The sequence below is a fragment of the Rhodococcus sp. 05-2255-3B1 genome (genome assembly GCF_002258545.1).
Classification (GTDB): Bacteria; Actinomycetota; Actinomycetes; order Mycobacteriales; family Mycobacteriaceae; genus Rhodococcoides.
Window position 1 is genome coordinate 1 of sequence record NZ_NOZC01000045.1, and the last position, 50841, is coordinate 50841.

Below are 50841 nucleotides of genomic sequence, written 5' to 3' on the forward strand. Positions count from 1 at the left end.
GCTACGCGGGATGACAGTCGTCGCCCCGGAGCTCGCCGACAGCCCAGTGGTCGCCTACGGCTACAGCGGCGGCGCGATCGCCACCACATGGACCGCGCAACTGCACCCGAGGTACGCGCCGGACGTGAAGTTGGCCGGTGCCGTCGCCGGCGGAACGCCCACCGACTTCTCGATGCTGCTCGACACCATGAACGGCACCATCGCGGCCGGGCTACTGGGCGCGGCGAGCATGGGTCTCGCGCGTGAGCACCCCGAGATGGTCGAGTTGTTCGGCCCGAAGGCGCTGCTGTTGGCGTCCTGGGTGAAGGACATGTCCGTCCTTCCCCTGGCCCTGGGCGGGTTGGCACGCCTGCGAATCGAGGACTTGGCGTCCGAACCCGACCCGTTCGACTCCGACATCGCGCGGCGGGTGATCGCCGCGAACCGTCCGGGTGCCGACGCGCCGTCGGTGCCGGTCGCGTTCTTCCACGGTTCCGCGAGTAAGTGGATCGGCGATCGCTTCATCCCCGAGGCCGGCGTGACTGCCCTGATCGAACAGTGGCGCAGCAAGGGTGCCAACGTGCACTACGAGCCCGTGGCAGGCGACCACTTCATCGGCGCCATGACTGGGCTGCCATTCGTGTTACGTTGGACCGCAGAACAATTCGCGGCCAACGGTTCGGGTTAGCTCGCCGAAGCAACATAGCGCTGTGACCTACGGAAATGCGGTGCCCCCAGTCGGACTCGAACCGACACTGTGCGGATTCAGGTCCTTTAAGTGGATTCGCATGAATTTCAAAGGACTCAATATTTGTTTATTTGCAACAGTTTTCGTGCATCGGCGTCCGGACGAGTCCATGCACGAACGTACCGACTTGTGACACTATCGTGACACCGAAGTACCGCCGATGCTCCGGCACCGGACAATCATGACCAGCCGCGGACGATTACGTCTTCGGGTGGACGGAATGCGCCATGCCGCAGCGACACTCTGTGCTGACTCGTGACAACAAGACTCATTCGTCACGAACCCAAATCGCCCCCGAGTCAGTTTGACCGTGCAACTGCGGGCTACACCGCGACAACTTCGCATCAGCGCACTTCGGCGTCGAAAGGGCAAGTGTCGTAGCTGCCCCTGTACGGCCGGGTTTCGCTACCCGGCCGAGCCGCGGACCGCCTGAAGTTCCTCTGGCGGTTCAGGCAAAGCCACAACGCTCTCTTGCACAGTCGACGCTGTTCTCGGGCCACCGACCTGATGGTCACACTGCCAGGACATGACATCCGTCATGTCCCGACGGTGATGTTGTCACCATTTCCAATGTTTGTGTGCACTGTTGCGCCCCGGTCGTCGAGACGACAGTAGGGATGCACAGAGCGAACCGAAGCATCGACGAGGAGGGCACCATGAACAGGCCGGAATCGACATCGGACGACAAAAACGAGACGCAGACAGTTCCCGGTCGCAAGACCACTGAAAAGGTCAATGCCACAGAGCTTCTGCTCGACGGCCTCGGCGGAACCAGCGGAATGATCTACACAGCCATTCCGGTCGTGGCCTTCGTCACCGCCAACGCTCTGGTGTCCCTTCCGATCGCCGTTGGCGTCGCGATCGCCATCGCGTTGGTGATCACTGTTCTTCGCGTCCGACGAGGCGAGCCGTTCGCGCAGGCCAGTGGCGGATTGCTGGGTGTCGTCGTCGCAGGCGGTATCGCCGCCTGGACAGGTTCGGCAGGAGGCTACTTCCTCATCGGCATCTGGCTGAGCCTGGCCGGCGCAGCACTGATGCTGGCCTCGATACTGGCACGACGACCGTTGACCGGACTGCTGTGGAATGCGCTGCACGGCAACGAGTACACGTGGCGGTCCAATCGCTCGGTCGCCCGCGCCCATTACATCGCGACATCGACATTCGCTGTGTTGTTCGGTGCCCGCTACGTCGTTCAGGACTGGTTGTACGACACCGATGCCACCGGGTGGCTCGCGCTTGCTCGGATCGCAATGGGCACCCCATTACTTGCAGCAGCAGTGCTCGTGACCGTCTGGGCCTTCCGTCGCTCCACAGCGCAGTTGGTTCACTCGAACCTTGCGTAGCTCCTGCAGGACGAGTTGTCCCTTGACTATGCCGTTAGGTCACAGTCGACACTGATTGCGACCTGATCGAACCGGAGGAGAGCGACATGGGCTGGAGCACTCGGCAGATCGCCGATCTCGCCGGCATCACCCTCAAGTCGGTGCGGCACTACCACGATGTCGGACTAATCGATGAGCCCGAGCGTGCCTCGAACGGCTACAAACAGTACAGCGTCACGCATCTCGTACGGCTGCTGCAGATCAAACGCCTGTCCGCACTGGGATTTTCGTTGGCCGACATAGCCGCTCAGGGTGACGGACGCGACCATCCGGAACAGGCACTGCGCACCCTGGATGCAGAACTCGGCGCGACGATCGAGCGCCTGCAGAGAGCACGGTTGGAGATCGCGATGCTTCTCCACGACTCCCTTCCGACCGATCTGCCGCCCGAACTCGGTCCTGCTGCAGCACATCTGACGACAGCGGACCGGCAGTTCATCACCTTCGCCAGCACCGTACTGAGCCCCACGGCCCTCGACGCCTACCATGACCTACTGCGGTCCACTCCGCAGCTGCCCACAGATCCAGAGTTCGACGACCTGCCGGCCGACGCCGACAGCGCCACCACCCGGGATCTTGCCGAACGAATGGCCCCGCACGTTCGCCGGCTGGCTACTCGCTTCCCAGCCCTGTTCGCCGACACAGAAACCGGCGGCGACAGGCAACGGGTGACTCACGCACTCGCAGTCGCCGTGGAAGACCTGTACAACCCCGCCCAACGCGACGTACTGCGACAGGTCGCGGCACTCAACGCTACCGATCCCGAATAGCACATCAGCACAATACAATTCGACAGGAGTCGACCGACCATGCCCCTATTCGACAACAGGAGAGCGAAGCTCTTCGCTGCAGCGTCAGCGTCGATGCTTCTGCTCGGTGCCTGCAGCCAGTCGCCGCCGGAACCGCACGCCGACTCTGAGCTGTCGGCCGATCTGCAGCAGTTCTACGACCAGAGCGTGACATTCGAGCCGTGCGAAGGCTACGGCACCACCACGACCGACGAGCAACTGTTTTCCAGTGACCCCGGATTCGAGTGCGCCCGCGTGGACGTGCCACTCGACTACGACGATCCGGACGGGCGCACGGCGCAGATCGCACTGCTCAAGGCACCCGCACGCGGCGAGAAAGTGGGCTCGCTCCTGCTCAACTCCGGTGGACCAGGTGGGCCGGGAATGAGCATGGCGGCATCAGGTGCGACGTCCACCTGGGCGCAGAGTCCTCTCACCGAACGATTCGACCTCATTGGATTCGATCCCCGCGGCGTCGGTGCGTCCACACCGGCCATCGACTGCTTCACCGACGAGGAACACGAGGCAGGACAGGCCTACACCACGGTCCTCACCGGCTCGAGAACCCTCACCGAGGACAGTGCACGACAGCTGGTGAGCCAATGCTCCGAACGATCCGGCGGCGACGACGTCCTCGAACACATCGGCACCCGAGATGCTGCCCGCGACATGGACATTCTCCGGGCCGTGCTCGGCGACGACACCCTGAGCTACTTCGGCCAGAGCTACGGAACGCGCCTCGGTGCGGTCTACGCCGAGATGTTCCCGGAGAACGTGCGCGCGATGGTTCTGGACGGCGGAATCGATCCGGGCCAGGGCACCGCAGAGCGCAGGATCTACCAATACGCCAACTTCCAGAAAGCTTTCGACGACATGGCCGCCGCATGCGCAAGCGCACCGGACTGCCCGCTGGGCACCGACCCGAGCAAGGCCGTCGACAACTTTCAACAGATCGTCAGACCGTTGATCGACAATCCGATCGTCACCGGCGATGGCCGCATCATGGACTTCGACGCCGCCTACGGGGCCGTCATCGCGGGGCTCTACGACTCCTCGGCATGGCCGGTCATCACCAAGGGCATCGCCGAACTCCAAGCAGGACAGGCCGATACGCTTCTCAAGATCAACGATATCTTCGGCGGACGCGACGCCGACGGCACCGTCCCGAACTTCTCCGAGGCGCTCTACGCGATCAACTGCATGGACGAACAGCGCAACACTCCGGAACAAGAAGTGGACCTCAAGCGCCAGATCCAGAAGATAGCACCGTTCACCGACGCAGGCCTCGGACCGGACGGCGCACGAGACCCCTGCCAATTCTGGCCTGCGGAACCGACTCTCGACATCCCCTACGCCACCGACATCGACGGACTACCCGACACACTGACCATCTCGATCACCGGAGACCCGTCCACACCGTACGAGGGAGGCGTCAACTTGGCGAACACCCTGGGCGGCTCGCTACTGCCCGTCGACGGCGACCAACACACCGTGGCGTTCGGCGCAACGAGCACCTGCGTCAACGACATCGTCGAGAACTACCTCGTCGATCTCCAATCCCCACCAGCAGAGGCTCGCTGCGCTCTGTAGCAGCCGAACGAAAGGACGAATCATGACTGCACCCCCACTGATCGCGGTCGAGGACTTCTTCGGCCCACCCGTTCGCTCCGGTGCCACGCTGTCACCGGACGGCACCAGGATGGCGTTTCTCGCGCCGTGGAAGAACCGTCTGAACGTGTGGATCGAGGACCTCTTGCCCGGAAGCGAACCACGCTGCGTCACAGCCGACGAGACTCGCAGTGTGCACGACTTCCGGTGGACGGACGACCCCCGCTGGCTGCTGTATCTGCAGGACACCGGTGGTGACGAGAACAGTCACGTGTTCCGCGTCGACCTGGAGGATTCCGATGCCGCGGCAGTAGATCTGACGCCGTTTCCCGGTTCCCGCGCAGTGGCCATCGAACCGGTGCGGGGTCGGGCCGGGGTGTATACCGTCCTGATCAATGCGAGAAGCATCGCCGAGTTCGATCTGTACGAAATCAAGATCGCCACAGGTGAACTGACGACGATCCGGCAGAGCCCGGGCGTCGGCCGGTATCCGATGCTCGGTGCCGACGGCAAGGTGTTCGTCTTCGCGATGACCGCCGACGGCACCTTCGACATCACCCGGTTGGACGAGTCCGGTACAGAAGCCACGGTGGCCTCGTTCGATGGCACCGATTACCCGATGGGCATCAGCCCGATGCAGATCACTGCGGACGGTACCGGCATGTGGCTGGGGTCCAAGCGCGGGCGCGACTTGGCCCATCTGATTCGACTCGACCTGGAGACCGGCGAGGAGACCGTCGTCGACAGTCACCCGACACTCGAACTCGACGGTGCGCGACGAGCCGTCGAGCAGACCTCGCCACCGCTGATCTGCGACAGTGCAACCGGAGAGCTCATCGGTGTTCGGTACCTGGGAGAACGCCAGGTGATCCATGCATTGGAACCGGGTTTCGCAGACATCCTGAAGAATCTGGAGCAACTGTTCGACGGTGACATCGGAGCACTGTCCTCCGACGAGAGCGGACAGAAGTGGATTGTCAGCTTCGTCCACGACCGCGATCCGTCCGTCACCTACTACTACGATCACAACACCGGATCGAGTCGCCGACTCTTCCGCCCCTACCCACACCTGGATCCCGGAGACATGGCCCCGATGGCACCGGTGAACGTCCAGGCGCGTGACGGGCTGACTCTGCCGTCGTATCTGACGCTTCCGGTAGGCGTGGAACCCGAGAGTCTGCCAATGGTTCTGTTGGTGCACGGCGGCCCCTGGTATCGGGATTCGTGGACCTTCGATCCCATCGCGCAAATGCTGGCGAACCGCGGATATGCAGTGTTGCAGGTCAACTTTCGCGGGTCCGTCGGATACGGCACAGCGCACACGAACGCCGGGGTCGGCCAATTCGCGGGCGCGATGCACGACGATCTGATCGATGCAGTGAACTGGGCGGTCGAGGCGGGATACGCCGATCGCGAGCGAGTGGCCATCATGGGTGGTTCCTACGGCGGCTATGCGGCGCTGGTGGGCGCATCGTTCACCCCCGACACGTTTGCCGCGGCGATCGACTGCGTCGGCATCTCGGACCTGTCGAACTTCATGCGCACCCAACCGGCCTTCATCGGCCCGGGAATCATCAACAGCTGGCACCGCTTCGTCGGCGACCCCGCCGACCCCGATCAGCTGGCCGACATGCTCGCACGATCCCCCATCTCCAAGCTAGACGCGATACGCGCGCCACTCCTGATTGCACAGGGCGCCAACGATCCTCGGGTCGTCAAGGCAGAATCGGACAACGTCGTCGAGCGCCTGAGGTCACGTGGCGTCGACGTCGACTACCTCGTGTTCGACGACGAGGGCCACGGATTCGTCAACCCGGAGAACAGTATTCGCTACTACCGCGCGGTGGAAAGTTTTCTCGCCCAACACCTCGGCGGCCGCAGTCAGCAATGATGCGGAAGCACAGTGGATGTGGATCGGAAGCTCGTCGTCGAAGTCAGTCCGAGTCGCCCTTCGGTATGGGTGCAGCGGTGTGAAAAAGCATCGAAATGGCGTGGTGCAGAACGTCTTTTTCCGAGCGAAGTCGAGCAGCGTCGGTCGGGAGGGCTCGTGCTACGGAGAGCCCGTCCAGTATCACGTTGAGATAGGCGGCGCGCTGGGTGTTATCACCCGGCGGCAGGGCACCTTCTTTGTGGAGGACGTCCAGCCAGTGTTCTATGTGCCGGAGTCCGGCCGCGCTGAAAGCGAGATACGTGTCGATGGCATCGGCGTTGGGCTCCGCGCTGAGGTAGGTGCCGAATGTCCGTCGCCACGTATCTCGGGCTTGCTCACCGGTCCCGGTGGCCGACAACACCTGCTGCATACACGCCAACAGTCGCTCCTCGGCAGGCACAGTGGCGTCTTCGATGACATTTTTGCTCGCCACCAGTCCGGTGATTCCCGCGGCGACTTCGTCCATCAACGCTCGCTGCGTGGGAAAGAAGTGACGCAGTGATCCGGTACTGACCCCTGCTCGCGCGGCGACCGCTCGGACGCTGATCCGGGTACCCGGATCCTCGGACACCATCGTCGCGGCTGCGATCAGAATTCGGTCCTTGGTGCTGGGTTCGCTGTTTCGAGTTTCCACATTGTCCGACACCTTCCCGACCCTAATACAGCGTGATACCTCAAGCCACCTATCACGCTGTGCTAGTGGCGTCGTTGGAAGAGAACCACACAGCGCTCGCACCTACGCCGCCGAGCATCTGAGGGAGGAATTACGATGCTTCACAGTCGATCTCACCGGAGCCAGAAGGATCGGGGCCGCCGGACGGCAATGCTCGAAACCGCCGCAGTGACGATGGCCGGTTTCCGGGCACTCACCTCGTGCAGCGCACCGTCCCCGGTCGAGCCGCAGCCTTCGCCTGCACCGACACGTTACGAACAGCAAATGCTCGACTTCTCTTCGTGCGACCCTGCTGCCACAGGCACTGCCGACGCCAGGGTTGAATGCACGACGCTCGAAGTACCGCTCGGTTACGCGATTGCCGACCACGGCGACTTACGTTGCGCTCTGTAGAGCCATGCTCGAGCACACCGTGGGTGTCTCGCCCAGCATCGCTGCGGCCCAGCGGATCTGGGCACGCGCCTGGTTGCTCCTCCTCAGCATTCGCGTCTGCATTTCCGCGACCATGTTCCATCACAGTGTGCTAGCGTCATCATCGACTATCACGCTGTACTAGAAAGATCGAGGATCGAGCAGATGGGAATCAACCAGTGGCGCTACCGCCGCATTCGCGCCGGATCGGGTGAACCGCTCCGCCGGTACCGCTGGTGGCAGATGTTCGGCAGATCGCTCCGGTCGATCACGCTCACCGCACCAGACAGCACGACGTCGGTCTACGCAGTCGATGTGCGGCACATGGGTGACGCAAAGGACGGTGAGGTGCGCGCTCGCCTCTACGTCGACGGCGCACTGCAGTCGTACGCGAAAATGCCGACCCGCTTCCCCGTCCCCGGAGGACGCATCGAGGTCGCGGCCACTGGATTCGGGCTCAAGCGCTGCCATTACGTGCGTGAGGACGGCACCGAACAGCAGCTGACTCCCGATCCCGCATCCGCAGAGGGGCGCCGCGCTCGACTGCACCACCGGCACCCCGGTCCGAGCCGCGTCATCGGTCTCATCTCGATCGTGTTCGTCATCGGCGGCCTCTGCGTGGAGGTGCCGCAGATCATCGCATCCCTCTCTCTTATTCCCCCCATCGCCGACTCGATCGGAGTGTTCACCTCACCCATCCGACTGCCGCTCCACGTCAACCTGCTCATCGGATTCGCCGCTGTCATCGGCAGCACTGAGCGAGCTCTACGGATGCGATCGAGCTGGATCGACGAACTCGCGAGCTGATCCCAACCGAAGGAACACCACCATGACCCACAGGACTCCCACAGATATCCGACCGAAGGACGACGAACGACGGCGATGGCCGAAGCCGGTGATGGCGGCGGCTGCCGCTGCTGCCTCAGTGCTCCTGCTCGCCGGATGCTCCGGTGTGGCACCCAACAACGTTGACAGCGAGAGCGAGGTGGGCCTTGACCGGTTCATGGAGCAGGAGCTCGAGTTCGGGGCGTGCGACGCCAGCATCGTGGACTCCCAGCCGCCCGTTCCCGAAGTGGTCGAGGCGGCAAAGAAGACGGAATGCGCGATGCTCACGGTGCCGATGGATTACGAGAACCTCGACGGCACGACCATCGAGATCGCCGTCTCGCGCATTTCCGCCACCGGCGACAACCCGATCGGCTCCGTCCTGCTGAACCCGGGCGGTCCCGGAGCGGCGGGGACGACGCTCGCCCCGCTCGTCAATGCCCTGTGGACGGGAGGCCCGATACCCGAGCGCTTCGACATCGTCGGTTTCGATCCCCGCGGAGTCGGTCTCAGCCAACCGGCAATCGACTGCTACTCCGATGAGGAGCGCGACGCCGACGCACCTCTGTCGGCTCTCGGCGAGTGGACCGAAGAATCCGCGCGCGCCATCGTCGACAAATGCGCCGACGGCTCCGGAAGCGAAGAGGTACTCGCCCATCTCGGGACCCGGGATGTCGCTCGCGACATGGATGTGCTCCGCTCCGCGCTCGGCGACGACAAACTGACTTATGCGGGAGTCAGCTATGGCACTCGACTCGGCTCGGTGTACGCCGAGATGTTCCCCGACAATGTCCGTGCTCTCATTCTCGACGGCGCGGTGGATCCGCTCATGGACACCGCGGATCGCAGGATCCAGCTCAGTGAAGGACTGCAGGCCTCGTTCCAGCGTTTCGCCGACTTCTGCGTGACTCAGGCCGCGTGCCCGCTCGGAACCGACCCGGCGCAGGCGACCGCTGCAGCCCAGGAGCTCCTCCAGCCTCTCGACAAAAAACCGCTGGTGGCCGCCGACGGACGAGAGGTCGGCTTCCTCGCCGCCAGCGAAGGACTTGTCTCCGGCCTCTACTCCGAAGCCAGCTGGCCCGCCATCGTCGCGGGGCTGACGGAGCTCGAAGCCGGGCGACCCGACGCCCTCCTCGCTATTCGCGACGGGTACTACGGCCGGTCCGACAATGGGGTGTACACCAATTCGTTCGAAGCGCTCTTCGCCATCAACTGCCTCGACGAGGAACGGTTCACCGAAGAAGAGATGACCCAGCTCGGCCACGATCTCAACGAGGCAGTGCCATTCCTCGACCCCGGATCCACTCCCCCTGCGCAGGACGGATGCGAGTTCTGGCCGGCCGAGCCCACACTTGGATACCCTTACGCCACCGACATCGACGGGCTTCCCGAGGTGCTCGTGGTTTCTGCCACCGGAGACCCCGTGACACCTCACGAAGGAGGCATCAGCCTGGCCGACACCCTCGGGGCGCGGTTGCTCACGGTCGAGGCCAACCAGCACGGGACGATCATCTCCGCCAACGCCTGCGTCGATGGAGCGATCGCCGACTACCTGATAGATCTCGAACTACCGGATGAAGGTACGCGCTGCACCATCTGACCCTCCTGAGCCATCGAGCGGGCCCCGACCCGCTCGATGGCTCAGCCGTACCGGCAATCAATCGCGAACTGCAGCAATCGCATCGGCGTGGACTGCCGCATGCCTCGGCTGCGCGTCATGGATCATCCTCGCTGGGTTCGTGCTTACCGTGGCGGAAACAGTGGCAAATTCTTCGATGAGTGAAGATGAGAGGCCGGGGGTGTCGAGCAGGTTGAACAGTTCAGCCAGGTCCAGTTGTGACAGCCTCGTGACACCGAGCCACACGCGAAGAAAACGGTCCGCCAGGAAACTGGGCCTGAGCTTCACGAATACGAAGTTTTTACGATGGAAAGTGAGTACGCGGATCTGAAATCCGCTGTCTCGGTTGTCCACTCAGATCTGTGGGAAGCCACCGAAGTCCACGCAACCACCCGAAAGCACTGTCCCGATCCAGAAATCTGGATCCATATGGACTCTGGTGCCCCCAGTCGGACTCGAACCGACACCGTGCGGATTTCAAGTCGCTAGAAGTGGATTCACCTGAACGTCCCTGGACTCGGTATCTGTTTATTCGCAACGCTTTTCGTACATCACCGTCCGAACCCGTCCATGCACGAACGTACCGACTTGTGACACTCTCGTGACACCGAACTGCCGCCGATCCTCCGACACCGGACAGTCCCGATCGTTGCCGGACAGCCACGGTATCGGGTGGACGGAGAGCGTCCTGACGATCCAGGCTGCGTGCGGGCCCGTGACAACGAGTCTCAGTCGTCACGAACCCACATCGCCTTCGAGTCACTAGGACCGTGCAACTGCAGGCTCCACCGCGTTTGCGCATTTCGGTGTCGAATGGGCAGGTTTCGTCACTGCCACTGTGCGGCCGGGATTTCACTACCCGGCTACCTGCGCGATCCGTCCTGAAGTTGCGGAGCCGGACCACGAGGCCGTCGCGGTGATACACAGCGATGTCAAAAAAGGAGGTTGGGAATTTGCTGGCGGCGATGATGCCGGCGAAGCCGAACGATTAACTAATCTTCAACACCGACCAGATGGTGCCCACGACATCGCGGAAACGACAGTTTGCGCACCGTCATCACATCCTGGAGGCGAGTACGCACGACCGACTAGAGGAGACTGCCGATACGACGGATAATGTCACGTAGACGTCTGCATATTCTGTGCTGCAGCAGTTTTCGTTGTTTGGTTGCGTTGGCCCAGTTACATTCTCTTCGACATCGGAAGCATGGATCGTCCGGTAGCCGAGTGACTCGAAGCCGGCTGGAGCGAGCTATGCGTCGAGCACCGTGAACTCGCGAACGTCGGCGGCGATGATCGCGGCGGTCTGCTCGGGGTCCGGACCGGATCCGCGAAATTCGTGCATCTGCTGCTCGGTCGTCCAGCGTTCGTACAGTTTGATTCGAGCTGGTTCGACGAGGTCCGCCCCGAGTGCGAAGTCGATGCACCCGGGGGCGGCGCGAGCGAGGCGGACCACCTCGGCGCAGTCGTCGAGAAAGTGCTGGCGGTCGGTCGGGTTCACGGTGAGGTATCCGGCAACGATGATCATGTGGATACGGACAATATCCACGCCGATAAGTCACCGCCGGATCGCGGCCTGCATAGCCGTGTCCGCAGGGCTGTGCGACTGGTCTCGGAAAATACATGTTGAATATCCATCGATACAGACGAAATTTCCGCGGACGGGGTTGCTCAGGTCAGGAGCACAGCGACCTGGGCCTCGATCTCGGCTACCACGTCCTCGACCGACTTGTCGACGTTGATCGTCGCGGCCATGGCGACGAACATGATGGCGGACACGACGTGGGCTGTCAGAGCCGCCCGTTGTGGGTCGACGGTGCCGTCGCGCGTCAGGATCGAGGCTATCTCGCCCTCCGTCTCCGCGATCAGCCCCAGAGCGACAGCGTGATGCGGCTCCTCCGGATCACCGAACACGATCTCGCGCAAATATGTTCGCCCGTTGTCGACCTGCTTCCGATTGCACTCGACGACGGGCCGCACGATAGCCATCACAGCATCGAGCGTGTCCTCGATGGCTGGCACCGCCGCCCGGCCTCGCTCGAGAGCTTCACCGTAGGTCGAGTTCTGCACGAGCAGCAGTAGTTCGCCCTTCGTCTTCGCATACAGGAACAACGTCCCGGTTCCGATGTCCGCCTTCTCGGCGATCTGCTGCGTGGTCACCTCGTCGACCCCGCGCTCGAGAAACAGTTCGCTCGCCGCCGCCGTGATGCGGGCGAGCTTGTCCTGCTTGTTTCGCTCTCGTCGGCTCACGGGCTCGCGGTGGGGACTGGACATCGTCGACCTTTCGGGAATATTTATGATTACACTCAGTTATGAGTATAGTCAGTATTGTTGCGCACTCACTCACGCACACAGCATGCCAACACTCTCCAACTCAGTCGTATTCGTGACCGGCGCGAACGGCGGAATCGGACCAGGAAGTCGATCATGAAAGCGTTCGTTCTCACCAAGTACAAGCAACCCCTCGAATTGCGCGACGTCGCAGAGCCGACCATCGGCGAGAAGGAAGTCCTCGTCCGCGTCGAGGCCGTCGGACTGAACCAACTCGACGAGAAGATCCGTCTGGGCGAGTTCAAACAGATCCTGCCGTATTCGCTTCCGCGCACACTCGGATACGACGTCGCCGGCACCGTCCTGAAGGTCGGAGCGAAAGTGCGCAGCGTCGCCGCGGGCGACGAGATCTATTCTCGGGTCGGCACCGACCACGTCGGAACCCTCGCCGAACGCGTCGCGGTAGCGGAGACCGAGGTGGCGCTGCGCCCCACGACGGTGACCACAGTCGAAGCCGCATCGCTCCCGCTCGTTGCTCTCACCGCCTGGCAGGCTCTCGTCGGGAAGGGCAACGTGCGAAGCGGCCACAAAGTGCTCGTCCACGCAGGCGCCGGCGGTGTCGGCACCATTGCGATCCAATTGGCGAAATACCTGGGGGCAACCGTCGCCACCACCGCCAGCGCTGCGAATACCGATTTCCTCCAGGACCTCGGTGCAGATCTCGTGATCGACTACCGAACCCAGGATTTCGAGACCCTCCTCACCGACTTCGACCTCGTCATCGACAGTCTCGGTGGTGAAAACCTCGAGAAGTCTCTACGCGTATTGAAGCCCGGCGGCAAGGCCATCGGCATCACCGGCCCTCCGGATCCGACCTTCGCACGCGAGGCTCGGCTCAATCCCGTTCTCCGACTTGCCATCGCAGCCCTGAGCCGGAAGATCCGCAGACAGGCCCGAAAGCTGGGCGTGGACTACGAGTTCATGTTCATGCACTCCGATGGTGACCAGCTCCGCCGTATCGCGGCACTGGTCGACGACGGAACCATTCGCCCCGTCGTCGGAGCCACCTACCCCTTCGAGGAGACGCAGGAGGCCCTGCAGTCACTCGGCCGGGGCGGCGTCCGCGGCAAAACCGTCGTCACCCTCCCCCACAACCAGAAAGCCAACGACCAATGAGCAACGACAACACCTCGATCATCAGGTCCTACGCGAACGCTCCTGTCCGTTCGGTCACCGCCGGCGGCACCACCTACTCGTACCGAGAACTCGGACCGACGGGCGGCATCCCCGTCGTGTTCTTCGTCCATCTCGCCGCGAACCTCGACAACTGGGATCCGCGCATCGTCGATCCCATCGCTCAGGATCGACACGTCATAGCCTTCGACAACACCGGCGTCGGTGCATCCTCCGGCAGGGTCCCCAGCACCATCGAGGAGGCCGCCGACGACGCCTACACCTTCATACGTGCACTCGGATTCGACACCGTCGACATCTTCTCCTTCTCACTCGGCGGAATGATCGCCCAGGACCTCACCGTCAAGCACCCCGAACTCGTCCGCAAACTCGTCCTCACCGGAACCGGACCCCGTGGTGGACAGCACATCGACAAGGTCGCCGGCGTCACCTACTGGGACATCCTGCGCGCAACACTCACCCGATCGGACCCGAAAGAGTTCTTGTTCTTCAACCGCAACGCAACCGGCAAGCGCGCGGGCAAGGCTTTCGTCGAACGCTTGAAAGAGCGCACCCACAACCGCGACAAGGACGTCAGCATCTCGGCGTTTCGCACGCAACTGTCCGCGATCAAGAAATACGGTCGGTCGGCACCGTCCGATCTGTCCAAGATCACCCAACCGACGTTGATTGCCAACGGAGACAACGACCGTATGGTGCCCAGCGTCCTGTCCGAAGACATGCACCGACGCATCGCCGGCAGCGAACTCGTCATCTACCCCGACTCCGGACACGGCGGCATCTTTCAGTTCCACGAGCAGTTCGCACCCCGTGTGGTCGAATTCCTCAATCGCTGACCGTTTCTCACGCACCGAAGTCTTGCCGCGTCACCATCCCGTCCCTACGCAAAGCAAAGAAAGTCCTGCCTGAATCCAGTACCGAATGTGCGAGAAGGCTTGGTTCGAGGTTGCGGTCTGCGTTGCACACAGTGAAGTGGAAGGTGTCTGCGTTCGACTCGCTCGCAGAGCCCAACGCGGCATGCCCTGACTCGCCTGTGCACTTGCGCGCCGTGCAGACCGGTCGCACCTCTCACGCGCCTTGTTGACCCTGTCGCCGTCGGTCCATGTCCTCCACGATGAACACGACATCGAAAGTCTGGGTAAGCGAAGACGACGGGAGATCGAGGTGCTGATGGCGCTGCGATGGGTGCGGGCGATGATCCCGGTGTCGCGCTCCCGCGAGCCGGCGCTCGTCTTGGATTCGATCGACGCGACATTTCGGGTTCTGCCGGGTGCCTCGACATGCTGATGCACACGACGAATGGGCGGTACCTGTCGATTCTCGACGCCGCCCGCATCTCGTACCTGACGCGGACGGGTCTGTGGCGGTGGTGTGGCATCAAGATGACCTGTAAGCCGCGCTGCGCGTAGATATCCAGTCGATACCGGATGCGCCGATACCGTCTCCAATCCCTCTAAGTAACAATCGAATTCATGGACACGACAGTGTCCCGCGGGCTCTGCGTGCCGCCTGCTGCAATTCCGCACCCTCAGCCGGTAGACGCGCGTACGCTCACACGATGTCGGGTAACGAACATGATCAAGGGCCACGAGCAGGACCACCTGAAATTGCCGAGGCGGTCTCGGTCCTGCTGATCGCCGACCCCGGCAAACCCACTGCTCTCGCTCACAAGCTCGCGAAAAAGCTGCCGGAACGCCTGCGACACCGAGACCGCAACGAGCGCAGATGGACTGTGTCCGTGCGCAGCGAGCCGTACCTCTCCGATGAGCAGGCCGACTTCGCAGACGCCATCGACGCAGTCGAACCGTCTTCGGAGAACGACGATGTCGTCGTCTACCTCACTGATCTACCGCGGCGCGACGACACCGTGCCGGTGGTCGCCGACGTCAGCGCCGCACATCTGTTCGCGCTCGTCTCCATCGCCGCCGTCGGCGGGATTCGCATCGAGGACCGGGTGCGTGCCGTCGCCGAACTCGCGATCGCGTTCGTCCTCGGTGAACCGACACTCGCGCCGGCCGGTGCGCAGCGGCGATTTCCCTCCCAGCAGATCGACAGCGGTACGCGATATTTTGCTCCCCGGGGTCTGCGACGGCTGCGGTTGCTGTCGGGGATGGTGCGTGCGAACCGGCCGTGGCGACTGGTCACCGGGCTGTCGAAAGTTCTCGTCGGCGCATTCGCCACCGGTGCGTTCGCCTTGGCGACGAACACGATCTGGCTGTTCGCCGACACGATGGGCCCGTGGCGCATGAGCGCAGCAACGTTGCTGTCGATCACGGCCATGGTTCTGTGGCTGGTCCTCGATCACCAGTTGTGGGAGCGGCCCACGTCCCAGGACGAGCGCGAGCGGTCCGTGCTGTACAACACCGCCACCGTCGTCACCCTGGTCATCGGTGTCCTCGTTCTGCACGTGGCCTTGTTCGGGTTGCTTCTGCTCACCGCATCGATCGCGTTACCCCCTCAGCTGCTGTCCAGCACGCTCGGACATATGGTCAGCTTCTCCGACTACCTCACGCTCGCCTGGCTGCTGGCATCGATCGCCACCATCGGCGGTGCACTCGGTTCAGGACTGGAGGACGACACCGCCGTCACAGACGCCGCCTACGGGATCCGGCAACGACAGCGAATCGAGCAGACACAGAATCGCTCTTGAAAGGCGTAAGGACAGTCCAATCGGCGACTACAGCTGACGACCACGACGATCCACACACACGATTCACGGTCCGCCCGACCCACCAGCGCTCGCGAGCGCGACACCGGTAGAGCCCCGGTGGACGGATGAACCGTTGCGCGCCACGTCCGCCAGATTCACGGTACTCGAGTGTCCGGCTATGCGAATACACGAACTCGGCAATTGTCGAATGTGCGCGTGCGTTGTTGTCGGTCACTGCCTCAGAGCTTCTCGGCCAAGACGTCGAGGTAGCTGATTTCTGCTGGCACAGCGAGAAGTTCGTCGGTGCGTTCGCCGAGCGCCGTGCCGACTGGCCCACCGAGGTGCGTCTCACGGGTGCCCTGATCGGGGAACGCGTCGATGATGCCGAACGTCGAAGGACCGAACCGTACCGCCAACCACGGCCTCGTGCCAGGCTCCCGTTCGACGAGGGGCAGCGCTGATCGGAGAAAATCCTCGACTGCGTCTTCCTTGCCGGGCTTGGCTTCGAGTTGTACCAGCGACGCTTTGGTAACCATGTCGGATCTCCCGTTGAAGGGGTGGACGTGATCGAGCATCTAACCGATCACCGGCAAAGGAATGGCCGCCCGGCGAGTACGGACATGCAATCTCGTTTTGCCCTGGTAATTTCGGAGCCGGGAGCGCACACTTCATGGTGTAGGTAATGGACACACCTGGAATGCGTATCCGCTGTCGCCAGACTGTGACGCGAAAAATGGTGTTGTGCCAACGATTTGGGTTCTCAACATTTGTACGCTGTCGCGTCAGGCGCAGCCGTACGATTCATTCGATCGATCACATGCACGCGCCTGTGTTCGCCGGGCCGGAACCGACCGGGCATGCGGTGTCAGGCCGGTATCGACGAAAGCGAGTGCGCAACGCTGCGGTATTGGCATGAGCGCAACGTGGTATTCGCATGAGACCGGTGCGCAGACGAGGGGTAGGCACACTCGCCCGAATGTCGCACCGGTGTCGTTGGCTCAGGGGTCGACGATCCACTCGTGCTGCAGGCCGAATTCCTTCGATACCTGTTGCTGTGCAACATTATCCAGAAATTTCGGTCGGCCCCCGAAGGAGTGACCGATCGGCCGGACGCAGATCGGCACACCCAACGCGACGCACGAGCCGCGAGACGTCAAACTCAAACCAAGAGAAGGAGATCGAAATGTCTGCCCTCACCCTCGCAGCCGCCCGCACGATCATCGCCGCAGCTGAGAAGAAGGCCGACGAGATCGGCCAGCCCATGAACATCGCGGTCGTCGATGCCGGCGGCAACCTCATCTGCCACGTCCGCCAAGACGGTGCCTGGATTGGAAGCATCGATATTTCGATCAGTAAAGCCTGGACATCGAGGGCATTCGACATCCAGACCAAGGAGCTCGGAGACAATTCGCAGCCGACGCAACAGTTCTTCGGCATCTACACCACCAACGGAGGCAAAGTCGCCATCTTCGCTGGCGGCGTCCCGCTCGAACACGACGGCGTCGTCATCGGAGGCCTCGGAGTCAGCGGCGGATCCGGCGAGCAGGACCAGGCTGTCGCCGAAGCAGGTCTCGTCGCGATCTAGACCCACCACTACGCGCCCGGTGCGTATGACGGTACGACTAGACCCACAGCACAGTTCACGAACGTTCGCGCGTCGGCGCGGACGCGTCGAAGTTCGGTGTAGAGCCCTTCGCAACAGTGCGCGACTGGACGTCTCGGTTGTGGGTTCAGTTGGCGGACGGGTGAGCACTTCTCCCATTGCACAGGGGTGCCCTTGCCTCCATCATCATCCTCCGCCTAGACACCACGAAGGTCAACATCCACGGCGGAGCTATTGCCTTGGGCCACCCGGTCGGAATGTCCGGTGCCCGGCTCGCGCTCTCGCTTGCGCATTTGATGAAGCGGCGTGGTGGAGGTGTGGGCGCAGCGGCTCTTTGCGGCGGCGGCCAGGGGAACGCGTTGATTCTGCGCAGCGGCAACGCCGCTCGTGATTGACCGGGGCAGACCAGCTCACACCACCCTCGACACCGAGCGATCCACCGTCACGGATATCGACGAACAAGGCCCCGCTGCACGGTGTCCGCGTCATCGGGCTCGAAAGCTTCATCGCCGCCCCGTTCGCGAGCAGGTTGGTCGCCGACGTCGGTGCCGAGGTCATCAGAATCGCCGAGTCGCGGCGTTCGAGGGCATCGTCGGCATGTAGCGATCCGAATGTGAACGAATTGAAGGGCTGGCAAGTCCACGCACGTCGACTCACAACCATCTGGATGCTCACGCGGCAATTGTGACAACGTTGTGACACCGAGAACGAACGCCACAGAGCTCTAAGCCCCTGAACTGCGGAAACGAAATTATTGGCCTACGGGAATGTCGATTACCGCGGATCTCAAATCCGCTGTCTCGGTTGTCCAATCAAATACGTGGTAGACCGCCGAAGACCACGCTACCACCCGAAAAGCGCTGTCCTGGTCCAGAAATCTGGATCCATATGGACTGTGGTGCCCCCAGTCGGACTCGAACCGACACTGTGCGGATTTTAAGTCCGGAGGGATGGATTCTAATGGACTCCGATGAATCCAAATTTTCCTGCAGCACAACATTTTTCGTACACGAGGGTACTTGCTGATCCATGCCGATCCGTACCGACTTGTGTCACTCTCGTGTCAACGGGAACAGTCGATAGGACCCACTCGGACGCGGATGTTTCTTCCCGTATCTACGTGGACCCGGTGCCCGATCTGGAGAAAACCTGAATCCTCTGTGCGCGTCCGAAGAGGCCACCATCCGAGTCAACGAACTCCGCAGTGCGCGTCTGCAGAATAGTAGGACTTGTCCGGTATCGGGCGAAAGCCGGTCATCGAGCGCCGGCCCTGCCAGTCACCACCCCGGGCGTTCGAGTCAGAATTCGCACGCCCAACCGACGTCCTCCCTTTCCCTTCCGATCGCAAGCTAGTTCTCCGCTCACGGGCGCTCATCCTTGTCGAAACACCCGCCCGAATGGCCGTCACGCGCGGACCGCGCAAACGAAGAGGGGCATCGAGCTCCGCTCACCCGACCTGGTGATTGACATCACAGAGCAGGGCGGCTATCTTTCAAACTGACATCAGTTCAGTTTGGCGAATGAGGCCGTTGGCTCGAATTCGTACGCCGAGTCTGCGAGCGGATGTCGACCGACTTCACGTCACCGGCGGCTCACCGAGTCCGCGGAAAGTTATCGACGTGCCCGAAAGGAACGCAGGCATGAACAAGTTCAGGACGACGATGGTTGCCGTGGCAGCAGCGGCGGCGCTGGTGGGCCTCACCGCATGTGGGGGGTCGTCTTCCTCCGCGTCCGCTCCGGTCGAGGGCGACTGGGATGCTGTGGTCGCAGCTGCGAAGGAAGAGGGCAGTGTGATGCTCTACTCGAGCCAGAAGCCCGCCAATCTCGACGCACTGACAGCGGCTTTCGAGGCGAAGTACCCGGGAATCGACATGGAATACGTCCGTGGCACCGACTCCGAGATCAACCCCAGGGTCGAGACGGAGAATCGAACGGGAACCGGTATCGCCGACGTCCATATGACCACCGATGCCTCCTGGATCGAGAACGCGGCAGAGTCCGGCAAGTTCTCCACCGAACTCGTCGGGCCCGATCTGGACGCACCCGCCTTCGATCCGGCAGCCAGTGTGATCAACGATCGGTTCTTCCTCACCAGCGCAGCGGTATTCGGCCTCGGGTGGAACACCGCAGCGGTGCCGGACGGCGTCAGCACGCCCCAAGATCTGATCGATCCGAAATTCCAGGGCAAGATCGGCATCGTGAACCCCACCGGATTCGCGTCGTACGTGGATCTGTACAAGTACTACGCCAAGAACTTCGGTGAGGACTACTGGAACAAGATCGCCGAACTCTCGCCGCGGGTCTACCCCAGCGCACTCGCAGTCGCGCAAGCCCTCACCTCCGGTGAAGTAACGGTCAGTCCCATGGTGCAGCCGCTCGTCACCGAGGTTGCCGCAGGCGCACCGGTCGATTGGGCTCTGCCCGACAAGCCGTGGGGAACACCCTGGTACTCGGAAGTTCTGAGCGCCTCACAGCATCCCAACGCAGCGCAGGTGCTCGCGAACTTCATGGTGACGGCCGAGGGACAGCAGGCCTTGAACGGCGGTTATGCAGCCGTACTGCCCGACGTCGAGGGTGCGGTCGCGCGAGCTCAGGACATCGCATCTCCGGATATCGCCGAACTGACTCCCGAGAAGGTCGAGCAATATTCTCAGGAATGGCAAACCCTGTTCCAGGGCTGACCCACGGCAATCCTCGGTGAAAACCGGACCGCCGCATCTGCGAGCGGACTACGAAATGATATGTGACAGAGCCGAACACCACGGTCGACGCACAGCGACCGCCGGTGCACGCACACCGATGCTCCGAAAGTGAGTATGCAATGACCTCTCGATTCGCGGTCTCCGGACTGACGAAGACCTACGGTGCCAACGTCGTCGTCGACAGTCTCGACCTCGAGATCGAGCAGGGTGAATTCTTGGTCCTGCTCGGACCAAGCGGCTGCGGCAAGACCACGACCTTGCGGTGCCTCGCCGGTCTGGAGACACCGCAGGGCGGTTCGATCTCGTTCGCGGGTCGGACAGTGTTCGACGCGGCCTCGAAAGTGCTCGTGCCTGCGCACAAGCGAAACATCGGCATGGTGTTCCAGTCCTACGCACTGTGGCCCCACATGACGGTCGCCGAGAACATTCGGTACCCGCTGACCGTTCGCAAGCTCAAGAAGGCTATTGCCGACGGAGCGGTCGAGACGGCCGCGAACATGGTCGACTGCGGCGCTCTGCTCGACCGGTACCCATCACAGCTCAGCGGCGGCCAGCAGCAACGTGTCGCGGTGGCGAGAGGGTTGGTGGCCCAACCGGATCTGGTGTTGTTCGACGAGCCGCTGAGCAACCTCGATGCGCGTTTGCGAGATCAGGTTCGATCTCAGATCCACCAGCTGCACCAACAGCTCGGTTTCACCGCCGTGTTCGTCACGCACGACCAGTCCGAGGCCTTCGCTCTCGGCGACCGCCTCGCGATCATGAAGGCCGGAAAGATCGAACAGTACGACGAGCCCGAGCACGTGTTCGAGAACCCGGCATCGGAGTACGTCGCGGCGTTCATCGGGATGGGTAATCGACTCGAACTCCGCCGCGGCCACGACGGATGGGTCACCAGCGGCTCCGACGTCATCGACCTTCGGACCGCCACAGTGCGTGAGCGCGCCGACGAGGGCACCCGCGCCGTCGCCAGGTTCCGACCCGACGACGTGCTGTTGCACGACACCGCAGACCAGGTGCCACCCGGAAACGTAGCCCTGCACGCGGAGCTCGTGACGTACGAGTACGGAGGTCGGTACTTCGACGTCGCAGTCAGAACCGGTAACGAGCAATTGACACTCCGTGCCGTGGCCGCCGACCACAGTGCAGCACTGAGGCGTAGCAGCCCGGGAAGACCCGTCGTCGTCAGCTTCGCGCCGTCGTGTCTGAGGGTGTACGCGCTTCCCGACGCCTCGTCGGCCACCAGCTCCGAGCTCGTCGGATCCGCTGGAAAGAACTCGTGATGGCAACTCTCGTCGATGTCGAGCGTCCCAAGTCCACCGAGCCGGCCGGCAGAAGATCATTGACCATCCCGTCGAGCTGGCGCGCACGAATCGGCTACGCCGCCGTCCTTGCCGTTCTGGCCTATCTGGTCGTGCTTCCCATGGTGAAACTGCAGATGCTCGCCTTCGAGGACGGCGCTGCCGGATACCGAAGTCAGTACGGCCGCTTCGACATCGGTGTCACGCTCCGAACCACGGTGGCATTGGCACTCGGTTCGTTGGTCATCGCCATGGTGTTGGGAACGCTGCTCGCCTTCGCAGCGAGCAGGCTTCCCGCCAAGCTCGGTTGGCTCCGCGTCATTCCGATCCTGCCGATCGTGATGCCGGCGGTGGCCAGCGTTGTCGGTTGGGCGTTCCTGCTCTCCCCCGGTCCCGGCTACCTGAACGTGCTCCTTCGCCTGTTGCCGTGGTGGAGCGGGTCGGACAGTGGACCGATCGACGTCTATACCGTCCCGTGGATCATCGTCCTCACCGGCTTCGGTCTGACGTCGTTCGTGTACCTGTTCGTCAGTTCCGGCATGCAGAACATCAGCTCCGAGCATCTCGAAGCGGCTCAGGTCAGCGGATCGTCCACGGTGGGAATCTTTTTCAAGATCGTTCTCCCGCTGCTTCGACCGTCTCTCATCTACGGCGGCGGCATCGCGCTGCTCCTCGGTCTCGGCCAGTTCACCGGCCCCCTGCTGCTGGGCGCGAACACCGGCGTCAAGGTGCTGACCACCGAGATGTATCGCCGGGTGTCGGAGTCCCCGTCGGACTTCGCCGCGGCAGCGGCCGCCGGGTCTCCGCTGGTGATCTTCGGACTGGTGCTGGTGCTGGCGCAGAAGGCGCTGCTGGGCAACCAAACTCGCTTCGTCACGCACGGCGGCAAGGCATTCGCCCCCTCCACGGGTAAGGCCACGTGGGCCACGGTCACGATCGTCGTGTTCGCACTCTTCGCCTTGGTCATCCCGCTGGTGGGTCTGATCATCGTCTCGTTGACGCCGTACTGGTCGGGATCGTTGTCGCTGAGTCTGTTGACGCTGGACAACTTTCGAGCACTGATGGACACGACGGCCGTGGTCGAGTCGGTCCTCACCAGTGTGCTCACCTCGCTCGGCGCAGTGGCCATCTGCATCCCGCTGGGATACCTCATGGCAAACCTTCTCGTGCGGGGACGCCGGTTCAGAATTCTCGCGCTGATCGCAGACCTCATGACGGCACTGCCACTGGGCATCCCGGCCGTGATCTTCGGCGTCGGATTCCTGCTCACGTACACCGAGCCGCCGCTGATCCTCTACGGAACCAAGACGGTGATCATCCTCGTGTACATCGTGCTGATGTTGCCGTTCTCCACGAGGATGCAGATGACGGCCATGCTGTCGCTCGGCAACACGTACACCGAAGCGTCGGCCACCAGTGGTGCATCGCCGATCGTCACCAATCTCCGAATCATGTTGCCGCTGATGCGTCCCACGATCCTCAGCGCCGTCGCGCTCATGTTCATTCTGTTGACCCACGAGTTCGCCGCGTCACTTCTGGTGCGCGCGTCGACCACCCAGGTGATGGGCACGTTGCTGTTCGACATGTGGCAGAACGGCTCCTACCCACTCGTTGCGGCGATGGCACTGCTGATGACTGCCGTGACCACCATCGGTGTCGCCACGGCGATGCTCGTCGGCGGCCGTAACGTGTTGAGCAAGCTGTGACGGGCATGCCGTCCCGGCTCCAGGACAAGGTCGTTCTGGTCACCGGGGCTACCGGAGGAATCGGTACCGCGATCGTCGAGCGGCTGGCTTCGGAGGGTGCCTCGCTGGTGGTGACCGACGTCGACGGTGCCGCATGCGCAGCACTCGTCGCCGAACAGACCGACAGTGACCGGCATCTACCGATCGGTCTGGATATCACCCGAGAGGGCCAGTGGCACAACGCCGTCGAGACCATCGACGCGCGATTCGGCCGACTGGACGCGGTGGTCAACAACGGTGCGATCGGCAGTCTCGGAACGGTGGTCGACGAAGATCTCGACCGCTACAACCGCGTGGTCGAAGTCAGTCAGACCGGTACGTGGCTCGGAATGAAGCACGCAGGGGCGTACGTCGAGCGATCGGGCGGAGGATCGGTCGTCAACATCTGTTCCATCCTCGGCAGCGTCGGCGGTCTCGGCAACAGCTTCGCTTACGCTGCAGCAAAGGGTGCCGTGCGCACCATGACCAAGAATGCGGCCCTGCACTGGGCCACCAAAGGGGTCCGCGTCAACTCCATCCACCCCGGCTTCATCGGTACCACGCAGCTGCTCGAACGCTACGAGGGATCCGAACGGCACAGGGCCATGATCGCGCACACTCCGATGGGTCGACTGGGAACCGGGGCCGAAGTGGCTGCTGCGGTTGCGTTTCTGGCCGGCGACGACTCCACGTTCGTCACCGGGACCGAGCTGTACGTCGACGGCGGATGGACCTGCGACTGACCGCTCGGGTAGGGCTGTCGGGGCGGATGCTTCAGCAGACGGTGAAGAAGTCCACCCCGTTGGAGGTCCGCGCCGACAGTCGGCCGCGCTGGACCAGAACATCGAGGTGCGCAAGCGTCTCACAGGTCGCCACCATCTGATTGAAGCTGTCCATGGTGGCGAACGATCGTTCGTGCCGAGTCCACGTCAGGCCGGCTGCCACGTCCGATCCGGTTGCGCGGCCGGCAGATTCGACAACGCTCTCGGTAGCGGTGAGACGGCGATCGTGGTGTTCGAGCAGCTGCCGGCAGCGCTCGTGCACACCCGCACCCGGATGGCCGTGTGACGGCAACATCGTCCGGTCCGGCCCGTCGAGCATCGCGGTCAGAGACGTCAGATACTTGTCCAACGGCAGGTCCCACTCACCGAGCTCGAACCCGATCGACGGCGTGATGGTGGGCAGAACGTGGTCGCCCGTATAACACACGTTCCGGTCGGAATCGTGAAACACCATGTGCCCCTTGGTATGCCCAGGTGTGTGCGCAGCATGAACCGCATGACCGGGAATATCGAGCGGTCCGGGCTGCAGCCAGGTGTCCGGTAGCTCCCAGTCCGCTGCGTCGAAGGGTTCGGCCTTTCCGCTCTCGCGCGCGATGCGAGCGATCTCGAACGCGCCCGCGCGCTCGAGTTCACGAATCGAGCTGACCGGAACGTTGCTGCGCAATCGACCGATGGCGTCGATGCCCGGTGCCTCTGCGGCACCGAGATGCACCCGGGTGCCGTATCGACGCCGCAGCTCCACGGCGAACGTGTAGTGATCACGATGCACATGAGTGACGTACACGTCGTGGATCTCGGACGGTCGACGCCCGATGAGGCGTAATGCATCCACGAGCTCGTCATGGGTGGACGCGCGGTGCCAACCGCCGTCGATCAAAGCCAGACCCGTATGCGTCTCCAGCGCGTAGACGTTGATCGCTCGCAGGCCGTCCTGAGGCATCTGCAACGGAACGCGATGAACGCCGTCGGCCACCGGGAAGCAGCCCGGCTCGGCCCACGACGACATCATCCTGCGTCGCCTGCCAGGGGCACCATCGTCTTCTCGTCGCCGTACCACATCATGCGTCGACCGCCCATGGTTCCGACGTGGTCGACGGCGGCCTTCCACTCGTCACTGGCCAGCGCGGCCTCGAGTGCGTCGCGCGACTCGAAGCTGAGCACCGACAGGCCGTCCCACCCTTCGGACCTGCCACCGAACGCTTCGAGCAGTTCGGTGTGCTGCCAGCGGAGCAACCCGGGCAGGGGGTAGGTGACGTCGGCATGCTCGCCGCGCCACCACGTGATGAACTGATCATGAGTCCATTCGGCAGGACGGGCGGCTACGAGGACCAGGTTGTACATTTTTCTCCTAAGTGAATTCTGTTCAGTTACGCCGGCCGTCGAGAATCGGCAGCGCCGACGACGTGCGGACTACTTTCGTACGACTCTGATGGCTGCGTCCGTGACCAGTGCAGTGATGTCGTCGATGCTCAGAGGACCGTCCGGCCGGTACCAACGCCATACGCTGACCACCAGGGCGAGCACCAGACGCGCAGACATCGTCGGATTCGATTCCGCGAACTGGCCCGCCTCGATCCCCCGCCCGATCAATGCGGTCCAGTTCTTCTCGATCCGTTGCACGAGTTCACGGCACTCGACTCGCTCGGCCTCTTCTTTGGCGGACTGACGTTCGGTCGCCAGCAGATCCATGTGATTGTGGAGAATGCGCCGGGCCAATGCGTCCTGAGGTGATGCCGCCAAAGACGCGGCAATCGCGGCGCGAAGTGCGTCCTCGGCGTGCGTGACGCCGTCGGTGGCCGCAACGAAACGGGCGGCGGAGTCCGCGAGTTCTATGCGCATGATGGTCAACAAGCAGTGCGCTTTGGACTCGAAGTAGTGGTAGAGCGCGGTCTGACCGATACCGACCTCGTCGGCGATCGACGCCCACTTGGTGTGCTCGTATCCCACCTTGCCGAAGTGGTCGATCGCCGCCGACAGAATGCGCGTTCGCTTGGACCGCGGACTCTCGCGTCGGACGTCGGTTCCTACGGTCATGGTTGCCCCTACTGATAGCACGTGTTCCGGCCTCGTTCGAGTTTACATTTTCCGATGTGAATTCGAGTCAGTTGCGGCTGCAAGCTGCTTGGCCAGTGCCGTCGCATCGGGCCGGGACAGTTTTCCGACGCGATTCTGCGGTAGATCGTCGACGGTGAACACGTATTCCGGCCACTTCGACTTGGGAAAGTCGTCCTCGGCCAACTGCGCGGTGACGTCCTCGAGTTCGAGCTCCTCACCACCGGTGACCACGAGCGCTGCTGCGCGCTCCCCCAGTAGGTCGTCCGGTACCGGCACGACACAGACCTGCACGACGGACTGCAGCGAAGCGATTGCCGACTCGACCTCGTTGATGTCGATGTTGCGGCCACCGCGAATGATGATCTGTTTCTGCCGACCCATGACGCGAATCGAGCCGTCCGACGCGACCTCCACCAGATCACCGGTCGGAAGAAAACCGTCGGGCGTCAGCTCGGGCGGGACCGGAGTTCCGGCACGGGCGTACCCGACGAACAGCGACGGTCCCTTGACCTGGGCGGCACCGATATCGTCCGCGGGGAGCGGACGGCCGTCCGAGTCGACGGCTCGCACGGTGGTGCCGGGAAACGGCCGCCCGTCGCGTCCGAGGCGGATCGACACCGGGTCCTCGAGAGCGGGTGTCGTGTGGCCCAAGCACTCGGACATGCCGAACACTCGGAGGAACGTGGTGTGCAACCACTGTTCGGCCTTGGCGAGCGCGCGCTCGTTCATCGGTCCGCCGCCGACCGTCATCGCGCGCATCGTGTTCAGTGTGCCTTCGGAGTTCGGTGCAACCGAGAGCTGTAGCGCCATGGTCGGTACCAGCATCGTCCAGGCAATCCGGTGTTCCTTCGCTGCCCGCAGGGCCGCCTCCGGGGACCACTTCCCGATGGCGACCATCGGACCTCCCAGTAGCGCAGGCAGATACATTCCGAAGCAGAATGCGGCAACCGACGACAGCGGTACGAAGGCACCGATCGCCTCGCCCGGGCGGAGGCCAACGGCATCGATGGTGGATCGAGACGCGTACCTGATCGCGTCCTCGGATTGCACCACGCACTTGGGTCGACCGGTCGAGCCCGAGGTCATCGCGATCGCATCACCTCCGTTCCATCGCGCGACAGAGGCGAACGCACCACCCGACGCCCGCACGCGGTACGAACCGAAGGCGGGCTTGTCCACGGGAAATTGCTCGTCGGACACACTCCAATGACGAAGGGCCTCGGGCGTTCCCACGACGACGTCGGGTCGAATGTCCTCGAGTGCCAGCGCGAACTCCGACTCCGTGGCGTGCGGGCTGACCACCGCGACCACACCGCCGGCGAGACCGACACCGAGAGCAGCCGCAACGGCACCCCAGGTGTTGTCGGCCTGAATCACCACGGTCGGCGGGCTGGGGTCGATACCGCCGAACACGTCGGCGAGGGATGTCGCCGCCTCGACCACGGTCCGGATCGTGTGACTGCCGTCTTCGTCGACGACTGCGACGGCATCGGGGGTCTGTTCGGCGCGGACGAGCATCTCGCGGGCAAGCCGTTTCACTGGTCTGACTCTTTCCTGGTTCGTGATGCGCTCATGTCGAGAATTGCACGGCCGGTGACGGATCCGTCCCGCAACCGGTCGTATGCAGAGATGGCCTCGGTGAAGGGGAAGGTGGTGATTTCGGCGCGCAGCAAGCCGTCCTGCGCAAGTTCGACGACGGCTTCGAGATCGGCACGGGTACCCCAGAACGGGGCATCCACCGTCCATCCTGCGGCCAGACCGACATCCTTCCCGGTCGTCAGTCGGCCGCCGGCACTGCCCACCACCACGACTGAACCCCCGGACCGCAGCATGGCGGCCGCCGGGGCGGTCGTGGTCGGCGCGCCGACGAAGTCGAGGACGAGATCCGCACCGTCCAGTGCCGTGAGCCGTTGCGTCGCAGCGGAAACGGAGTCGTAGAACTCGTGCGCTCCCGAGGACTCGGCCAGTGCAGCGGCGTCGGCCTTGGAGTCGATTGCGATGATGTGCGGCACGCCCATGGTGCGCAGGATCTGCAGGGCAAGGTGGCCGAGGCCGCCGACTCCGATCACGACCACGTTGCTTCGCTCGTCGATCACGGCGGAGTTGGTGCGAATGGCGTGATACGCGGTCAGTGCCGCGTCTGCCAGAGGCGCGGCACCGAGAGGATCGAGATCACCGATCGGAACGAGTACGCGTTCGGACGGCACCAGCATCAGCTGCGCGATGCCGCCCGGGTACCCCAGACCGTTTCCGATGGGGGCCAGCCGACCGTCGGGACGCCGAGCGAGGCTGCGACAGTAGTTCTCTCTGCCGCGCAGACAGTTCGGGCACGTTCCGCAGCTCCAGATTCCGTGTACGACCACGGCGCGACCGATCCAGGAAGGGTCTGCCGACGGTCCAGCCGAGACGACCGTTCCGGCCACTTCGTGCCCCAGCGTCAGCGGCAGGTCGTAATCGAAAGCCTCTGCGCTCGAGTTCATCACGTGCAGATCGGATCCGCACAGTCCGGCTGCGTCCACCTGGATCAGAAGTTCGTGCCCGGTCGGCACCGGGTCCGGCACCTCCCGGAACTCCGGTGCGCTCCCCCACTGAAGGACCTGCACGGCCAACATCAGCGAGCAGTCCATCCGCCGTCGACCACCAGGGTCTGACCGGTCATGTAGGAGCTGGCGTCCGAGGCCAGAAACAGCACGGCACCGTCGATCTCGCCGTCGACGCCGCCGCGTCCGAGCATGGTGTTCCGCCGCACCCACCCTGCGGACTTGTCGTTGGTGAACAGGCCATCGGTCATCTCGGTATCGAACCACCCCGGCACCACGGCGTTGACGCGAATGCCTCGTCGACCCCACTGACCGGCCAGTTCACGAGTGAGGCCGAGCGTGCCTGCCTTCGACGCCGCGTAGCTGGCACCGCCGATCGGCGCAGTGGACACCAGCCCGATCACCGAGGAGATGTTGATGATCGACGCTGTTGCCTCACTCGGCATCTTGCCGACCGCATACGTGGCCAGATGGAACCCGGCGATCAGGTTGACGTCGAGGATGGACTGGAAACCGTCCAGCGTCTCGTCCTCGGCGTTGGGCGGGCCGGGCTTGCCCGCGTTGTTGATCACGACGTCGAGCCGGCCGCGTTCGTCGAAGCAACGATCGACGAGAGCTCGCCGGTCGCTGTCGTCGGTGACATCGCACCGCACGGGCACGATGGCCGGGATCTCGGCCGACAACGCTTCGAGCCGGTCGAGCCGTCGCGCGGCGGCGTACACCGTGGCACCTGCCGCGGCGAGAGCCCGGGCGAAACCGAGGCCGAGCCCCGACGAGGCACCGGTGACCACAGCGACGCGACCGGTCAGCGAGAACATGTCCTGGGTCATGTGTCCACTTCCAAACTGATTGTCGGACAATACGAGTGATCGGTCAGTAGACGGCGGTACGACCGCCGTCGACCGGGATGATCGCGCCCGTTGTGTACCCGGCGTCGTCCGAGGCGAGATGGGTGATCAAGCCGGCGAGCTCGTCGGGCCGCCCCAGCCGTCCGGCCGGGAGCCGGTCGACGATCTTGCCGATGAACTCGTCGTCCCAGTTCTCGGACATGTCGGTGGCGAAACCGCCGGGCATCACACAGTTGACGCGCACCGTGGGCGCGTACTCCTGGGCGAACGCGCGGGTCAGCGCATTGAGCCCGTTCTTGGCTGCCGCATACATCGCCTCGGGTGGGCTGGGTCGCTCGGCACCGATGCTCGAAATATTGATGATGGACCCACCTCCGGCAGCCGCCATCCTGTCCCCGGCGACGGCCATCAACCGGAACGGTCCCTTGAGATTGACCTCGATCGTCTTGTCCCACAGTCCCTCGGTGACCGACACGAGATTCTCCGCCAGCGGCGCGATCCCGGCGTTGTTGACGACGATGTCGAGGCTCCCGAATCGCGCGATGATGTCGTCGACGGCCGGTTCGATGCTCTCCCAGTGTCCGACGTGCAGCGCGTACGGATGCGCACTGCCCGGGCCCGTGTCACCCAAGCTCGAGACAGCGCTCTCGCAGGCCTCGAGCTTGCGGCTCGACACGATGACCGTCGCGCCTGCGTCCTTCAGTCCGCGTGCGATCGCCAGACCGAGCCCACGGCTCGCTCCCGTCACCAGGGCGACCTTGCCGTCCAATTTCGGTGTACTCATGCGTACCTCTTGACCTCGAGTCGGGCGATGGTCCGCAGATGGACCTCGTTGGGGCCGTCGGCAATCTGCAGAGCTCGGGTGATGGCATAGAGCCGAGCGAGAATGGTGTCGTTGCTGACTCCGGCCGCGCCGTAGGTCTGCACCGCTCGGTCGACGACCTTGTGGGCCACCTCCATCGCAGACACCTTGATGGCCGCCACTTCCGAACGAGCCGAGGCATTTCCGGCGGTATCCATCAACCAGGCCGACTTCAACACCAACAACCGGATCTGGTCGATCTCCATGCGGCTGCGGGCAATCCACTCACGTACCACACCTCGATCGGACAACGGTCCGCCGAATGCCTGCCGAACGAGCGAGCGCCGACACATCATTTCCAGAGCGCGCTCGGCCATGCCGATCGCCCGCATGGCGTAGTGCATGCGGCCGGGCCCGAGTCGCCCCTGGGCGATGGCGAATCCGTCGCCCTCCTCTCCCAGCATGTTGGCGGCGGGCACGCGCACGTCGGTGAACTGAACTTCGCCGTGGCCCAGCCGATCCTGGAACCCGAACATGGGCAGGTCGCGCACCACTTCTACGCCGGGGGCGTCGGCCGGTACGAGAATCATGCTCTGCCGGCGGTAGGTGGAACTGTCCGGATCCGACTTCCCCATGAAGATCATGAGCTTGCAGTCGGGATCGAGAACGCCCGAGGTGTACCACTTTCGGCCGTTGACGACGTACTCGTCCCCGTCACGCGTGATGGTCGAGGTGATGTTGGTGGCGTCCGAGCTGGCGACATCGGGTTCGGTCATGGCGAACGCAGAGCGAATGGTGCAGTCCAACAACGGCTTCAGCCAATGTTCCTTCTGCTCCTCCGTGCCGTACATGGCCAAGATTTCCATGTTTCCGGTGTCGGGTGCCGAGCAGTTGATCGCCTCGTTGCCGATGATGGAACGGCCGACGATCTCGGCGAGCGGCGCGTACTCGAGATTGGTCAGGCCCGCACCGAGGTCGTCGTGGGTCATGAACAGGTTCCACAACCCCAGCTCGCGGGCGCGTGTCTGCAGATCCCGCATGATCTGCGGTTGCTCGTGGGGATTGTCGTTCGCGGCGATCTGAGCGTCGTAGACACTCTCGGCCGGATAGACGTGGTCGTTCATGAATGTCTCGAGCGTGGCCGACAATTCGGCCGTCCGCTGTGAGTAGGAAAAGTCCACTTCCGTGTGCTCCTGTCGAGTGATGGTGCGTCAGCGCGCGAGCAATGCGGTGCCGGTGTCGATCAACCTGTGGATGGTCGCGGGCAGCTTTTCCTGATCCGGGTCGATGTGGCGCCCCTCGCGGTGCCGACGCAGGTTGTGGCCCATGATCGCTGCCATCTTGAGCCGTCCGAGGGCGTCGAACCATGTCATGTCCGGCAGCGCCGGACCGCTCCCGGTGTAGCAGGCGATCAGTTCGTCGGTACTGGGCAGACCGGGCACGTCGCGGCCGACACCGGGAAAGTTGGTACCGTCGGCGAAGACGAGAAACCATCCCAATTCGACGCGTGGATCACCTGCGCTCCAGATCTCCCAGTCGATCAGAGCCGCCGGCTCGAGACCGTCGGAGATGATGTTTCCCAACCGGTAGTCCCCGTGGACGAGTGTGGGTGTGATCGCCGCCGGAATGTCTCTGCGAAGCAGTCGAACCAACTCGTCGGCACCCTCCACGAGTTCCACCGGAACCGCGGCGAGCGTCTTGGACCACCGGTCCAATTCATCCGCAGGCGAGAGGATGTCGCCCGTATCGGGAATGTCGGCGAGCGGCACGGCATGCAACGCCGGCAGCACTTCTGCGGCTCGCCGCATCCGCGCGGCCGCGATACTCGGTTCCACCTCGGGGTCGTCGAGCACCGGTTCGAGCGACTCTCCGACGACGAGCTCCATCGCGAACCACGCCGGTTCCTGCTCGTCGACCGCCACGATTGCCGGTACCGGCACATCGGTGTCGGCGAGCGCGCGCAGAATCGAGGCCTGCCGGAGCATGTCGTGCCGCCCGACCGACCGTTGTCCCTCCGGGACCGCCTTGACGACGAAGTCGCCGTCGGACGTGCTCACTCGATAGGTCAATCCGGAATGTCCACCGAGGAGCGGTTCGAATGTGCTGACGGTGACGCCGAGCTCGGCGTCCAGCGCGGCGGACACGCGTGCGCGCAGGGAGGATTCGGTCATGGTCGCGGCTCTCTCGGCAGACCGAGCACACGCTCGGCGATGATGTTGTGCTGAATCTCGTCGGTACCGCCCGCAATTCGATACCCCGGGGCTCCGAGCAGGTGCTCGGACCAGGCGAAGGTGCCCCAGCGATCCGAGTCGGACGTCAGATGACGACCGAGCAGCAGACGGGCGACCTCGGAGGTTCTGGCCATCGTGTCGGTGGCAAGAAGCTTTCCCAGCGAGGCCTCCGGCCCCGGGTCGTTGCCTGCGATGACAGCACCGGCCACTCTCATGTTGCCGATCCGCTGGACGAAACTACGCGTCACCAGATCGGCAACCGCGTCGCGCTCGATCTCGGTCAGCTCACGGCCGAGGTTCTGAGCAAGGGCCACAGCGCGATCCGCATTCGCGAGCCCGAGATTTCCACCGTCCAGGCGTTCGGCCGCCAACACAGTCAGGGCAACCTGCCAGCCCTTGCCGACCGGACCCAGCCGATAGTCGTCACTGAGGTGTACCCCGTCGAGATACACCTCGTTGAACGAGCTTCCGCCCGTCATCTGACGAATGGGACGCACATCGACCCCGGGCGCGTCCATCGGAACCAGGAACATCGTCAATCCGGCGTGCTTGGCGACGGTGGAGTCGGTCCGGCACAGCGCAACTCCGTAGTCGGCGACACGGGCACCCGATGTCCACACCTTGTGACCGTCGATCGTCCACGACCCGTCCTCCGCCTGGGTTGCTCGCGTCCGGACCGCGGCCAGGTCGGAACCGGCTTCGGTCTCGGAGAACAACTGACATGCGATGACGTCGGCCCGAAGCATGGCACGAACGAACCTGTCCCGTTGCTCCTCGGTTCCCCACTGCGCGACGGTGGGTGCCACCAACTGTTGCGTGACAGAGAACATCTCGGTCCTCTTGGGAACGTCGAACATGTCCTCGACGCGCCGGAAGGCGAGCACGTACGACAGCGGTAGGTCGCGGCCACCGTACTCGACCGGGGAATTCAACGCGCCCCATCCCGCATCGAACTTCGCCTGCTCGTAGGCGGCAATCCGGTCGGTGTGCGCCTGCTCTTCCTCCGCGGTCCAGTTCTCGAAGACGGCGACCGTATCCGGCCCGTCGCCCCACACCGAGTCGGTACGTGGCGCTGCAACGGTTTTCAACCATGCGGTCGCCTGCTCGCCGAACTCGTCGATGTCCGGAAACGTTCGTTGTGTCACTGCATTGCCTCTGGTTCGTCTCGGGTCAGACAGTCAGCACGGTGCAGGCACTGATGCCCGGTGCGCCGTACACGTGGGTGAAACCGACTCGCGGAGTACCGGGGACCTGGCGTTCGCCGGCTTCGCCACGTAGCTGGGCCACGATCTCGTGCACCTGGCGCAGACCGGAGGCTCCGATGGGTTCTCCGTTCGCGATGCAACCGCCGTCGGTGTTGATCGGCAGGCGTCCACCGATGTCGGTTTCCCCGGCCGCGATCATGGCTTCTTGCTCGCCGGGCTCGCAGAACCCGCATTCGGCCATGTGCATGATTTCGGCACCGCTCTCGGTGTCCTGAAGCTGCGCGACGTCGACGTCACCCGGAGCGATGCCGGCCTGCTCGAAGGCCGCACGTGCCGCGTCGGCGCTGACACTGGTGGGTTCGCCGGCCCCCTGGACGGAGGGGCTGAAGACCTCGAAGGATCCGAATCGGCGGGTTCGGTGGGTGATGGCGGCAATCTTCACGGGCCGACCGGTGGCTCGCGCGACGTAGTCCTCGCCGGCCACGACGATGGCAGCCGCTCCCTCACCCGGTGAGCAGAACATGTACCGCGTGAGTGGATCGTTGACCATGTCGGCTTCGGCGATGGTCGTGGCATCCATGGCCTCGCGTCGCCAGGCGTTGGGGTTGAGAACTCCGTTGCGATATGCCTTTTCGGCGACCAGGGCCAGCGTCCGACTCGAGATGTCGTGCTGACGCATGTAGCGGGAGATCTTGGCACCGAAGAACTGGGTGGTGACCATCAGACCGGCCTCGCCGTAGCCGTCGGGGAGTCCCCACTCCGCCGGTCGTGGGTCGAACGCGCCACGCGGATGCTTGTCGAATCCGACTGCGAGAGCGACGTCCGCGGAGCCCGAGCGCACGGCGTTGACCGCCGAGAACAACGCGCTTCCGCCTGTTGCGCAACCGTTCTTGACGTTGGTGAACGGGATGCCGGTGAAACCCAGTTCGGCGACGAGAGTGTCGGCCAGACCCGAGCCGTCACTGCCACCGAACGCGACCTGCACGTCCGGCCAGGCCACTCCTGCATCCATCAGTGCGTTGCCGATCGCGGTGACGGCCATCTGCCTGCCGGACACTCCTGGCTGGCGGCCGAACTTCGACAGGCCGGCACCGATGATCGAAACATTCTGTGTCACTGTGTGATTCCTGTCGATTCCGGTTGCGTGCCGAGTGTGTCGACAGCAAATCGGGGCACCGGCGCGGTGGAGGTCAGACGCACCGGTGCCCCATCCAGTTCGTCGAAGCTCTCACAGTCGATGATCGCTTCGATCTTGATGCCCTCGGGCAGTTCCACGTAGCCGACTGCGAAGGGAACGAACCCGCCGGCCGGTGGCACGTAGGGAGGAGACTTGGGCGCGAAACGCTGAATCGTGTAGGCCCACAGGGTTCCTCGCGTACTCAGCGTGATGTTCTCCGCAGTGGGTGTGGCGCACCTGCTGCACATCGCACTCGCGGGGAAAGCCACGGTACTGCACACAGTGCACCTGCTGCCCTCGAGTGCGACGGCCGTTGCCTGCTCCATTGATGCTGCCTTTCGGGCTGTTCGGTCAGAACGCGGACGTGGTGCGGATCAGCGCCCGACCCACTTGGGCTCACGCTTCTCGAGGAATGCGGTGACGCCCTCCTTGCCGTCCTCGGACTGGAGCGCATTGCCGACTGCGAGATGCTCCATGACCATGAGCGACTGGATGTCCGCATCCAGACCGCGGTCGATGCACATCTTGGTCAGCTTCATCATGAACGGGCTTTTGTCAGTGAGGTTCCCGATGAACTCGTCGACGGTCTTGTCGAGGTCCTCGGCCGGCGCGGACGCATTGATCAGGTCGAAGTCCACCGCTTCCTGTCCACTGAGGAGCTTGCCCGTGAGCATCAGTTCCTTCGTCTTGCGGATGCCGATCATGCGGGGCAGGCGGTAGATGGGGCCGGCACCACCGAACAATGCACGGCGGATGTGGAAGTCGCCAATTCTTGCGTCGTCGGCCGCGATAGCGAAGTCGCACGAAATCATCAGCTCGAAGCCACCGGCGGTGACGTAACCCTCGAGCACCGCAACGGACGGAGTGTTCATGGAGTACAGACGATCGCACACCTTCGCCGACAGGACGGCGACGTCCATGGCGGTGGTGGTGCCGATGAAGTCCGACAGCAATTCGTCGAGGTCGAAGCCCGAGCAGAAGGTGTTGTTGACTCCGCGGAGCACGAGAACCTTGAGGTTCGGATCGTTGTCCACCTCGACGATGATTTCGTCCAGGCGATGCAGCAGCTCCACCGTGACAGCGTTCTTCTTGTGCGGGCGGTTGAGCCAGACGCGAGCGACGTCGCCGTCCTTCTCCAACAGAATGTGGTCGGTGTCGATCATGTGACAGCCTTTCGAGAGTGCAAGTTGAACTGGATTCACTTCAGTATTGATCATCGAGGCGATGGCGTCAATAGCCGATCCCCGGCGACCGCGGCAATCGGTCTAGACGGCAAGCAAATCGGCGATCCGCGCCCGATGAGACCGCGAATCACCCTGCAGTGCCTCGTTTCCCAGAACTCGACGGAAGTAGCTGTGCGCCGAGTGCTCCCACGTGAAACCCACTCCCCCGTGCAGCTGCACGGCCTCGTGGGCCGCGTGTACCGCGGCGTCACTGCACACCGCACCCGCGACGGCAATCGCCAGCCGGGCCTCCTCGGGATCCTCGTCGTACACCGCTGCGGCATATCGGGCGGCCGATCTGGCCCGCTCGAGCTCGATCAGCATGTCGGCCAGGCGGTGTTTGATCGCCTGAAACGAACCGATGGGGCGGCCGAACTGATGACGCGCCTTGACGTGGTCGAGCGTCATCTGCAGCAGGGCATCGGCGATACCGGTGTTCTCGCACGCGAGCGCCAGAGTCGACACGTCCTGTATTCGTGCGATCGCCTCGGCTGCTCGATCGGCCGGAACCAGAAGCGTCGCCGCGGCTCCATCGAACGAGATGTCCGCCTGACGCCTGGTGGAGTCGACGACACGCCGATCACGCACTGCAGACGCGCTTTTCGCCGACACTGCGAAGAGTGCAGCCCCTTCTGGACAGCGGGCGCTGACAACGATGAGATCGGCACCACCACCTCCGACCACGAAGCGTGCATGTCCGCTCAGAACCCAACCGTCGCCGATTCGGTGAGCGTCGAGGTCGTCGGACTCGGCGGTCAGCGCGCTCACCGCAGCGACCGTGGTGCCGTCGAGAAGTTCCTCGAACACGTCCGAATTGCCCGCCTCCATCACGGCGCGAACACCTACGGCTGCATGCTGATAGACGGGTTCGACGGCCAGAGCGCGACCGCACTCCTCGAGGATGATGCCCAGCTCCACCATTCCGTAGCCGAGTCCGCCCGACTCCTCGGGAACGGCGAGGGCAGTCACCGACATGTCGGTGACCAGTCGTTTCCACAGATCGACCGAGTAGCCGGGAGTAGAGTCCGCTGCGGAACGCACCTGTTCGATCGTCGAATACTTGCCCAGAACCCCACGGATGGTCTCGCGAATCTCGGCCTGTTCACTGCCGGGCGTCAGCGCCGATGGTTCCGAACGAGGCCAGGGGACTTGCGCGTCGCGCTGTGATGATGTCATGTCGCTCCACTCGAGTTGAATTCAGTTCTTTCTCGAACCATAACGTCTGAAACCCTCGACAAACAGGGTTTGCCTGAACTAAGTTCAATTCATGTCACTGGAGATAGTGGAGTACTACGCCACCCTGGACGCCGGCCACCTGGACGAGGCGGTGGCAATGTTGTCGGCGGACGTCGAATTCTCGATGATCCTGCCGGGCGGGGCGAATCGAAAGACCGGGCGGGCCGCCATGCTCGAATACCTGGCCGGCCGGCCTCCCGTCGATCGCAAGCATCGAGTTCTTCGATCGGCCGTCGACCACGACCTGCAATTCGTGCACGGTGCGGTGACCGAGGGAGATCGAACGACGGGCTTCTTCGTCGGAGTCATGCGAGTTCGTCCGGACGGCCTCATCGACCGGTACCAGGTCTCTTTCGATGCCGAATTCACCCTCCTCGATACCGATGAAGGAGATCGACGATGACGTCGAACACGCACCCGACGCCCACCTTGCTCCGCTGGTTCGAGTACATGGATTCCGAGGATCCGGACCGGGTCCTCACCATGATTTCAGCGGACTTTCGTATGTCGGTCCAATTCTCCAAGGGACTCGGCGAGGCAGCCGAGTTCGTCGGCGACCGAGACGGTCTCGTCGCATACCTGCAGCAACGTGAGAAGAGCACCCTGGTCCATCATCTCGATCGCGGCGCATCCGTCGACGGCACCGAGATGGTGCTGGGACGGACCACCCGCGACGGAGCCTTCGAGGCGTCGTTCAACGCCTCGGCCCAACTCGACGACAACGGGCACGTCCGACGGTTGCTCATCGCCCGCACGCCGGAACTGGCGTTCGACTGAAGAGCCGAACGGCTCGCCACAGACAGAAAAGAGCGAGATGTCAGAGCACGCACTGATTTTCGAGGCCATTCGTACCCCGAGAGGTAAGGGCCGCAACGGATCGCTGCACGGAGTCAAGCCGGTGAACCTCGCCGCGGGGCTGATCACCGAACTCCGCGCCCGATTCCCAGATATGGATCCATCCGACATCGACGACGTCATCCTCGGCGTCGTCTCTCCGATCGGAGAGCAGGGAGCGGTCATCTCCCGCGCCGCCGCGCTGGTGGCAGGCCTACCGGAATCGGTTCCCGGAACTCAGATCAATCGATTCTGCGCGTCGGGACTCGAAGCGACGAATTTGGCGGCACAGAAGGTCGCCTCCGGATGGGACGATCTGGTCATCGCCGGCGGCGTCGAGTCCATGTCCCGGGTGCCGATGGGCAGCGATGGTGGTGCGTTGTTCACGGACCCGGCCACCGCCTACGACCACTACATCGTTCCTCAGGGAATCGGTGCCGATCTGATCGCGACGGTCGAAGGCTTCTCCCGCCACGATGTCGACACGTACGCGGTGGAGTCCCAGCGACGCGCCGAAGCCGCCTGGAATGCAGGCTATTTCAAGAAGTCCGTCGTTCCGGTCGAGGACTTCAACGGCGTCACTCTGCTCGACCACGACGAGCACCGCCGCCCGGGTACCACGACGGACAGCCTGGGCAGATTGAAGCCCGCCTTCGCCGCGTTGGGAAAGGCGACAGGATTCGACGACGTGGCTCTGCAGAAGTACGTCGACGTCGAACGCATCGACCATGTGCACACCGGTGGTAATTCGTCGGGCATCGTCGACGGAGCTGCGCTGGTTCTCATCGGAAGTGCCGCGGCCGGTTCGCGCGCAGGCCTGGTTCCACGCGGCCGCATCGTGGCCACGGCCCAGGTCGGCAGCGAACCGACGATCATGCTCACCGGTCCGACCCCGGCCACCGTGGCGGTGTTGAAGCGAGCGGGCCTGACCGTCGACGACATCGACGTGTTCGAGCTGAACGAGGCCTTCGCCTCGGTGGTACTCAAGTGGATGAAAGACCTCGACATCCCGCACGAGAAGACCAATGTCAACGGCGGAGCGATCGCGATGGGCCACCCGCTCGGTGCCACCGGCGCGATGTTGGTGGGCACCGTGCTGGACGAGTTGGAACGAACCGGTGGCCGATACGGCCTGATCACCCTGTGCATCGGTGGCGGAATGGGCGTTGCCACCGTCATCGAACGCCTCTGAACCGCCCATCGTCGACACACAGGAATACGAGAGAACATGACCGACAACATGATCGGGTGGGAACGCGACGCAGACGGCATCGTCGTCCTCACGATGGACGACGCAGGCAAGCGCGCGAACACGATGAACGACGCGTACATCGCCTCGATGGCAGCCGCAGTGGAGCGACTCGAAGCCGAAAAGGACGACATCACAGGCGTCGTCATCACGTCGGCCAAGAAATCGTTCTTCGCCGGCGGCGATCTCGACGACATGACAGCCGACCCGGGCGATGTCGACCAGCGGGACGTCGCCCGCGCCTTGACCGACCGAATCGACGGCATCAAGACCGTGCTTCGACGGCTCGAAACTCTCGGGCGCCCCGTGGTGGCCGCGATCAACGGCGCGGCCCTCGGCGGTGGTTTCGAGATCGCGTTGCACACCCACCACCGCATCGCAGTGGATCTGCCGGGCACCAGAATCGGTCTTCCCGAAGCGACGCTCGGCTTGCTACCCGGCGGTGGCGGCATCGTCAGAACGGTCCGGTTGATGGGACTCGACGCCGCCCTTTCGAAGGTGTTGACGAAGGGTCAGCAGCACTCGGTGGCCGAGGCGACCGAGCTCGGTCTCGTCGATGCCACCGTCGGTCGTATCGACGAGTTGGTCCCGGCCGCGAAGGCGTGGATTGCCGACAATCCGTCCGCGGTGCAGCCGTGGGACGTCAAGGGTTTCACCATTCCCGGTGGCGCACCGACCGATCCGGCCGTCGCCCAGAATCTGCTGGTCGCAACATCATTGCTGCGCAAGCAGCTCAAAGGGGCACCCGCCCCCGCCCCGAGGGCTATCCTCGCCGCCGCTACCGAGTGCGCGTCGGTGGATGTGGACACGGCCGATCGTATCGAGACCCGCTACTTCGTCTCACTGATGACCGGTCGCGTCGCGCAGAACATGATTCGCGCGTTCTTCTTCGACATGCAGACCATCCAGCGCGGCACCTCCCGCCCGGCAGGCCACGACAAGTTCACCACCCGCACCGTGGCAATCATCGGTGCCGGAATGATGGGTGCCGCAATCGCATACGTCTGCGCCCGGGCCGGTGTCGAGGTCGTGCTCAGGGATGTCGACCAGGTCGCCGCCGATCGCGGAAAGAACTACGCGGAGAAGTTGGAGGCGAAGGCCCTCGAGCGGGGGTCGACGACCGCCGAGAAATCCGCGGCGCTGCTCGGCAGAATCCGGCCGACCGCGGACGCCGCCGACTGCGCCGCCGCAGATCTGGTCATCGAAGCCGCATTCGAGTCGGTAGATGTCAAGACACAGATCTTCCGCGAGCTCGACGGTATCGTTCCCGCGGATATCGTCCTGGGCTCCAACACCTCCCAGCTCCCCATCTCCATTCTGGCCGACGGTGTGAGTCGACCCGAGAATTTCATCGGGATCCACTTCTTCTCACCAGCCGACAAAATGCCACTGGTCGAAATCATTCGCGGCAAGCGCACATCGGACTCGACGCTCGCGAAGGTCATCGATTTCGTCTTCCAGATCGGTAAGACCCCCATCGTCGCCAACGACAGCCGCGGGTTCTTCACCTCGCGAGTGATCGGCGCATTCCTGGACGAAGCGATGGCCGCGGTCGGTGAAGGCATCAATCCCGTCTTCGTCGAACAGGCCGGCGCACAGGCGGGCTATCCGGTCCCGCCGCTGCAGTTGATGGATCAGGTGACTCTCACGCTCTCGCAGAAGATCCGCAAGGAGAACGAACGCGCGGCGGCCGGCGAGGGCAAGCCACCTCGAACCCATGGCTCCGACGCGGTGATGAACAAGATGGTCGACGAACTCGGTCGTTCCGGGCGAACCGGGGGCGGCGGCTTCTACAGCTACGACGACTCGGGCGTGCGAAGTGGGATCTGGCCGGGCGTACGCACCGCCTTCGATTCCGGTTCCAGCCGGATCCCCTTCCTGGACATGCAGGAACGGATGCTGTTCGCCGAAGCGATCGAGGCCGTCAAATGCCTCGACGAGGGCGTCCTGACCACCGTGGCCGACGCGAACATCGGGTCGCTTCTCGGAATCGGCTTCCCTTCCTGGACCGGGGGCGTCATCCAGTACATCGACCAATACGACGGCGGGCTACCCGGTTTCGTCGATCGCGCACGAGAGTTGGCGTCGAAGTACGGAGCTCATTTCGAGCCGCCTCAGTCTCTGGTCGACAAAGCGACGCGCGGCGAGCGCGTCTACTCACTCGCGTCCTGAACGAAAAGAGAGTGCTATGAGCACAATACGTCGATCGCTGATGTCCGCCGGAATCGTCGCGGTGACGCTCGTTGCTGCGGCCTGCGGGCAATCCTCGCAGCAGGCCGGCTCCGCACCGGTGCAGGGAACGTGGGACGACGTCGTGGCCGCGGCCGACGACGAAGGGAGCGTGCATCTGTACTCCACCCAACATCCCGAAAACCTGGCGGCACTCGAAGCTGCCTTCGAAGCGAAGTACCCCAGTATCGATCTCGAATTCACGCGCGGCAGTGATGTCGAACTGAACCCGCGAGTCGAAACGGAAGCTCGCACGAATCGCGGAACAGCCGACGTACACATGCTCTCCGATCCGGCGTGGATCACCACCGCGTCAGAATCGGGCAACTATTCGACCGAGATCATCGGTCCTGCGTTCGACGACCCGGCTTACGATCGGTCCAGCAGTGTCCTCGGCGACAAGTTCTTCCTCACCAGCGCAGCGGTATTCGCACTCGGATGGAACACCGATGCTCTTCCTGCCGGGCTCTCGTCTCCCCAGGATCTGTTGGACCCGGCGCTGAAAGGCCGCATAGGTGTCGTGAACCCGGCAGGGTTCGCAGCAGTGGTCGACGAGTACCGGTTCTTCGACAAGAATTGGACCGGTGGCGGCTTTCTGGACAAACTCGCCGCTCAGGAACCTCGGGTGTACCCGGGCGCGTTGGCCGTGGCCCAGGCACTGAGCTCGGGAGAGATCACCGCATCGCCGATGGTCCAGCCACTCGTCCGAGAGAAGGAATCGGGAGCACCGGTCGAGTGGACGCTTCCCGATCCGGCGTGGGGTACCCCGTGGTACTCGCACGTGTTGTCCTCGGCTCCGCATCCGAACGCTGCCCAAGTGTTGGCCGACTTCATGGTGTCCCCCGAAGGACAGCGTGCTCTGTCGAAGGGCTACGGCAGCGCTCTGCCCGATATCGAGAACTCGGTCGCGTCGGCTCAGGACATTCCGCTGCCCGACACGGATTCGCTGACGCCCGAGAAGGTCTCGCAATTCCAACAGGAGTGGGAAAGCAAGTTCACGTGAGCGGTGCTCGGCCCTTCACAATCGTCGACCCGCCACGAAGGAACCCGACCTCGACCATGATCAGCCGAGCGCTCTGCCTCGCCGCCCACCCCAGCGAGAAACTCACGACCGAGCATCTGGAGCTGACGGACATCCCGCTCGCGCCAGTGCTCGATGGCGAAGTGCTGGTACGAAATACCTGGCTCTCGATCGATCCGTCGATTCGTCTGCGATTGGGTGAATCGGCACCGTCCGGATATCTCCCACCCCTCCGGATCGGAGATGCGCTGGTGGGATTGGCACTCGGCATCGTCGTCGAGTCACGGCACGAGGACTTTCGGCCCGGAGATCTGGTGTCGCACATGCACGGCTACCGCGACTTCGCAGTGGTCTCCGCCGCGGCCGGCGGGCTGGGCGGCGCGGGCACCCTCACCAGAATCGACGCCCACGACTGGCCCCAACAGTGGTATCTCGGCCCGCTGGGCAGTTCCGGCCTCACGGCCTATGTCGGCCTCTTCGAGGTCATGGGCGTCCGACCGTCCGATACCGTCTGGATCTCGGCCGCCGCAGGAGCAGTCGGCAGTATCGCTACCCAGCTCGCCGCCCACCACGGATGCACGGTGGTCGCGTCCGCAGGCAGCCGACGCAAGGCCGATCACCTGGTCGATGCCCTCGGAGCCTCCAGCTCGTTCGATTACCACGACGGCGACGTGGGCAGCCTGCTCGCACAGGCCGCCCCGGACGGGATCGACGCATACTTCGACAACGTCGGCGGTTCTCACTTCATCGCCGCCCTCGACGCACTCAACCCCGAAGGACGCGTCGCGATGTGCGGAGCAATTTCCACCTACGAAACCTCGAACACGCTGCCGTCGAATCTGTTTCAGATCACGGCCAAAAGCTTGTCGGTACGAGGATTTCGAGCCGGCTCGTTCGGCCAACTCTACGACAGAGTGCGATCCACTGTCGGAAGCCGACTGGCCGACGGGACCATGATCCACGAGGAATCGATCTACGACGGCCTCGAGCACGCCTCCACCGCACTGGTCGATCTACTGAACGGGCGAACGAACGGAAAGACGCTCTGCCGACTGTGAACCCCTGACGCACCGGTTCAGAGCGGTCCGCCATTCGACCGCACGACGCGCGGCGGCGTCCAGTTCTCGCTCAGGGCATCCTCGGCCGGTTGATAGATCCTCAGGACCAGGAAGAACGGATGCTGGGGCGCCGGAAGCCAGGCGTGGTCGGGACGGTCGGTCGTGAGCGGCGATGCGCTCACTGTGATCGTCGACGGTCCCGATGCTCCGTCGCCTCCATTGACCGCTGATCCCACCGAATGCTTCTTCCCGGGTGCGTCGTACAACCAGCCGGTCTTTGCGTCGTAGAGTGTGATGCTCCAAAAGGCCTGTGCCGGAGGTAAAGCGAAAAATTCGATGCGGTATTCATCTCCGCCTTCGCACGACAGTCGGCGTCCATCGTGGTCGACGTAGGTGTTGTACGAGCAGTTCTCCTCCACCACGTTCGCGCCGAGACCGACGTAGTTCATGACCGCGCGTGCAAGATAGTTGTGCCCGTGGGCTCCCTTTCCGAGGACTCGGGTCCAACCGGATTCGGTGCGACGCCCGAGCAAGGATCGAGACCGGGACACGATCGCCATTGCAGTCTCGAAACCCTGATTCACCCCGTTCCGTGTGGCGTCGTCGAGGCTGTCGACGGCGAAGGTGCCCGATCCGACACCGAGTTGCCGGAACTGGTGCACGTGGGACACGTCGGTGAACGGCACTCCGTTGAGAGCCAGCGACGCATCGAGGGCAGTGAGGAACGCTGACGAGGAGGTCTCGACCGCACGAGGATCGACCACCGGCCACCTTCGCGCCGACGGGGCAGGTGCGTCGATCGTGACCGCATCCTGCAGACCGTGCACGGTCGGCAGGTCCACCACCCCGAAAGTTTGAATCCGCATCAACAGCCACATGATCGGTGTCGCGACCCGGAACACCTCCACGCCGTCCGCGACCGTGCCGGTCCAGTCCGCACACGCGAGAAGCAGCTCACGTGGCTGCTCGGGGTGCGTACGCCTGCTGACGTTGCTGGCGTTGCTGTAGGCATCGAGAAAGTTCAACGTGTAGTACCTACTGCCGAAATCGGGCAGGACGATGGCAATCGGACCGTCCGAAAGGTTCAGCCAAGCATTGGAATACAGCGTGTCGACGTTGGGAACCCGAAAGGCCTCGAAATCCGCACCGGCAATCGTTCGCTCGTGAACCAGCGTGTCGAGCGCCCACGGGTCGTCGCTTCCGGGCGGTGCACACGCGGAGCACATGGCGGCGTATTGGTACACCGACGGCAAGCCGTAGATCACGGCCTGCAGCACCGACGAACGCGCCCATTCCTGTCGGTCCACCGCGTCCGACGGGACTATGTCCGCCGTATCGATTGCAGTGAGCTGATCGGCCGAGTTCGCGTCGTACGTACGCATCGGTGGACAGTCCTTTCTCGCCGAACGATCACACCACCCTCAGGAAGTGATTGACATCACGTACCCTACCTGGTGAACTGAGGTCAGTTCAACTAGGAGGACGACGTCATGCGATATTCGCTTCGGTCAAAACACGTCATCACCGCGATGCTTCTCGCTGTGTCGACTGCCGCACTCAGCGCCTGCGGCTCGTCGGCGGGTGAGACTGCGTCGGTGGATGGGAGCTGGGAAGAAGTGGTGGCGGCAGCCGAGCAAGAAGGCTCGGTGACTCTGTACTCGAGCCAGAACACCACCATCCTCGACAGCGTCAAAGCCGCGTGGAATGCGAAGTACCCGAACATCACTCTCGAATACGTTCGAGGCACGGACGCAGACCTGAACCCTCGGGTCGAAGTCGAGAACAAGACGAAGAAGGGGATCGCCGACGTTCACGTCGTCACCGATACCGCATGGATCGCCTCCGCGGCGGAATCCGGGAGCTACTCCCAGGAACTGCGGGGCCCGAGTTTCGACAACCCCGAGTACGACCGGGAGTCCAGCATCAAGAACGACCGGTTGTTCCTGAACGTGGCGGCCACCTTCGGGATGGGGTGGAACACCGATGCGGTAACAACCGACCTGACCGATCCTCGAGATGTTCTGGCCCCCGAATACAAAGGGCGAGTGGGCGTTGTCAGCCCTGTGGGCATCGCGTCCTATGTCGATCTCTACGATTTCTACCGCAAGAATTTCGGTGACGACTTCCAGGAACGGCTCGCCGAGCAAGAGCCGAGGATCTACCCCAGCGCCCTCGGAATCGCGCAGGCGTTGACGTCGGGAGAAATAGTCGTAGCCCCGATGGTGCAGCCGCTGGTTCAAGAGGTCGCGGCCGGTGCGCCGGTGAACTGGGCTCTGCCGACCCCATCGTGGGGCACCCCCTTCTACGGACATGTCACCGCGGTTGCGCCTCATCCCAATGCGGCTCAGCTTCTCGCGGACTTTCTCGTCAGCGCGGAGGGGCAAACCGCGCAGGCCATCGGAGTAGCGACAGCGCTGCCCGGAATTGCGGGGGCCACCGCCGACGCGCACGATGTCCACGCTCCCGACCCCGAGAAATTGACCAAGCAGTACGTCGACCAACAGTCCGCGGAGTGGGAACAGCAGTTCCTGGGGTAGCGCACTCTGCAGCTACTCGAGATCGAGGGCAGGCCGTGACGGGATCGCACCGTCACGGCCTGCGCTTTTCCACGTCACCATGAAACAGCGGTCCAGATGACGAAGGTCAGGGCGATCAGTCCGAGGGTCGGGATCAACGCTGCAATGACATGGGCACGCAACGGAAACGCGAGCGGCACCGTCGATTCGGTCCCGTCCGTCCGTCCGCACCTCGTTCGCGAGATCCACCCCGAGACCAGCAGCCCCGCCGCACAGAAGCTGACGAGGACGGCCAGCGCAACCAACGCCGGCTGGCGGGTGTGCGCGCTCAGGCGGATACCGATCACCGCGCACACCGCAACCGCCGACTCCGTTCGCGCCCAGGCCAACTCGGTTCGCTCGACCTGCAATCCCCCGTCGCCCAATTGGCCGCCCGGCCGCCCGGCCGGTTGCTCCCGTCGGCGTCGCCGCATCGTCACAGGACGGACCACAGAACCAGAACGCCGACCGCTGCGAGGACCGACGCCAACGGCAGAGCGATACGAGGAGACGGAAGCGCTTCGGAATTGCGCATACTCTTCTCGGTTCGTGCCCAGCCCCACCACGCATGCAGCGGAACCCCGATCGACGCCACGATCAGCATCACCGAGGCCACCACACTCGGAGCGGAGCCGCCACCGATGCCGAACACCTGGAGGGCCACCCCTGCCGCCATCAACGCCAGCGACGTTCGAATCCACGCCAGATAGGTTCGCTCGTTCGCCAGACTGAAGCGTGGATCAGGCTCGCTCCCAACGGAATAGACCGACCGAGGAAATCTGCCACGCCTGCCGTCTTTCACTTCGACCTCTCGAACTGCGCTGCAGCCGGAGCCTCGCTGCGTCCGGACCTTCTCGAATCACGACTTTTGATACTGTTTCCAGACTACAGTCAAGGTGAATTCAGTTCATCTCAAGGGGCAACATGACGAACCAGAACACGCCGACACACCCCGATCTGCGCGACGATGCGCGCGCACTCCAGGTCTGGGGGTTCCCCGTGGTCTTTGCCCAACGCCTGAGGCTGCGCTTCACTTCTCCGTCGGATCCCCACGTTCAGCGAACATCCACGTCCGCCGGAGCCCCGCTGAATCACCTGGGCCACCAACGTGAATTGGCCGATCCCACGCTGACGGCGGGCGTCGCCCCGAACGTCGACACCCTCTACTCGCTGGCGTTCGTCGACCTGGACTCGGGCACCTTCGAGCTTCGGTTGCCGGACTTCGCCGACCGCTACTACAGCGTGCAGGTCGGCGAGGCGGACTCGTCCACGAACACGGTCCTCGGGCACAGGACGCATGGGTCTCGCGTCCCTTCGATCACCTTGTTCCGGCGGACATCCAGGTCCGCGGATACAGCTGCGGACGGATGGGTGGCCTGTCGATCGAGATTCGTCATGATCGCCATCCGGATTCTCGTCGATCCATCTCGCGAAGGGGACTTGCACAGGGTCCACGAGTTGCAGAACCTCATCGTTCTGACCGGCCCGTCCTCACCGACGGCTGAACATGCAGACCTTGTTCTGAGCACCGTCGAACGTTCCGACGAACAGCGGCGACCAGTCGCATTTCTCGCCGCCCTCGATCACGCGATCGGTGGCCTTGCCGATTCGGACGTACCGAGCTGGGTGAGGCTCACCTACCGCCGTCTCGTCGATGCACTCGAGGCCACAGTCGACCGTGACGCAACCGAGCAAAACATCGCCGACGGGCTACTGGCAGGTCTCGAAGACATTGCCGTGCAGGTGAAATCGATGGGTCGAATCGTCAACGGCTGGGCCATCAACGACGCTGGTGCGGAGTTCGGCTCGGATCATCTTCTACGAGCCGCGGTCGCCTACTCCCAGATCTACATCAATCCGGCGGCCGAGGCGTCCTACCCCGTGTGCGAACAGGACGAGGATGGCCGTCCACTCAACGGCGCGAACAACTACGCCATCACGTTTCGGGCCGGTCACTTTCCTCCGGCGAAGTATTTCTGGTCGGTGACCGTGTACCACGCGAAGGGACTTCTTTACGCAAACGAACTCGACCGGTACGCCATCACCGACCGCACACCGGACCTGGCTCGCGACGAGGACGGGTCGCTGACCGTGGTTGTTCGCACGACTCGTCCTGCACCGGGAACGACAGTCAATTGGATTCCCTGCCCACGCGGTGACTTCCGACTCATGCTCCGGCTCTACGGACCCCGGCCGGGCAGCTGGTCTCCCCCGCCGGTGATTCGACTCGAGTGATCGGTGCCTGGTTCGACGTTGTTGTCGAGCAATCTGAGCAGTTCGCCCCGCCCGCCACGCAGTGCCCGCCGGAAGGACGTTGCGGTGAATAGCGTGTCGAGCTCGGCCGCGAAGAAAACTCAGTGTCTCGTTGGCGCGCTGAGATTCTCGAAGTCAGCGGAATTCGGTGGCGCGGGCAGCGCAAAGTCCACGGCCGCTCGGGCATGCAAACGCGTGGATGGGAAAGTGGGTACGACGAGGTCATCCGGTCGTATCAACAGTTCGACTTCGGTGCATCCGAGGACGATGCCTTCACATCCCGCGTCGATGAGGTTGTCGACCACCGCGAGGTAGATTTCACGCGATTGCTCCGTGACGATGTTGTGACACAACTCGTCGTAGATGATGCTGCTGACCGCCTCGCGGCCCGCAGCGTCCGGAGTCACCAAGTGCACTCCGCGTGCGGAGAAGCGTTCGCGATAGAAGGCCTCTTCCATCGTGAACGCAGTGGCCAACAGGCCCACCTTCGAAAGACCATGCTCTGCCACAGCCTCGGCCGTAGTGTCGCCGATGTGCAGAAAGGGCACGTGGAGCGACTTCTCGATCTGCGGAGCGACGTAGTGCATCGTGTTGGTGCACAACACGATCGCATCGGCCCCTGCAGTTTCGAGTCGGCGCGCTGCTGAGACCAATCTGGCACCGATCTCGTCCCACTCACCCTCGAGCTTGAGTGCTTCGATCTCACCGAAGTCAACGGATTCCAGAACGATGTGCGCAGAGTGCAAGCCCTGGAGCCTGTCGGCGGTCATCTCGTTGATGAGCCGGTAGTACTCGGCGGTGCTGACCCAGCTCATTCCGCCGATGAGCCCCAAAGTCCGCATTCGATCGCCTCCTCATGTCCTCACTCTTGCGATACCGGTCGCGAACAACGATGGCATTATGTCTGGCAGCGACGAATCTCGGCCCCGTTCGATTCTCTACCTAGCAAGTACGACCGTTCTGAAGAACGTCGTCGGAACCGATTCGTCGTTCACGTACCGATATATCCGGTCGCTTCTGAGCCTCGCAGACTCCCCGGTCCCGACGGTCGCAACTTCGCCGTCGGCCATCAGCGTCAACACCCCCGAGACTACGTGGAACAACTCGAACGACCCCTGGGCATCCGGCAAACTATCTCGAGCGCTGCAGTCACGAACGCTGGGCACAGCGGCTGGCCGACATCCCGCTGTCGCGCCCGGCGCGTTCGGTAATCGAAGCGTTCGTGTCCGAGGCCCTTCCCACAGACGAAAAAAGCCGGGTATTTCATCAACCGAGCATGTCCTACGCCGTCTTGGTAATGACGAGCCCTCAGATCGCGGAGCAACCGTCCATCAGCGGTGTCGACAGGCTCGAGAGCGAGCTCATCGGGGTGCTCGAGGGCACACTCGCTGCGAACGAGATTGCACCCGATCTCGTTCGCAGCGAGTGCGTGAGGTTGGCGGCCCTGGTCAATGGCCTCGGGACAGGCATCCTCATCGGCCACTACACGGACGAACATGCCGCTGATGTTGTGGCCAATCACCTCGAACCGGCTGTTCGCGTCGAGCAGACCGTGCATTCGGTCGAGGAACCCGACCGGTGAGGTTCACGCCATGACGTGAATAGCGAAAACTTCTTCGGCCCAAGCGAATCCGGCCATCTTCTTGCCTGCAGTGAGATGGGTGCAGCGCCGTGGCAGACGCGGGCGACGATGCCCCATGCTCTTAGAGCTTACGTGTGACGCCCCGCAAGCCCTCACTGTCGAGGAAGTCCTCCAAAGGGCGTAGCGGCCGATTCGAGTTGATGCGCGATCGCCGGCAACGGGTGGTGCGCCCCCATCGGACGCGTTGGCCTGCGCGCTGGCTGTGCCGCTCAACGACGAGGTGACGGCATTGCGCCAGTGCGACAAACCGATCGGTGTCCGGGTCACCATCGACCCGGACGGGGCATCGGGGATGGTCCGCGGGGACGTCTTCATTCTTGCGTTGACCTACCGCCTCCGCTGTAGGGTGACCGCGGGGATCGGTACGGCTGGAGAAGAATGTCGGGGGATCATGACTGTGTTCGGTGTGCTCGATCGCGTATTGACTCGACGACTGCCCCTGGAGCCTCCGGACGATCCCCATGCCGCGATCCTCCCGACCCCGATCGACAACGACG

The 50841-nt window shown here is 63.4% G+C and carries 49 protein-coding genes and 1 pseudogene; 26 read left to right on the forward strand and 24 right to left on the reverse strand.

The annotated features are described in order from the left end of the window. From CH249_RS26445 to CH249_RS26465, 5 genes are all read left to right on the forward strand, one after another. Nucleotides 1–667, forward strand: a 667-nt coding sequence (locus CH249_RS26445; RefSeq protein WP_218828395.1) for a lipase family protein, incomplete at its 5' end; no start/stop codon positions are given. Between the two features lie 716 nt (nt 668–1383). Further along, nucleotides 1384–2070 carry a DUF3159 domain-containing protein gene (locus CH249_RS26450; protein ID WP_256988494.1) on the forward strand — a complete coding sequence of 229 codons (687 nt, stop codon included), beginning with the start codon at nt 1384–1386 and terminating at the stop codon, nt 2068–2070. A gap of 86 nt (nt 2071–2156) precedes the next feature. Further along, a complete protein-coding gene (locus CH249_RS26455; protein WP_094683128.1) occupies nt 2157–2879 on the forward strand; it encodes a MerR family transcriptional regulator in 723 nt (240 codons plus the stop codon). Nucleotides 2880–2918: 39 nt separating this feature from the next. Continuing rightward, entirely contained in the window at nt 2919–4487 is a 1569-nt protein-coding gene (locus CH249_RS26460) for an alpha/beta fold hydrolase (RefSeq protein ID WP_218828396.1), read from the forward strand. 22 nt (nt 4488–4509) lie between these two features. Beyond that, complete coding sequence (locus tag CH249_RS26465) at nt 4510–6396, forward strand: S9 family peptidase (RefSeq protein ID WP_094683129.1); 1887 nt, start codon at nt 4510–4512, stop codon at nt 6394–6396. A gap of 43 nt (nt 6397–6439) precedes the next feature. On the opposite strand, the gene CH249_RS26470 is transcribed toward CH249_RS26465, so the two are convergent. Continuing rightward, nucleotides 6440–7081 (reverse strand): TetR/AcrR family transcriptional regulator, encoded by a 642-nt coding sequence (locus CH249_RS26470; protein ID WP_218828397.1) that lies wholly within the window; start codon nt 7079–7081, stop codon nt 6440–6442. Nucleotides 7082–7684: 603 nt separating this feature from the next. Here CH249_RS26470 and CH249_RS26475 point away from each other — a divergent pair. After that, nucleotides 7685–8326, forward strand: a complete 642-nt coding sequence (locus CH249_RS26475; protein ID WP_045196239.1) for a hypothetical protein — start codon at nt 7685–7687, stop codon at nt 8324–8326. A 22-nt stretch (nt 8327–8348) separates the two neighbouring features. Beyond that, nucleotides 8349–9944 (forward strand): alpha/beta hydrolase, encoded by a 1596-nt coding sequence (locus CH249_RS26480; RefSeq protein WP_094683130.1) that lies wholly within the window; start codon nt 8349–8351, stop codon nt 9942–9944. Between the two features lie 57 nt (nt 9945–10001). Here CH249_RS26480 and CH249_RS26485 read toward each other — a convergent pair whose 3' ends face one another. The 3 genes from CH249_RS26485 to CH249_RS26495 all read right to left on the reverse strand — a co-directional run bounded on the left by CH249_RS26485 (nt 10002) and on the right by CH249_RS26495 (nt 12236). Continuing rightward, nucleotides 10002–10250 carry a hypothetical protein gene (locus tag CH249_RS26485; protein WP_143544597.1) on the reverse strand — a complete coding sequence of 83 codons (249 nt, stop codon included), beginning with the start codon at nt 10248–10250 and terminating at the stop codon, nt 10002–10004. 964 nt (nt 10251–11214) lie between these two features. Next, nucleotides 11215–11511, reverse strand: coding sequence for a putative quinol monooxygenase (locus tag CH249_RS26490; protein ID WP_373453519.1), 297 nt, complete (start codon nt 11509–11511; stop codon nt 11215–11217). A gap of 122 nt (nt 11512–11633) precedes the next feature. Next, nucleotides 11634–12236: a TetR/AcrR family transcriptional regulator gene (locus CH249_RS26495; protein ID WP_094683133.1), complete on the reverse strand. Its 603-nt coding sequence runs from the start codon at nt 12234–12236 to the stop codon at nt 11634–11636. A gap of 153 nt (nt 12237–12389) precedes the next feature. Between CH249_RS26495 and CH249_RS26500 the strand changes: the two genes are divergently transcribed. The 3 genes from CH249_RS26500 to CH249_RS26510 all read left to right on the forward strand — a co-directional run bounded on the left by CH249_RS26500 (nt 12390) and on the right by CH249_RS26510 (nt 16077). Beyond that, entirely contained in the window at nt 12390–13409 is a 1020-nt protein-coding gene (locus CH249_RS26500; protein ID WP_094683134.1) for an NADP-dependent oxidoreductase, read from the forward strand. Continuing rightward, nucleotides 13406–14263, forward strand: a complete 858-nt coding sequence (locus CH249_RS26505; protein ID WP_094615788.1) for an alpha/beta fold hydrolase — start codon at nt 13406–13408, stop codon at nt 14261–14263. The genes CH249_RS26500 and CH249_RS26505 overlap by 4 nt, the downstream gene beginning before the upstream one ends. A 722-nt stretch (nt 14264–14985) precedes the next feature. Further along, nucleotides 14986–16077: a hypothetical protein gene (locus CH249_RS26510; protein WP_094683135.1), complete on the forward strand. Its 1092-nt coding sequence runs from the start codon at nt 14986–14988 to the stop codon at nt 16075–16077. A 239-nt stretch (nt 16078–16316) separates the two neighbouring features. Here CH249_RS26510 and CH249_RS26515 read toward each other — a convergent pair whose 3' ends face one another. Next, on the reverse strand, nt 16317–16613 hold the full coding sequence (locus CH249_RS26515; RefSeq protein WP_094683153.1) for a putative quinol monooxygenase: 297 nt from the start codon (nt 16611–16613) through the stop codon (nt 16317–16319). A gap of 647 nt (nt 16614–17260) precedes the next feature. Here CH249_RS26515 and CH249_RS26520 point away from each other — a divergent pair. The 7 genes and pseudogenes from CH249_RS26520 (at nt 17261) to CH249_RS26550 (ending at nt 24147) form a co-directional block, all read left to right on the forward strand. Beyond that, nucleotides 17261–17662 carry a heme-binding protein gene (locus tag CH249_RS26520; RefSeq protein WP_037176253.1) on the forward strand — a complete coding sequence of 134 codons (402 nt, stop codon included), beginning with the start codon at nt 17261–17263 and terminating at the stop codon, nt 17660–17662. Nucleotides 17663–17853: 191 nt separating this feature from the next. Next, nucleotides 17854–18075, forward strand: a pseudogene (locus CH249_RS26525) (acetyl-CoA C-acyltransferase); the annotation flags it as partial. Next, complete coding sequence (locus CH249_RS26530; RefSeq protein WP_037176252.1) at nt 18072–18368, forward strand: CoA transferase; 297 nt, start codon at nt 18072–18074, stop codon at nt 18366–18368. The pseudogene CH249_RS26525 and the gene CH249_RS26530, both read left to right, overlap by 4 nt. Nucleotides 18369–19320: 952 nt before the next feature. After that, on the forward strand, nt 19321–20361 hold the full coding sequence (locus CH249_RS26535; protein ID WP_373453520.1) for an ABC transporter substrate-binding protein: 1041 nt from the start codon (nt 19321–19323) through the stop codon (nt 20359–20361). A gap of 140 nt (nt 20362–20501) precedes the next feature. Further along, nucleotides 20502–21662: an ABC transporter ATP-binding protein gene (locus CH249_RS26540; protein WP_094683136.1), complete on the forward strand. Its 1161-nt coding sequence runs from the start codon at nt 20502–20504 to the stop codon at nt 21660–21662. Then, on the forward strand, nt 21662–23386 hold the full coding sequence (locus tag CH249_RS26545; protein ID WP_094683137.1) for an iron ABC transporter permease: 1725 nt from the start codon (nt 21662–21664) through the stop codon (nt 23384–23386). Before CH249_RS26540 ends, CH249_RS26545 begins: the two co-directional genes overlap by 1 nt. Continuing rightward, nucleotides 23383–24147: an SDR family NAD(P)-dependent oxidoreductase gene (locus CH249_RS26550; protein ID WP_094631480.1), complete on the forward strand. Its 765-nt coding sequence runs from the start codon at nt 23383–23385 to the stop codon at nt 24145–24147. The genes CH249_RS26545 and CH249_RS26550 overlap by 4 nt, the downstream gene beginning before the upstream one ends. A gap of 31 nt (nt 24148–24178) precedes the next feature. Here the strand turns inward: CH249_RS26550 and CH249_RS26555 are convergent, their stop codons facing one another. From CH249_RS26555 to CH249_RS26620, 14 genes are all read right to left on the reverse strand, one after another. Further along, nucleotides 24179–25195 (reverse strand): MBL fold metallo-hydrolase, encoded by a 1017-nt coding sequence (locus CH249_RS26555; protein WP_094683138.1) that lies wholly within the window; start codon nt 25193–25195, stop codon nt 24179–24181. Continuing rightward, nucleotides 25192–25527 carry an EthD family reductase gene (locus CH249_RS26560; RefSeq protein ID WP_094645553.1) on the reverse strand — a complete coding sequence of 112 codons (336 nt, stop codon included), beginning with the start codon at nt 25525–25527 and terminating at the stop codon, nt 25192–25194. Before CH249_RS26560 ends, CH249_RS26555 begins: the two co-directional genes overlap by 4 nt. Before the next feature lie 69 nt (nt 25528–25596). Further along, a complete protein-coding gene (locus CH249_RS26565; protein ID WP_094631477.1) occupies nt 25597–26220 on the reverse strand; it encodes a TetR/AcrR family transcriptional regulator in 624 nt (207 codons plus the stop codon). Nucleotides 26221–26262: 42 nt separating this feature from the next. Next, nucleotides 26263–27780: a class I adenylate-forming enzyme family protein gene (locus CH249_RS26570; protein WP_094645554.1), complete on the reverse strand. Its 1518-nt coding sequence runs from the start codon at nt 27778–27780 to the stop codon at nt 26263–26265. Next, the gene (locus tag CH249_RS26575) at nt 27777–28853 is read right to left on the reverse strand and encodes an alcohol dehydrogenase catalytic domain-containing protein (protein WP_094683155.1); all 1077 of its coding nucleotides are present in this window, start codon (nt 28851–28853) and stop codon (nt 27777–27779) included. The genes CH249_RS26570 and CH249_RS26575 overlap by 4 nt, the downstream gene beginning before the upstream one ends. Beyond that, complete coding sequence (locus CH249_RS26580) at nt 28853–29611, reverse strand: SDR family NAD(P)-dependent oxidoreductase (protein WP_094645555.1); 759 nt, start codon at nt 29609–29611, stop codon at nt 28853–28855. The genes CH249_RS26575 and CH249_RS26580 overlap by 1 nt, the downstream gene beginning before the upstream one ends. Before the next feature lie 43 nt (nt 29612–29654). Beyond that, on the reverse strand, nt 29655–30413 hold the full coding sequence (locus tag CH249_RS26585) for an SDR family NAD(P)-dependent oxidoreductase (protein WP_094645556.1): 759 nt from the start codon (nt 30411–30413) through the stop codon (nt 29655–29657). After that, nucleotides 30410–31612, reverse strand: a complete 1203-nt coding sequence (locus CH249_RS26590; RefSeq protein ID WP_094683139.1) for an acyl-CoA dehydrogenase family protein — start codon at nt 31610–31612, stop codon at nt 30410–30412. Before CH249_RS26590 ends, CH249_RS26585 begins: the two co-directional genes overlap by 4 nt. 30 nt (nt 31613–31642) lie before the next feature. After that, nucleotides 31643–32602: a phosphotransferase family protein gene (locus CH249_RS26595; protein WP_094683140.1), complete on the reverse strand. Its 960-nt coding sequence runs from the start codon at nt 32600–32602 to the stop codon at nt 31643–31645. Next, nucleotides 32599–33807 (reverse strand): acyl-CoA dehydrogenase family protein, encoded by a 1209-nt coding sequence (locus tag CH249_RS26600; protein ID WP_094683141.1) that lies wholly within the window; start codon nt 33805–33807, stop codon nt 32599–32601. Before CH249_RS26600 ends, CH249_RS26595 begins: the two co-directional genes overlap by 4 nt. Before the next feature lie 25 nt (nt 33808–33832). Beyond that, on the reverse strand, nt 33833–34984 hold the full coding sequence (locus tag CH249_RS26605; protein WP_094699196.1) for a thiolase family protein: 1152 nt from the start codon (nt 34982–34984) through the stop codon (nt 33833–33835). After that, nucleotides 34981–35370, reverse strand: a complete 390-nt coding sequence (locus CH249_RS26610) for a Zn-ribbon domain-containing OB-fold protein (protein ID WP_094631469.1) — start codon at nt 35368–35370, stop codon at nt 34981–34983. Before CH249_RS26610 ends, CH249_RS26605 begins: the two co-directional genes overlap by 4 nt. 48 nt (nt 35371–35418) lie before the next feature. Continuing rightward, the gene (locus CH249_RS26615; protein ID WP_094645560.1) at nt 35419–36207 is read right to left on the reverse strand and encodes an enoyl-CoA hydratase/isomerase family protein; all 789 of its coding nucleotides are present in this window, start codon (nt 36205–36207) and stop codon (nt 35419–35421) included. Between the two features lie 102 nt (nt 36208–36309). Beyond that, nucleotides 36310–37443, reverse strand: coding sequence for an acyl-CoA dehydrogenase family protein (locus CH249_RS26620; protein ID WP_094683143.1), 1134 nt, complete (start codon nt 37441–37443; stop codon nt 36310–36312). A gap of 91 nt (nt 37444–37534) precedes the next feature. Between CH249_RS26620 and CH249_RS26625 the strand changes: the two genes are divergently transcribed. The 6 genes from CH249_RS26625 to CH249_RS26650 are packed head-to-tail and all read left to right on the forward strand — an operon-like array spanning nt 37535 to nt 43894. After that, nucleotides 37535–37906 carry a nuclear transport factor 2 family protein gene (locus CH249_RS26625; protein ID WP_094631466.1) on the forward strand — a complete coding sequence of 124 codons (372 nt, stop codon included), beginning with the start codon at nt 37535–37537 and terminating at the stop codon, nt 37904–37906. After that, complete coding sequence (locus CH249_RS26630; protein WP_094645562.1) at nt 37903–38280, forward strand: hypothetical protein; 378 nt, start codon at nt 37903–37905, stop codon at nt 38278–38280. Before CH249_RS26625 ends, CH249_RS26630 begins: the two co-directional genes overlap by 4 nt. A gap of 37 nt (nt 38281–38317) precedes the next feature. Then, nucleotides 38318–39529, forward strand: coding sequence for an acetyl-CoA C-acetyltransferase (locus CH249_RS26635; protein ID WP_094683144.1), 1212 nt, complete (start codon nt 38318–38320; stop codon nt 39527–39529). Between the two features lie 36 nt (nt 39530–39565). After that, the gene (locus CH249_RS26640) at nt 39566–41758 is read left to right on the forward strand and encodes a 3-hydroxyacyl-CoA dehydrogenase NAD-binding domain-containing protein (protein WP_094683145.1); all 2193 of its coding nucleotides are present in this window, start codon (nt 39566–39568) and stop codon (nt 41756–41758) included. Nucleotides 41759–41774: 16 nt separating this feature from the next. Further along, a complete protein-coding gene (locus CH249_RS26645; protein ID WP_256988496.1) occupies nt 41775–42818 on the forward strand; it encodes an ABC transporter substrate-binding protein in 1044 nt (347 codons plus the stop codon). 56 nt (nt 42819–42874) lie between these two features. Then, a complete protein-coding gene (locus tag CH249_RS26650; protein ID WP_094683147.1) occupies nt 42875–43894 on the forward strand; it encodes an NADP-dependent oxidoreductase in 1020 nt (339 codons plus the stop codon). A gap of 17 nt (nt 43895–43911) precedes the next feature. On the opposite strand, the gene CH249_RS26655 is transcribed toward CH249_RS26650, so the two are convergent. Next, nucleotides 43912–45276, reverse strand: coding sequence for a DUF1254 domain-containing protein (locus CH249_RS26655; RefSeq protein ID WP_094683148.1), 1365 nt, complete (start codon nt 45274–45276; stop codon nt 43912–43914). A 108-nt stretch (nt 45277–45384) separates the two neighbouring features. Between CH249_RS26655 and CH249_RS26660 the strand changes: the two genes are divergently transcribed. After that, nucleotides 45385–46431, forward strand: a complete 1047-nt coding sequence (locus CH249_RS26660) for an ABC transporter substrate-binding protein (RefSeq protein WP_256981013.1) — start codon at nt 45385–45387, stop codon at nt 46429–46431. 74 nt (nt 46432–46505) lie between these two features. Here the strand turns inward: CH249_RS26660 and CH249_RS26665 are convergent, their stop codons facing one another. Further along, nucleotides 46506–46883, reverse strand: coding sequence for a DUF202 domain-containing protein (locus CH249_RS26665; protein ID WP_256981031.1), 378 nt, complete (start codon nt 46881–46883; stop codon nt 46506–46508). Between the two features lie 2 nt (nt 46884–46885). Beyond that, entirely contained in the window at nt 46886–47251 is a 366-nt protein-coding gene (locus CH249_RS26670) for a YidH family protein (protein WP_094631457.1), read from the reverse strand. 122 nt (nt 47252–47373) lie between these two features. Here CH249_RS26670 and CH249_RS26675 point away from each other — a divergent pair, with 122 nt between their 5' ends. Continuing rightward, on the forward strand, nt 47374–48684 hold the full coding sequence (locus CH249_RS26675) for a DUF1254 domain-containing protein (protein WP_094683149.1): 1311 nt from the start codon (nt 47374–47376) through the stop codon (nt 48682–48684). A gap of 119 nt (nt 48685–48803) precedes the next feature. On the opposite strand, the gene CH249_RS26680 is transcribed toward CH249_RS26675, so the two are convergent. Together CH249_RS26680 and CH249_RS28805 are read right to left on the reverse strand one after the other, a co-directional pair. Next, on the reverse strand, nt 48804–49544 hold the full coding sequence (locus tag CH249_RS26680; protein WP_094645568.1) for an aspartate/glutamate racemase family protein: 741 nt from the start codon (nt 49542–49544) through the stop codon (nt 48804–48806). Between the two features lie 96 nt (nt 49545–49640). Further along, a complete protein-coding gene (locus CH249_RS28805) occupies nt 49641–49868 on the reverse strand; it encodes a cupin domain-containing protein (RefSeq protein WP_373453521.1) in 228 nt (75 codons plus the stop codon). Nucleotides 49869–49912: 44 nt separating this feature from the next. On the opposite strand from CH249_RS28805, the gene CH249_RS26690 reads away from it, so the two are divergent. Beyond that, on the forward strand, nt 49913–50284 hold the full coding sequence (locus CH249_RS26690; protein ID WP_256988498.1) for a TetR family transcriptional regulator C-terminal domain-containing protein: 372 nt from the start codon (nt 49913–49915) through the stop codon (nt 50282–50284). Nucleotides 50285–50841 lie beyond the last annotated feature (557 nt).

Excerpts from the sequence above, each read along its gene's own strand:
- CH249_RS26450 (WP_256988494.1), top strand. The coding sequence starts at position 1,384 with ATGAACAGGCCGGAATCGACATCGGACGACAAAAACGAGACGCAGACA.
- CH249_RS26455 (WP_094683128.1), top strand. The coding sequence starts at position 2,157 with ATGGGCTGGAGCACTCGGCAGATCGCCGATCTCGCCGGCATCACCCTC.
- CH249_RS26460 (WP_218828396.1), top strand. The coding sequence starts at position 2,919 with ATGCCCCTATTCGACAACAGGAGAGCGAAGCTCTTCGCTGCAGCGTCA.
- CH249_RS26465 (WP_094683129.1), top strand. The coding sequence starts at position 4,510 with ATGACTGCACCCCCACTGATCGCGGTCGAGGACTTCTTCGGCCCACCC.
- CH249_RS26475 (WP_045196239.1), top strand. The coding sequence starts at position 7,685 with ATGGGAATCAACCAGTGGCGCTACCGCCGCATTCGCGCCGGATCGGGT.
- CH249_RS26480 (WP_094683130.1), top strand. The coding sequence starts at position 8,349 with ATGACCCACAGGACTCCCACAGATATCCGACCGAAGGACGACGAACGA.
- CH249_RS26495 (WP_094683133.1), bottom strand. The coding sequence starts at position 12,236 with ATGTCCAGTCCCCACCGCGAGCCCGTGAGCCGACGAGAGCGAAACAAG.
- CH249_RS26500 (WP_094683134.1), top strand. The coding sequence starts at position 12,390 with ATGAAAGCGTTCGTTCTCACCAAGTACAAGCAACCCCTCGAATTGCGC.
- CH249_RS26505 (WP_094615788.1), top strand. The coding sequence starts at position 13,406 with ATGAGCAACGACAACACCTCGATCATCAGGTCCTACGCGAACGCTCCT.
- CH249_RS26510 (WP_094683135.1), top strand. The coding sequence starts at position 14,986 with ATGTCGGGTAACGAACATGATCAAGGGCCACGAGCAGGACCACCTGAA.
- CH249_RS26515 (WP_094683153.1), bottom strand. The coding sequence starts at position 16,613 with ATGGTTACCAAAGCGTCGCTGGTACAACTCGAAGCCAAGCCCGGCAAG.
- CH249_RS26520 (WP_037176253.1), top strand. The coding sequence starts at position 17,261 with ATGTCTGCCCTCACCCTCGCAGCCGCCCGCACGATCATCGCCGCAGCT.
- CH249_RS26535 (WP_373453520.1), top strand. The coding sequence starts at position 19,321 with ATGAACAAGTTCAGGACGACGATGGTTGCCGTGGCAGCAGCGGCGGCG.
- CH249_RS26540 (WP_094683136.1), top strand. The coding sequence starts at position 20,502 with ATGACCTCTCGATTCGCGGTCTCCGGACTGACGAAGACCTACGGTGCC.
- CH249_RS26545 (WP_094683137.1), top strand. The coding sequence starts at position 21,662 with ATGGCAACTCTCGTCGATGTCGAGCGTCCCAAGTCCACCGAGCCGGCC.
- CH249_RS26555 (WP_094683138.1), bottom strand. The coding sequence starts at position 25,195 with ATGATGTCGTCGTGGGCCGAGCCGGGCTGCTTCCCGGTGGCCGACGGC.
- CH249_RS26560 (WP_094645553.1), bottom strand. The coding sequence starts at position 25,527 with ATGTACAACCTGGTCCTCGTAGCCGCCCGTCCTGCCGAATGGACTCAT.
- CH249_RS26565 (WP_094631477.1), bottom strand. The coding sequence starts at position 26,220 with ATGACCGTAGGAACCGACGTCCGACGCGAGAGTCCGCGGTCCAAGCGA.
- CH249_RS26575 (WP_094683155.1), bottom strand. The coding sequence starts at position 28,853 with ATGTTGGCCGTGCAGGTCCTTCAGTGGGGGAGCGCACCGGAGTTCCGG.
- CH249_RS26580 (WP_094645555.1), bottom strand. The coding sequence starts at position 29,611 with ATGACCCAGGACATGTTCTCGCTGACCGGTCGCGTCGCTGTGGTCACC.
- CH249_RS26585 (WP_094645556.1), bottom strand. The coding sequence starts at position 30,413 with ATGAGTACACCGAAATTGGACGGCAAGGTCGCCCTGGTGACGGGAGCG.
- CH249_RS26595 (WP_094683140.1), bottom strand. The coding sequence starts at position 32,602 with ATGACCGAATCCTCCCTGCGCGCACGCGTGTCCGCCGCGCTGGACGCC.
- CH249_RS26610 (WP_094631469.1), bottom strand. The coding sequence starts at position 35,370 with ATGGAGCAGGCAACGGCCGTCGCACTCGAGGGCAGCAGGTGCACTGTG.
- CH249_RS26615 (WP_094645560.1), bottom strand. The coding sequence starts at position 36,207 with ATGATCGACACCGACCACATTCTGTTGGAGAAGGACGGCGACGTCGCT.
- CH249_RS26620 (WP_094683143.1), bottom strand. The coding sequence starts at position 37,443 with ATGACATCATCACAGCGCGACGCGCAAGTCCCCTGGCCTCGTTCGGAA.
- CH249_RS26625 (WP_094631466.1), top strand. The coding sequence starts at position 37,535 with ATGTCACTGGAGATAGTGGAGTACTACGCCACCCTGGACGCCGGCCAC.
- CH249_RS26630 (WP_094645562.1), top strand. The coding sequence starts at position 37,903 with ATGACGTCGAACACGCACCCGACGCCCACCTTGCTCCGCTGGTTCGAG.
- CH249_RS26635 (WP_094683144.1), top strand. The coding sequence starts at position 38,318 with ATGTCAGAGCACGCACTGATTTTCGAGGCCATTCGTACCCCGAGAGGT.
- CH249_RS26640 (WP_094683145.1), top strand. The coding sequence starts at position 39,566 with ATGACCGACAACATGATCGGGTGGGAACGCGACGCAGACGGCATCGTC.
- CH249_RS26645 (WP_256988496.1), top strand. The coding sequence starts at position 41,775 with ATGAGCACAATACGTCGATCGCTGATGTCCGCCGGAATCGTCGCGGTG.
- CH249_RS26650 (WP_094683147.1), top strand. The coding sequence starts at position 42,875 with ATGATCAGCCGAGCGCTCTGCCTCGCCGCCCACCCCAGCGAGAAACTC.
- CH249_RS26655 (WP_094683148.1), bottom strand. The coding sequence starts at position 45,276 with ATGCGTACGTACGACGCGAACTCGGCCGATCAGCTCACTGCAATCGAT.
- CH249_RS26660 (WP_256981013.1), top strand. The coding sequence starts at position 45,385 with ATGCGATATTCGCTTCGGTCAAAACACGTCATCACCGCGATGCTTCTC.
- CH249_RS26665 (WP_256981031.1), bottom strand. The coding sequence starts at position 46,883 with ATGCGGCGACGCCGACGGGAGCAACCGGCCGGGCGGCCGGGCGGCCAA.
- CH249_RS26675 (WP_094683149.1), top strand. The coding sequence starts at position 47,374 with ATGACGAACCAGAACACGCCGACACACCCCGATCTGCGCGACGATGCG.
- CH249_RS26680 (WP_094645568.1), bottom strand. The coding sequence starts at position 49,544 with ATGCGGACTTTGGGGCTCATCGGCGGAATGAGCTGGGTCAGCACCGCC.